Raw genomic sequence first — 55,708 nt, 5'->3', positions numbered from 1 at the left:
CAGAGCGGGGTAATCCGCCATCATGAAGGCCAGTTTCTTTGTGTCTATATTCAGTTTTTCTTCAGCATTCAGAAATTGCTGAAACTTTTCTTCGCTGATGCGTTTTTTTAGCCCCTGAATAACCCCGGCCATGGCGTCGAGGTAATCCCGGCTGCGATTCAGGTTGGAAGAAACATAGGCAATGGGATTGTTGATCTCGTGGGCAATGCCCGCCGAGATAGTGCCCAGTGATGCCATTTTTTCCGAGTGAAGAAGCAGTGATTCCACCTGATTCAATTTCTGGCTCTTGTCCTTCACTTCCTGCATCAGCTGGTTGTTTTCCGTTTTGATATCAGTGATATCGGTACCGAAATAAATATAGCCATCGTCTTCATCGGAAATGTAGGAAAGCGGGAACAGGAACATGTTCATCCAGTAACGGCTGCCGTCCGCATGGCGGTTGCAAACCTCCCCGTTCCACACCCCGGATAGCGCCTGGTCGCACTGCATCACTGGCAGTGAATCATCGTCGGGGTGATTGAAACTTTCGTTCTGTCCGATCAGGCGGGAAAAGGAATGACCGCTGAGGGCCAGAAATTTGCCGTTGGCAAAGGTGATGGTGCCGTGGCGGTCGGTGGTCAGCACACAGTACTCGTCGATGATGCGCGCCAGCGGGCCGAGCAGCGCCTTGTTGAGTTTGTATTCGTCTGCGTTGACCTCGATCAGGTGCATCTTGCGGCCAAAGCGGTTGTCCGTCAGCGACGAAAACTCGGCCAGTTTGGCTTCCACGTTGATGGAGGTGCGGTAGGTTTTGTACAGAAAGAAAATGATGATCAGCAGGATCACCGTGGAAGATACCAGGAACAGCCCCTGGGCTTCCATGCCAAAGCCGATGTCCGTTTTGTCGAGCAAGCTATTCATGCGCCGCGCCGTGAGTTGTTGTTTGTCGGGCTGAAAGGGCTAGCCTTCGTAGCCCATGCTGCGCAGGGTCTCGCGTTGTTCCCGCACGGTTTCCGCCAGAATACGGTTTTCCAGCAAAATATCGCGGAACTTCAGGCCTTCGCGGATATTGTCGAGTAACTGGTCGTCGTCCCAGGGTTTGGGGATAAAGCGGAATGCGCCGGCTTTGTTGATCGCGGACATGACCGTCTCGATGTCGATCACCCCGGTCAGCACAATACGAATGGTGTCGGGTTGCAGGTCGCGCAGTTCCTGTAGCAGTTCCAGGCCATTCATCTCCGGCATCATATAGTCGGTGATCACCGCATCGAATACGGTAGTGCGCGCCCGGCGCAGGGCTTCGTGGGGGTCCTGGTAGGTTTCCACTTCCCAGTCGGTGTAGGTATTGATAGTGCGCTTCAAGGCTTTGAGGATGTATTCCTCATCGTCCACGACCATGACCTGATACATGGTGAGTCCCTCATTCACGGCGTGCTACTACGCTGGCGTCCTGCCGGCGACTGCATGCGTTCAACAACATTGTGCCCACCCTTTTCCGCTAAGGTTTGGCACACGGGTATCAGGTTTTACGATACGCCCCGCTATAGGGGCTGACAATTGGTTCGGGTAACCGCAAGGAGCCGGTCATGCCGTCCGGATAGCCGTTTATCCGGCAGGGACGAAAAGCGCACAATGGTGGGGAAAAACGCGGGGAAAACGCGCAAAAAAACGGCTACACGGTCTGCACGATGGCTTTGGTCACCGATCCGGTGGCGATCAGACGTTCCTGCTGCTGCGCGTTTATGGCATAGGCTTCGGCACGCATGGCAGCAAGGGTTCGGCCCAGGCGGTCCACATGGGCGCGGATCACGACCTGTTCGCCCCGGCTGGCGGCACGCAGCACGCTGCTATGGGTTTCGATGGTCACCGCGTGCTGCTCGGGGGGCAGTCTGGAGGCCGCCGCAAAAAAGCAGGCCACATCCATCAAGGCATAAACGATGCCGCCATGCAGGGCGCCCTGGGGGTTGGTGGTGAAATCATTCACCGGGAAACGCACTTCACTGCGGCCATCCACCGCGCTTACCAGCTCCAGTTCGCAGGCCCGGTGCAATGGGTGGGCGAGAATGTCGTCTTTGATCTGGTCAATGTGGCTCATGGTTTTCCTTTTTCATTCCGGCGAAACGGAGCCGACACTATACGATGCCGGTTCGGAAAACGGGATGACCGGATCGTACCCACAGGTGACGGGGAACCGATTGTCTTGACGGCGGTCTATGGGTATCGCAAGGTTGCGACTCTTCCCTCGTTAGCGGGCATCCCATGAAAGCACTGGTCTACACATTGCTGCTTATCATCAGTACTCATGTACTGGTGCTGGATGCCATGCATCACGAGCACGATGGTGGCGCGGCTGCCTCGCTGGAACAGGTCCAGCAGGATCTGGCCAGTGCGGATGTGCTGGACAAAGGCGGCGACCATTGCTGTCAATGCCATGGTTTCATGGCCTCCACCGATTGTGAGCCGCTGCGCCTGGCCCCGCCCTCTGCAGGTCAAATGGCGTTGCGCCCCTTCCTGCCGGATGCCCCGGCCGATAACCCTTTCCGTCCTCCTATAGCCTGATCGTTTCTTCGTTTCCCCCGACTTTGCTGCCTTGTCCACGGTGAATGTGCGCCGTGCGAGCGCCGGCATTGTTCTTGACGTAACGTTTTGAGACATCAGGAGTTTCCCCATGGGAATCCAGACCGCAGTGCGCATGGCCGCACTGTTACTGGCCGTGTGCGCGTATGCCAGCGCGTCGGCCGATTCTTCTTCCTCGCCCGCACAGTGGGCGCAATGGGTGCAGCGCCAGGTCAGCCAGCTACCGGCCAGCCGCGCCATCCAGGCGGAGCAGGAACGGTTGCTGGCGCAAAGCCGGGCTTTATCGCAGCCGCTTTATAACCCTTCATTGAATATCGACTACGAAGACAGCCTCGATATCACCCAGACCGTGGGCCTCAGCCAGACGCTGGACTGGTCCGGCAAGGCCCGCGCCAGCCGCGATGCCGTGGCGGTGCGTGATCAGCTGGCGCAGCTGCGTGGCGACAAGGCCCGCGCCCGCCTGTTGGCGGACAGCCTCAATGCGCTGGTGGCCCATGCCGCCGCCCGCGAGCAATTGGCGGCCGCCCGTGAGCAGGAACAGCAGCTGCGCGATCTCACCGACCTGATTCGCCGCCGCGAAAAGGCAGGGGATGTGGGGCAGGTGGATGCGCAATTGGCCTACCTGTCACTGGGGCAGGCTCAGCAGGCCCTGGCGGATGCGGAAAGTGCCGCCACCCGTGCTGCCACCACATTGCGCCAGCAACTGGCCAGCCAACAACCCGCGGTGGCCTTGCCGGCGGCGGACCGTTGGCAGGCCCCGTCACTCACCCATGGTGTCGTGCAACGGCTCCCCACCAGCTTCGATTTGCAGTTGGCAGAGCAGCAACTGGCGCTGGCTGAGCGAGGGGTGTCGGTGGCAGACAAACAACGCAACACCGACCCGACCCTGGGCCTGCGCGTGGGCCAGGAAGATGGCGAAAATTTGTGGGGCGTGGATTTCAGCCTGCCATTGAAGTTCTTCAATACCGGCAAGCCAGGCTATGAAGCCGCCCTGGCGGATAGTGAAGAGCGGCGTGCGCTGCTGGAGAAAACCCGCAACGACATTCAGGCCCGGCTGGACGGAGCGTTGAGCGATTACCAGCAGCGGCGCGAGCGCTGGGAAACCTGGCAGCAACTCACCGGCGATAGCCTGGCGCGCAGCGACACCTTGCTCAAGCGCGTCTGGCAGCAGGGCGAACTCACCACCCAGAACTATCTGCAGGCCTTGAATCAGCGGCTCGATACCCGGCTGGCTGGCATCGCCCTGCGCGATGCCATGCAGCAGGCCTGGGTGCAGTGGCTCTATGAAAGCGCCCAGCTCAACGACTGGCTGAACCAGCTGGCGGACTAATGATTGTTCTGTAGGAACCGAGCTTGCGAGGTAACAGCCGCAGACTGGCCCGAAGGGTGAGCGAAGCGAATAACACCGCTTGAAACGAGAAATTAAGCGAAAAATTACTGTAGGAGTGCCACTTGAGGCGCGAATAGTTTCTGCGACACGCGGTGCCAACTTCTTCGCGCCCTGAACGGCGCTCCTACAAAAAATGGAAAATTTTTTATGAAACCGAAAATGACATTTCACAAAACGCCTCTGGCCATTGCGCTGCTGGCCAGCCTGGCGAACCCGGCCTGGGCGGATGAAAATCATGACCATGCCCACAACGAAAGCAACGAAGCCGAACAGCATGCACAACAGGCTGCTCCGGATAATAGCGGTGACCATGATGAGCACGCTCATGGGAAGGAGGTTGGGAGCGCAGCGTCCCATAGTGAAGAAGCGGCACTGGAGCTGACCGCAGAACAACAAAAGATGCTTAACCTGCAGGTCATTACCCTGCAGCCTGATGCCGACGCTACCCGGACCCTGACCGTGCCGGCGGAAATTATCAGCAACCAGTACCGCACCTGGGTGGTGCCGGTGCGTATCGATTCCCAGGTGCAGTCTCGCAGTGCCACGCTTGGCCAGCACATGGAAAAAGGGGAGGCCATTGCCACCCTGTTCAGCCCGGCCATGGCGCAGTTACAAAGTGATCTGCAAGTGGCGGCGGATGGCTGGCGGCGGGTTAAAAACCTCGGCCGGCGTACCGTGGGCAACCAGCGCTATCTGGACGCGCAAAGTCAGTACCAGTCCTTGCGAGCCCGGGCCAAGGGTTATGGCCTCAGTAACAGCGCCATCGCTGATATCGAAGCCGGAAAAAATGAAAAAGGGGTTTATACCCTCACAGCGCCGGACGATGGCCTGGTACTGGAAGATGCCTTCCAGCAAGGGCAATGGTTAACCGCGGGCAGCGCCCTGGTCACGCTGGTGGATGAATCCGAATTGTGGGCCGAAGCGGCTTTACCGCCGAACCCCGGTTTGCAGATCAGCACCGGCACCCCGGCCCGCGTCATCGTGGGTGGCACATCCGTGGACGGCAAGGTGATCCAGTCTGGCCATCGCCTCAATCCCGTCACCCGTACCCTTGCGGTGCGAGTGGCGATTCCCAATGCGGGCCATCTGTTGCACCCCGGCATGTTTGCCGATGTGGCACTGGCGTTGGCGGCACCGGAGAACGCCCTCACCGTGCCGGAAGAGGCGCTCACCCGTAGCGCCGATGGCGATTGGCAACTGTTCGTGGAAGAAGAGCCTGGCCACTACAAACCCGTGGAAATCCAACTCAATGGCCAGCTGGAAAACCGTCGCATCGTCACGGGGATTGAGCCTGGCACGCGCGTGGTCACTCGTGGCGCGTTTTTTCTGGCCAGTGAAATGGCCAAGTCCGGTTTCGATATTCACAATCACTGAGGATCACCGTCATGTTTAATCGACTTGTCGATTGGGCGGTGAACAACCGCCTCATTGTGTTGCTGTTACTGGTTATCACCATCGGGGTGATCGGCTGGCAATTGCCCAACCTGAAACTGGATGCCTTCCCGGACGTGACCAACGTCCAGGTACAGGTGAACACCGAAGCCGAAGGCCTGGCCGCGGAAGAAGTGGAGCAGCTGATCACCTATCCCATCGAGGCAGTGATGTATGCATTGCCGCAGGTGGCCGAGGTGCGTTCCATCTCCAAGACCGGCCTGTCCATCGTCACCGTGGTGTTCGAGGAAGGCACCGATATCTATTTCGCCCGCCAGCTGGTGTTCGAGCGATTGCAGGCCGCACGGGAAGATATTCCCGACGGCGTCGGCACCCCGGAAATGGGCCCCAACACCTCCGGCCTGGGGCAGGTCTATCAATACCTGCTCACCGCGGAGCCCGGCTCCAATGTGGATGCCATGCAGTTGCGCAGCCTTAACGACTGGGTGGTGAAACTGCTGCTGATGCCCGTGGGTGGCGTCACCGATGTGCTCAGCTATGGCGGTGAAGTGCGCCAGTATCAGGTCAACGTGAACCCTACCCGTTTGCTGGCCTACGACCTGAGTCTGCAACAGGTCATGGATGCCATCGCCGCCAACAACCGCAACGCCGGTGGCTGGTATCTGGATCGCGGTGCCGAGCAATTGGTCATCCGCGGCATGGGCTGGGTAGGCAGCGGCCAGCAAGGGCTCGGTGACATTGCCGCCATTCCCCTCAAGGAAGTGGACGGCACCCAGGTGCGCGTCAGCGATGTGGCCAAGGTGGAGTTCGGCGGCGAAATTCGTCAGGGCGCCCTCACCATGACCCGCCGCGATGCTAACGGCGAACCGGAAGCCTTGGGCGAAGTGGTAGCCGGCATCGTGCTCAAACGCATGGGCGCCAATACAAAGGCCACCATCGATGGCATCAAGGAACGCGAAGCGCGCATCCAGCAGGCCCTGCCGGACGGTGTGCAGTTTGAGGTGTTCTACGACCAGGCAGATCTGGTGGAAAAAGCCGTCAGCACAGTGGTCACCGCCTTGCTGCTGGCCTTCGTCTTTATCGTCATCGTGCTGGCCCTGTTCCTCATGAACCTGCGCGCCACCGCGTTGGTGCTGTTGTCCATTCCGCTCTCCATTGGCCTGGCCTTGTTGGCGATGGCCAGCCTGGGCATGTCCGCCAATCTGATGTCACTGGGTGGTTTGGCCGTGGCCATCGGCATGCTGGTGGATGGCTCTGTGGTGATGGTGGAAAACATCTTCAAACACCTGAGCCGCAAGGAAGGCAGTCACGACTCACAGGGCGGCATCGCCTTGAGAGTCAAAGACGCCGCCCAGGAAGTGGCCCGCCCGGTGTTCTTTGCCGCCAGTATTATTCTGGTGGTGTTCCTGCCCCTGTTCGCCTTCGAAGGGGTGGAAGCCAAGATGTTCGTGCCCATGGCCATCAGCATCATGCTCGCCATGACCGCCGCGGTACTGGTGGCGCTGATCGTGGTGCCGGCGCTGGCCGGTTTCCTGTTCCGCAATGGCGTGGAAGAAAAGCCCAACAAGCTGATGCAGTGGCTGGAAGCCCGCTACCGCACCCTGCTGGGTAAAGCCATGCAGGCCCGCAAAGTGGTGGTGGGTGGCGCGGTCGGCTTGTTCGCGTTGGCACTGGCCACCACGCCTTTTATTGGCACTGAATTTGTGCCGGTGCTGGAAGAGGGAACGTTGGCGTTACGTGTGACGCTGGCCCCGTCCTCCAGCCTCGATACTGCGTTGGACGTGGGGCAAAAACTGGAGAAGGAAATCATGGCCTTCCCGGAAGTCACCTACGCGCTTAGCCGGGTAGGGCGTGCCGAAATCGGCGGCGACCCGGAACCGGTGAGCAACGTGGAAATCTATATCGGCCTCAAGCCTGTAGATGAATGGGAAAGCGCCAGTAACCGGCTTGAGCTACAGGAAAAGATCCAGAAGAAACTGGAAAAACATCCCGGCCTGTTGCTCAACTTTTCCCAGCCCATCGCCATGCGCGTGGACGAACTGCTCTCCGGTGTAAAAGCCCAGCTCGCCATCAAACTGTTTGGCCCGGATCTCGATGTGCTGCAGGAAAAAGGCGAAGCCATCACCCAGGCCGTGAAAGCCGTGGATGGCGCCACCGATGTGCAACTGGAACAGATCGCCGGTGAAGCCCAGCTGGTCGTCACCCCGGACCGCAACGCCCTCAGCCGCTACGGCCTGAGTGTGGATCAGGTCATGGATCTGGTCAGCAATGGCCTGGGTGGCGGCAGCGCCGGGCAGGTGATCAATGGCAACGAACGCTACGATATCTACGTGCGCCTGGAGCAAAACGCCCGCAAGGACGCCGAAGCTATCCGCAACCTGCGCCTGAAAGCGGCAGACGGTGCCTGGGTGCGGCTCATGGATGTGGCAGAGGTATCCCTGGTCTCCGGCCCGCCCCAGATTAGCCGCGACGACGTGCAACGTCGCGTGGTTATCCAGGCCAACGTGGCGGGGCGTGACATGGGCTCCGTGGTCGCCGACATCCAACAGGCCATCGACAGCGAGGTAGACCTGCCCGCCGGCTACAGCGTCGACATCGGCGGCCAATACGAAAACCAGCAGCGCGCCCAGCAACGCCTGGCCATGGTGGTGCCCGTGGCCGTAGGCCTCATCGCCCTGTTGCTCTACTTCGCCTTTGGTTCCGTGGCCCAGGCCGCCCTCATTCTGGTCAACGTCCCCCTGGCCCTTATCGGCGGCATCCTCGCCCTGGCGATCAGCGGCCAGTACCTGTCCGTGCCTAGCTCCGTGGGCTTTATCACCCTGTTCGGCGTGGCGGTGCTCAATGGGGTGGTGATGGTGGAAGCCATCAATCATCGCCTGCGCGATGGCGAAGCCCTGGAGACGGCGATCTTCGAAGGTGCCGTCTCCCGCCTGCGCCCGGTACTGATGACAGCGCTCACCTCCATGTTGGGGTTAATTCCCATGTTGCTGGCGACTGGTGTGGGGAGTGAAGTGCAGCGGCCACTGGCGGTAGTGATTGTGGGTGGGCTGGTGTCGGCCACGGCGTTGACGTTGTTAGTGTTGCCAAGTCTTTATGGGGTGTTTTCGAGGGGGAAGGTGGAGGAGTTGCAGCGATAAGCCGTTATCCCCGGCCTTGCGGGCCGGGGATAACATCCCGTTTTCACCCGCGCGCACGTTGAATTTGTAGGATATGGCTTACATAAATTTGTAAGTGGCTGAGATAAGGTGGGTTTTCAGAAAAGCGGATACAAGAAAAGTCCGAGTAAAAATTCCCGTTCAAAACGCAAGTGCAAGAAACGTCTGTTGAGAGTGGTTGCTGCTTTGTAGCTAAAATACTGATTGCCTTGTTATTTAGGGTGGCTTCAGGGAAAAGTCGGATTGGGGATATATTGCAAAGTGATATATAGCATCTGCAATTGAATACGCTGTTATGCAGAGAAGAAATGAGAAACATCGAATATAGTCATGGTTTTATGGGTTATGTACTTCGCTACCTTGGGGCGCCAGTTCTGATACTTCTTTCAGGGCTGTTTATCTTTATTGACTACTTGATATTGGTAAATTGGGAATCAAAGGATTCTCTTGTGAATATGGCCGTCTTGCCCGCTATTTCTTTGTTTATTATTCCGCTGTTATGGGGAGGTGCGTGGATGTGTCTTTCTCATGGGCGATCCTTTACCTGTTCATATGAAATAACTCCAAATGAACTTAAGGTCTTCGAGAAGGGTAAGGAGATATCTGCAATAAATATCCCCTTTTCAGAAATTCGATACAGGTGGTTGTTCAAAGCTTTTCTTGTCTCTCATGAAGACTTGGAGGGTGGGTCCGTTATCTTGATGAATAATGCCCAAAGAGAATCTATGTCATTTTCAGAGATTAAGGATGTGTTGCTTCCCCTCGGCAATACTAGGAAGGTATTGTGGTAATGCATAACAAGCGGCGGCAGGCAGACCAAATTTCCGCTCCTCCGTCGCTCCAATTCCACTGCTGCGCCGGGCGTTAAATGTCTATGATCGATCACGATAAATTTCGGGCCTTGGTTAAGCAGCTCTATGCAACGGTCAATGAGTTGGAAAACATGTTCCCGGGGAGGCACTTTACTCCGGACGGTCATATGGTTGGCAGTTTGGGTGAATGCCTCGTGGCCGACGCATACAATTTGGAATTGAAGACAGCGTCGAACAAAGGATATGACGCTGTCACCGAAACCGGCTTAGAAGTTGAGATCAAGGCTACGCAATCCAACTCTGTTGCGTTTCGGAGTCAGCCGCAGCATACGATCATCATCAAGATCCTGCGTAACGGTACATTCGAGGAGATCTATAACGGGCCTGGAGCCCTTGTTTGGGAGCAATTCAAAGGTAAACGGCTACCGAGTAATGGCCAGTTTCAAGTCTCTCTAAACAAACTCCGGCAACTCAATCAAACAGTGGCTCAAGCGGACCGTGTGCCTAGGGCCATTTAACAAGTCGCAGCAGTTCGCGGACGATGGCCGCCGGACGCCACTGTGCTCGGCGTTATGTGGGATGACAAAGAAGAATTAAGGGCACGCATGAATTGGAATTTTTCTTACGTGTCACTCAAGTGTCTCTTTATGAAAATCCGTATTACCACTGCATCAGAAAACGGTCACTAGCCTGTTGATCAGGACCCTCTGCTACGCTCCTTTCCTATTGCCCTCTGACCTCAATAGTCTCCAGGTTCTCCATTCCATCATCGGCTCCTGGGTTGCATGACGCGCTTTTCTGCGATGGAGTGGGGCGGCGGGCTTGCTCGGCTCGCTGTGTTGCTCTCTGGCACAAACCAGGTGCCAGAAGCAGGAGGACCGATGACGCGCATCTCTACAATCCTGGTGATTCTGGCGGCACTTTGTTGGGGGCTCTCTGGCGGCATTGGCAGCATGCTGATGGAGGAGGGATGGGGTGTGTTTCTGGTGGCGTTTTATCGTGGTGCCATCGGATTGCTGTTCGTGTTGGCCTGGCTGTGCTGTCGGCCGCTGAATCATGGCCTTGGTGATCGCCGGTTATGGGGCTGGTCGGTGGTGGCTGGCTTGGGGGTGGCCGGGAATTTTGCGTTCTATTTTTTGAGCATTTCCCACGGTGGCGTGGCCGTGGCGGCAACACTGATGTACAGCGCGCCGGTCTTTGTCTATCTGCTCTCCTTTGCGCTCCGGCTGGAGCGTCCGTCTACGGTAAAGTGGGCCGCCATTATGGTGGTCATGCTGGGCATTGTTCTGCTAACGCGGATCCATAATGTGGATGACGCGGGTGTCACCGTGTTGGGGGTGGTAGCCGGTTTGCTGTCGGGTTTGTGTTACGCGGTTTTTATTTTCGGTTTCAAGTATGCGGCGCCCCATGGCAGCCCCCAGGCGATTCTCTCCATTGCGTTCAGCGTGCTGGTGGTGGTGCTGGTGTGGCCTGCACAAACCGGTGAGGTGATGGCGGCGGCGCGCTCGGCAGAGTGGCCCCTGTTTGCCTGCCTGGGGGTGCTGGGCGCGGGGCTGTCGTTTGTGCTTTATGTTATTGGCCTGAATTACACCGCGCCGGCGGTGGCCTCCATTGTGGCCATGGTGGAGCCGGTAACCGCATCCTTGTTCGGGGTGGTGGTTCTGCAGGAGGCGCTGGTCGCCAGCCAGGTTCTGGGGATGGGTCTGATTCTGGTGGCGGTGACAGGACTGAGCTTGTATTCGGCGTCTGACGCCCTGCGGCGGCACTGGTGAGGCCAGCAGGGTGGCCGTTGGCAATAGCGTTCACTTTGTGGTCTTGCCAGCCGTTATTTTCTGTTGCGACTGATGAGTTATTGGAAAGCTTGTCGACGACCTAGGTTCTTCTTCCTGTTGGTCATGGGTGGTGAACTCGGCGGAGAGTTATGACGCGATGGCGAAAGAGTACACTGTGGGGCTTACCAGGGAATATCTTGCCCGTCCCAGGCAATAAAACGGCCGTGATCCTCCTGGGTAGCATTGTCGATAATCCAGGCCAGTTTTTCGGCAGCGTATTCTGCTGAGAACAGCTTGTCCGCCGGTACATTCCGCTGGAATGGTTTCGATAATGCGGTATCTGTGGTGCCAGGGTGTAAGGAAAGCACGCACAGTTGTGGTCGCCGTCGGCGGGTCTCAATGGCGAGGGTGCGCATTAACTGGTTCTGTGCCGCCTTGCTGGCGCGATAGCTGTACCAACCTCCCAAATGATTATCTGAAACGCTTCCCACTCGTGCGGAAAGACTGGCAAAAACCGTATGTTGGTTTTTCGGCATGACCGGGAGCAGGGCTTTTGCCAGAAGGATGGGGGCAAAGGCATTCAAGGTAAAAACGTTCTGCAGTGATTCCAGGTTTACTTCTTCGAGCTTCTTTTCCGGCAGTAATTCGTCAGGTTGCTGATGGAGCAGGCCCGCACAATTCACTACCACCTGCGGTGATAGTTCTCGCGCCTTAAGTTGTCCGGCTAAATCCTCCAGCTGGCTGGGGTGAGTAATATCCACGTCGAGGCAAACTAAAGGGAGCCCCTGCTGCTGCAGGGCGATCAATTCTGGTGAGCCTGTGGCGTGCCGGGAAACAGCGACAACATACCCGCTTGATCCGGTGTCGCCGGTTAACCAGTGGCGAGTCATTGCCAGACCGATACCGGCGCTGGCGCCGACAATCAGCCTGATGGGTGAGGTGTCTATCTGTCCGTTCATGGATTCAGTATGCGGGTAGACGGGCAAGAAGGGGTGAAGATTGTGAGGGGGGAGTGGCAGGGAAATTTTCCTCAGCTCCCCGCCATCACGCTCACGCCTGAACAAAATAGGTGAGTATGAAATTGGCTCTGATCGACCTGTTGCTCTCTAGTCATGGCACGGCACTATGTGGCAGCCGATAAATAACCCATACCCGGGGAGATGCGATGAAAGCGGTTGTTTGCCATCACGGTGAATTTGAGGTTCAGGACGTGGCGGATCCGGAACCTGGTAAGGGCCAGATTCTGCTTAACGTGCTGCGTTGCGGTATTTGCGGATCGGACCTGCATGCCCGGCATCATGCGGATGAGCTGGCGGAAGCCACCGAGCGTGTTGGTTATCCTCATATCATGCGTAGCCATGAACATGTGGTGCTGGGGCATGAGTTTGTGGGGGAGATTGCAGACTACGGTGCAAAAACGCACCGTCGCTGGAAGCCAGGAAAACGTGTTGTGGCCATGCCCATGCGTCGTAATAGCGGGGTGGCACACCTGACAGGTTTGTCCACTCAGGCGCCCGGCGCCTATGCCGAACGTGTGCTGGTGGAGGAATCGCTGGCTTTTCCTGTTACCAACGGTATTTCTGATGACCACGCTGCCCTGACTGAACCCATGGCGGTGTCTCTGCATGCGGTGAATCGCTCCGGGATCAGTCGCCGGGATACGGCGATTGTGATTGGCTGCGGCCCCATTGGGCTGGGTGTGATTGCCATGCTGAAAGCCAAGGGTGTGCGGCATATTGTGGCCAGCGATTATTCCCCAACGCGGCGCAAACTGGCCCAGGCCATGGGTGCTCATGTGGTGGTAGATCCGTCCCAGGGTAGCCCCTATGAGGGCCTGGCCAAGCGGGGCTTTGTGGTCAATGCGCCGCAATTGTTTGATATGGCACTGGACGGCATGGGCATGTTGCGCATGACGCCGTTCCCCTGGGAGCCACTGTGGCGGGCGGCGGAAGTGGCCGGGGTCACCGAGCCCAAACGCCCGGTGATTTTTGAATGTGTGGGCGTGCCGGGTGTTATTAACAGCATCATCGCCGAGGCGCCGCTGCGTTCCTGTGTGGTGGTGGTGGGGGTGTGCATGAAGACCGACAACTTTGTGCCGGTGAATGCCATTAACAAGGAAATTGATCTGCGTTTCGTGCTGGGTTACATGCCCATCGAATTTCGCGATGCTTTGCACATGATCGCCGAAGGCAAGGTTAATGTGGGTCCGCTTATCACCGGCACAGTCGGGCTGGCCGGGGTGGATGAGGCGTTCACCGCATTGGGCAATCCGGAGCAGCATGCCAAGATTCTGATTGACCCCCGCCAGCCTTAGCGGAGCAAGCCTTTTTAACGGAACGGTTTCGGGGGGAATGCCCCCCCCGTATGCTTGTTGTCAGCTCATCCGCGATCGCCCGCGAATCATATCCACCGCTTTCTCCGCAATCATCATGACCGGTGCATTGGTGTTGCCGCCAATCAGTGTCGGCATGATGGAGGCGTCGATGACGCGCAACCCTTCGATACCGTGAACGCGCAGTTGTGGATCAACCACGGCAGTGTCATCGGTGCCCATCTTGCAGGAACCCACCGGGTGGTAAACGGTGTCGGTGCGTTGGCGGATGACCTCGCGGATTTCTTCATCGCTGTTCACGTTTTCGGTGAACATATCCTTTTTCATCCAGCGCTTGAGTGACGGGGCTTCCATGATGTTCCGGGTAATCTTGTAGCCGGCGACCATGTCTTCCATGTCTTGTGGGTCGTCCAGGAAGGCCGGGTCGATCAGCGGCAGGTCGTCCGGATTGGCGCTGGCCAGTTGCACGCTGCCGCGGCTGCGGGGGCGTAACAGGCAGACATGGCAGGAGTAGCCCTGGGTGTAATGTTTCTTGCGACCGTGATCGTCCACCAGGGCAGTAACCATGTGCAGCTGCAGATCCGGCGCGGAGAGCGTCGGTTGTGTTTTCAGGAAGGCGCCGGCTTCCGCAAAGTTGGACGTCCACAGTCCGCGCCGTTCCTTGCGGTAGGTGCGCATGGCCATCAGGGCTCGCCACATGCCACCCGGTGAGAGGCCAAAGGTAGCAGTGCTGTCGGTGGTGTAACCGAAAATGAAGTCCGGGTGATCCTGCAGATTCTTGCCGACACCGGGCAGGTGGTGCACCAGGGGGATGCCATGTTGTTTGAGTTCGCCGGAATCACCCACCCCGGATAGCATCAGCAGTTGAGGGGACTGGAAGGCGCCGGCGCAAAGCAGCACTTCCTTGCGAGCGCGGAGGGTGCGCAGCTGTTTGCCCTGCTTGAATTCCACACCGACGGCGCGTTTGCCCTCGAATACAATGCGCTGCACCTGGGCCAGGGTTTCCACGGTCAGATTGCTGCGATCCAGATGAGGGAACAGGTAGGCCCGGGCACTGCTCCAGCGCTCGCCGTCTTTCTGGGTGACCTGATAGACCCCTGCGCCTTCCTGCTCGGCGCCGTTGAAGTCATCGGTAATGGGAATGTCGCACTCTCTGGCGGCATCCAGAAAGTAGTCCTGGAAAGGGTTGCCGGTGCGGCTGTCGCTTACCCAGAGCGGCCCATCGGTGCCGTGGTACTCGTTGTCGATGCGTTCATTGTGCTCACTGAGCCGGAAGTAGGGGAGCACATCCTGATAGGACCAGCCGTCATTGCCCTGTGCGGCCCAGTGGTCGTAGTCCTCGCGGTGGCCGCGGATATAGACCATGGCATTGATGGCTGACGAACCGCCCAGGCATTTCCCCCGGGGTTGAAAGCCCTGCCGACCGTTGAGCCCTTTCTGGGGGACGGTCTCCATGACCCAGTTATTGATGGGCTTGGAGAGCATGGCCACGGCGCCGGAGGGGACATTGACCAGCAAGCCGTCCCCCTGGCCGCCGGCTTCCAGCAAGCAGACACGGGTGTCCGGGTCTTCACTCAGCCGCCCGGCCAGGGCGCACCCTGCGGAGCCGCCGCCGATAATGAGATAATCGAATTCGTTTTCCACGATAGCTTCCCTTTTATTGTTTATTTTCGCGGTGCGGAACGACGACAGCACCGGCTTTACCGGTTTGTCACGGGCGTAAAGATTCTGGCCTCGATGAACACGCAAGGCGTTTTCAGAGGCTCCTTGGCAGGTTAGCACTGGTTTTTTGTGGCAGTAAGTACTGTTTTTGTCAGCCACGGACAGGTAGGTTGAGCCACCTGAACGGGATTTGTTGATGGCGGTGGAGTCATAATGATTAATACCAAGATGCACAAGGCGGTTTACGGTCTGGCTGAGCAGCTGATGGAGGCTGACAGAAAAGGGCATAAAGACAATTTTGAGTCGTTGTATGCCCAGCTACAGGCGATGTGTGTCGACAACGAAAAAACCGATAAAGATCATCCTGAGCAATGGGAAACCCTGGCCGACTTCACTGAAGAGCTGGACGTGGCGTTGAGCCTGTACGAAAAGGCGCTGGGCAAAGCCCGTGATATGAACGCGAAGGACTATCTTTCATCAATCGCGTTTTCCATGGCGACGTTGCAAGTCGAGTTGGGTAAAACCGATGCGGCAATTCAGAGCCTGGCGGATGCCAAGATCAGCGCCAACAAGATTGAAGATAAAGAACTCAAAGCCGACATTGAGGAATTACTGGAGCGTTTGCAGGAGGGTTAGCAGCGGAGAATGGCTGCTCGTCTCGGTGACGTGTCTGCTGGGGGCAGAAAAACGCCGCGCTTATGCGCGGCGTTTTTTTGTGCTGTCGGCGGTGCCGGTATTGGCCACAGTCCCTGCCCGCACTTTGCTGGAAACGTAATTGGCGGGCGGCTCTTCATAGAGGCTCTGGTAGCTGAGATTGACGATGGATTCCGATGTTTTTGGCAGCAGGTAGTACATGGCCAGTGCACCCTTGCCGAACACGCCCAGCTTGCGTTTGTCCTGGGTGATGATCATGTCGAGCATCCAGTTTACGGCGGTTTCCGGCGACATGACCGGCATGTATTTGTAGATTTTGGTCGGTGCAATCATGGGGGTGCGCACCAGCGGATAATTCAGTGAGGAAAAGCGCACCTTGGTGTGGGCGTATTCATTGGCTGCCACCCAGGTCCAGCCTTCCAGCGCCCACTTGGAGGCCAGGTAGGCGGAAAATCGTGCCGGGTTGGCCTGCACGCCCACGGTGGAAACATTGATGATGTGTCCTTCGTTACGGGCTTCCATGCCGGGTAACAGATTCATGGCCAGCCGGATGGAGGCCAGATAGTTGAGCTGCATGGTCCGTTCGTAATCGTGGAAGCGCCCCACGGTGAATTTTATGGAGCGGCGAATGGAGCGCCCGGCGTTGTTGATCAGAACATCCACCCGGCCATGGTCCTGCAGAGCTTGTTCGCAGAGGCGGTCGCACTCTTCCAGATTGGACAGGTCGCCGGGGTACACGAACGCCTGGCCGCCGCGTTGGTGAATGGCGTGGGCGATCGCCTCCAGCTTCTCCTGATTGCGTGCCACCAGCAGCACAGTGGCGCCGGCGTCAGCCAGCTTGTCTGCCACCAGGGCGCCGATGCCGGAGCTAGCACCGGTGAGCAGAATAACCTTGCCGTTGACCCGTTGCTGCAATGCTCTGCTGGGCGCAACGGCACGCTTGAGATGCCAGGCCCAGTGATCCCGTAACCGGTTTACGTAAGGCAGGACTTTGGGGGTTCTGAATTTCACGGCATTGGACATGGTGGGCTCTCGGCTTGATTGATCTCGGGGGCTAATGCATCCAGTGTAACCTGAGCATATACTCGGAAATACTCGGGTTTATCCGTTGGCGAGGTGTTAGGTTGTATGGGGCAGATTCGCTGGAAAGTCTCTGATTTTGCTGTCAAAAAAGAGCCCGGGCAGGCCCGCTCGAAAGCCTCGGTACAGGCGATGGTGCAGGCATGTGCTCGGATTTTGGAGCGCCGGGGATACGCTGGCTTGAGCACCAATGCCATTGCGGAAGTGGCGGGGGTCAGCATCGGGTCGGTGTATGAATACTTTCCCGGCAAGGATGCCATTGTAGCGAGGTTGGTGCAGGACATGGTGGCAGAGGTCAGGGCGATGCTGGAAGGTCGGTTGGCCCTGACAGACAGCCGCAATGACTTAAACAGCGCCATGCGATATTTTCTGGGCGCGATTTACAGGCTAATGCGCAAGCATCGAGAGTTATTGCGGGTGTTGGTTTTCCAGGTGCCTTACCTGCACCAGTTGCCGGCCACCCGGCAGTTGGAAATCGAATTACAGCAGGTCTTGATGGCAGGGCTGGATTATACGCGGGAGCAATACGCCTTGAGCGCCCAGCCGCATACCTTGTACCTGATGACCACTTCCGTTGCCGGCACGCTGATGCATCTGGTGCTGGTGGCCCCGCCAGCCATGGAGCCGGAAGGCATACTGGATGCACTGGCAGAAAAAATGACAGCCTGGCTGATTGAGGGTTGAGGGGTTTTTTATCCAGTCTGTACACATTAATAATAAGCGATTGAGTGAAACCGGGAGCCCGATGAAAACAGTGTTGATCCTCGTGGATGTGCAGAATGTGTACTACACGACACGGCAGGCCTTTAACCGCCGATTCGATTACAACCAGTTCTGGTCGACAGTGACAGCAGAGGGGCAGGTGGTAAAAGCCATCGCGTATGCCATCGATCGGGGTGATAAAAAACAGCGTGAGTTCCAGAACATTCTTCGCGCTATCGGTTTTGAGGTAAAACTGAAACCGTTTATACAACGCTCTGATGGCTCCGCCAAAGGGGACTGGGATGTGGGAATCGCAATTGATGCGCTGGAATATGCTGCGGAGGTGGACAGCGTGGTGCTGGTCTCCGGAGACGGTGATTTCGATCTTCTGGTGGATAAGTTGCGAGTGGACAAGGGCAAGCATGTCGACGTCTATGGCGTCGCGCCACTGACCGCGGATTCATTGGCCCGTGCGGCGAGCCGGTTTGTTCCCATTGAGGGGGACCTTTTACTGTAATCGCGTTTTGACGGGGCAGTGTGGTTATCGGTGGTTGTCGCTTTACGCAATTTGCTACCCTGTGCCGCTCACGTGCCAGGAGAGATTGATGTCAGAAGCCGCCCTTGAAGCCTTGTCCGATATGATCACGGAAGCGCATACGCGCATCCAGCAGACCTACGAGCATATTAATCCAGTGGTGGGTGTGCGCCGTGGCATGCGTGATGTGGGTATTCCTGCCGATGCCATGACCATTGATTGCCTGCAGACACGGGGACGCATTGTTCTGATACTGCATGATGAGCAGCCCGGTGTGCTTCTTTATCAGTTTGGCACTATTGATGAGGACGCCGGCGAGGATTTTCAGCGCATGGGTCTGGCCGAGGTGAGTGCGGAGACGTTATTTACCTGGATGCAGGATTACTTTTCCGCCTGAGTCAGCAGGCAGTCGTTGGGGCCATTTACCAGCGTCAGTATTCCCCCAGCGTCAAAAAGGGCACCAGTGTCACCAGTATCAATACCGTGACGGCGATCAGCACACCCAGCGCGCGGCCGGGCTGATCGCGCAAGCGGCCACCCAGCGTTGGTGCGGTGCCATCCCGCTGGGCTTCCTCGAAGCGTTCCCTTTCCCGCCGGGTGCGTTGCTGCTGATAGTCTTCCATTAGCGCCTTGGCGCGCTCACGGTCTGTCGGGTTGGTGAGCCAGATGCCCCCGGAAGAAATACCCCACAAGCTCGGTGTCGTTTCGTAGAACGGGATCTGCTGCTCATTCAACAAAGTGCGCACTTCCTCGGCCTCGTCGTCCGGTACCTGGCGCAAATTCAGCAGTAGTGTGGTCATGGCGTATCACCGTTGGTGGGGCGTGGTCGTTGCTGTCTGTCTCGGTGGCCATTATCGCATTTTCCCGCGCGTTTTTGCTTTCTTCCTGTCAGGGCTCCCTAGTACAGGATGAAGTGGCTGGCCCAGCCGCCGATATACAGGCCCACGCCGAACACGCCATGGTTGAGCAGGCTTTGCAGCCGGGCCTTGTTCGGTGCCGGGGTGCGCGAGGCGGCGATGCCTGCCCCCATGCCCGGCTGCATGAGCAGGAAAGGGGCCGCCACGGTAACCAGGCCGATCAGGATAGGTAGCCCGGCAGTAGGGTGGTCGATCCACGCCTGCCCTCCCGTGGCCAGTAGCAGGCTCGCAAAGACAATGCCGATCAGGTAGTGCGCCAACCATCCGCTGACGGTTTCTCCTGCTACCGGTGGGGATTGAGTGATCGGGTTGTGCCGGAATTGGCCGTGGCGCATATGCAGTATCCATCGCCCGACCAGCCCGTAGTTGGGGGCGGCAATGGCGAAGGCCCGTTGACGTAGTACGCTCCAGCCATCCATGACCAGGGTGGCGGTGATCCCGGTGATCAGGACAGTGAGAAAACAGGTGGTGGCAGTGGCCATTTCAGGTGCCTCGTTGAGGGTGTAGTGGTAACGTACTACTTCAAGTCAACTTGAGGTCAAGGCCGTGCTGGATATTTCAGAAGTAGCGCAGCGTGCTGGATTGCCTGCATCGACCCTGCGCTATTACGAAGAGAAGGGATTGATCATGTCCACGGGCCGGCGGGGGATAAAACGCTTGTTTGCGCCTGTGGTGCTGGATCAACTGGCGTTGATTGCGCTGGGCCGGGCAGCGGGGTTTTCACTCGACGAAATCGGCGCCATGTTTGATGCCCGTGGCGAGCCACAGATTGACCGTCAAACCCTGGTAGACCGGGCGGATTCGCTGGACGTCACGATTCGCCGGTTGTCTGCCATGCGGGACGGGCTGCGGCATGCGGCAAAGTGTCAGGCCCCCAGCCACCTGGAGTGCCCACAGTTTCGGCGCCTGATGACGGTGGCGTTGGCCAGGAAGAAGGGAGAAAAAGCGCGGGGGTCTGCGGGTGCGGGCCGGTTCGGAAAGCCGTGATGGTTCTGGCGTTGAGCAGCAAGCGTACATTGATGTCACCAGGGTGGTGAGTATGGATAGAAAAGAACGATCCCGCAGGATGCAGTATTCCAGCAACCGCGGAGGCGCTCGGCATACGGTGCGCTATGTGGAAAGTTCGGCACCACCGGAAGGCGAGTGCATGCTTTGTGTCGGCTCGCTGGCCGACGCTGAGCCGGTGCAATGGGTGGGGCCGGTGAGCGACCCGCGCCCTTTGCTCATGCAATGGTCGCGACGCCGCCTGTAGTGTCATTGTCGGGTGTTTTCTTGAGTGCTAATGCTGGCTTCCCCGGCCTTGTCACCAGAAATAAAATACCGCGCCCACTGCCACTGACGTCAGTGATCGCTCATCGATGATCGGGCTGTCTGTAATGCCCTCACCGAGATAGTCCTCTTTTACCACCGCCAACAGGTGCCAGTGCTTTCCCGGCGTCCAGATTCCGGTCAGGGCCGCCTGATAGTTCAATGAACTGTGCTCGCCATAAGCGGGGCGCCCCGGCGCTGTTTCGTCATCCGCCACACCGTAGAAATGTTCGACCAGTCGGCCGTCCTGCCATACCAGCCCCAATGAGGGCGCGATGGTGAAGTCTCCCCAGTTGAATCCCCGGCTGACGGTCAGATTTGCTTCGGTGCCATCGCTTTCCCCGCCGACGTCTTTCAGGGCGTTGGCGGCTACCTGAAACAGCGCATGTTGGTATTGATAGGATACGCCGGCAAAGACGGTGCGGTGGGTGGTATCAATGCCATTGAGTTCACCGTCATCGGCAAAGCTGGATTTCACTTCATAAAAGCGGGGTGTCAGCAGCAGCCCAAAGACGCTGTTATCGTTTTTGAAAAAATCCAGCCCCGCATCAAGGCCTTCCACGCTAAAGCGCTTATAACGAATGGAGAAATAAGGAAGCCCTTCGTCCTGGCTGTCGACGCCAACAAAGGGGCGTTCGGTTATCGAGGTGGTGGCGCCGATGCCGAAGTGACTGGTGTCGTCCAGCGGTGCCCGTGATAGCGGGGTATTGATGGCCGTGGGAGCTGCTGAAACGGCAGTACTGGCACTCATAAGAAAAAGCAGACAGGAAAAGCGTTTCAATGTGCCAAGCAGGGCTTGTCGAATAGTGATCATGGTGACTCCGGGAAAGACGTTGAATTATTTTTTTGCGAAAGAAAGCCGCCCACAGCTTGTACGGGATGTGGGTCGGTGAGTTGACTGATCCAGACCACCAGCCCTGTTTGTTCCTGCCCTTTATCGGGGGGAGCGGGAAGTGGCAGCGTTAGCGAGGCCGTTGGCATTGGCTGATGACTCCAATGCAGCACCACGAAATCATGCTTCAGGGTTTTTCCCCTGTTTTCGCCTCGACGGATCGAGGACTGCAGGCCGGAGCCAATCCAGGCCACGTTCAGGTTGGCGTTATTAGGCAGGGTGCCGTTGAAAGTGGCGTGGAGGGTATGGTTGGCATAGCGAATGGACAGATTTCCCACTTCTTCATGAGACAGCGCGCGCTGCCAGTGGCGGTTGCGCTGGAAGAAGCCGCGCCATTCCTTGCCATTGATAAAGAAGCCGGGCGTGTAGACGCGACCGGATTCGTGCAGCTGGGCATAGCGCCTCTGGCGGTTACTGTAATCCGGGCTGGCATAGGGATCGGCCCAGCCGATGTAATCCCAGTAGTCCACATGAAACGCCAGCGGGATAAAGGTTGTGAACGCCTCTTCCTGCTCTCCCAGCGAGGCCAGGAAGCGATCAGCGGGTGGGCAGCTGCTACATCCTTCCGAGGTGAAAAGCTCAATCAGTGACACCTTCTTTTCGCCGCTGTTCAGGATCAATGGTGTGCTGTCGGCATACAGCGGTGCAGAAAGCAGCAGCAGAGCCAGACAAAAAAATGAACGCATAACGAGCCTTTGCGCGTGTTCAGTTATTGCTTCGATGCGCAGGAGCCGTGTTCGTTACAGATGGTGGCAGGGTGTAATGGGGTGACTGTCTGCCACGGGAAACCCGTGGCGGGATGGATGTATTAAAGAAAAGGAAAAACGGAAAGAAGGGGCCCGCATCCGTAAGAGAATGGAGAATAACAGCCCATGACGTTCAGGCACTCTTCCTTTGCGCCGGTTTGTCAAAACCGTTCAGTCCTTCCAAAAACAGCAGTTGCTGGCGGATCACGCCGCTGAATGTCGGCTCGAAATAGGGCTCGAAGTGGTTGGCGTCAATGCTGGCGATGGTCAGGTTGGGATTGTTGACGCCGCGGATGGCGCTTTCCACAAAGGGGGCGACAGAATCCTGGCTGGCGCCCAGCAACAGGGTGGGAATGCGGATGTTCTTGAGACGCTTGAAAGGTCGGTAGGGCCCCATGGTCATCATGGAGCGGGCCGCCACGCGGTTGTCGTAGCGACGGCCGATGCTGGTTTCGGCCAGTTGCAGTGCCTTGCCGGCATCGTCCCGGTCCATGGAGGAAAACGCTCCGGGCTCACTGACCACAGGCAGATAGATAGGCTGGCCCGGCTTGAGCAGGTCGGCCATGGCGTAGAGCCCAAAGCGTAGCAGTCGTGGCAAGGGGACGGCGCGCACCGCGGCCATGCCATCAAGCATGGGGACCTGGGCAATGGCCCCGGCCAGTTCCGGGTGTTCGGCGGCCAGCTCCACCACATGGCCGCCACCAAAGGACGAGCCCCACAGCACGATGCGACGGGGATCGATGCCCGGCTGGCTTTTCAGGAAGGCCAGGGCGGCGTCGCCGTCGGCTACCCGCTGGCGGGCGGAAATGACGTGTCGCGGCAGGCCGGCACTATCGCCCCAGCCGCGATAATCAAAGGTCATCACCGCGTAGCCAGCGCGGGTAAATTCCTCATAGTAGGACACCGTTAGCGCATCCTGAATCCCGCCCCAGCCGTGCAGCATTAGGATAGCTGGCAGTGTTTCTGCCGTGGCCTTCGCTGGCCGGTGCAGGGTGGCTGCACACCAGGTCCCGCTAGAGTAAAAACCGGTTCGCTGGCTGTCACAGGTCAGGTCCTGGGGGCTATGTCGCAGGGTATCCATGGTCGGGCTCCAGTTATCTTGTATGGTATTCAAGAGCAAAGACTAGCATTCTTGAATACCATACAAGATGACCGGACCGACTGTGGGAGAAGGCCCCTTGGCCAAGAATAAGCGCGATATTGATCTGAAGGTAAAGCAGGACGAACTGGAGAGCACAGCAGCCAGGCTGTTCTTGTCGCTGGGCTACGATGGTACGTCCATGAGCCGTATTGCCAGGGAGCTTGGGGTCGCCCCGAATACCCTGTACTGGTATTACGCCAGCAAGGATGAACTGTTGGTGGCTGTACTCAACCGGCAGATGTCGCAGACCCTCGTTCACCTGCCGACCATCGTGGATGAACCCTTGAAGGACAAGATGGCCTGGGCGTTGCGGGAATTCGAACAGAGCCGCGAACTGGTCACCACGGTGCATGCCCGGCTGGAACAGTCCGCGGTGATCCGGGAATGGCATGACCAGTTTCACCGCTTTGTGGAGGCGGCGGTGATCCATACCCTGAAAGCGGACGGTGTGGCGCAGGAGCGCGCGACCATGCTGGCCACAGTGGGCACCTTTCTGGTGGAAGGGTTGTTGGCCCACCCTCACAGTAAGCGTCAGCGTGAGGCTATCCTGCAGTGGTTTGCTGACAGCGCCTTGCCTGCGTAGCCGTGGTGCCCGCTGGATTGTCCTCTGCGCACTCCTCATGAGGCATACCGAGTTAGCTGTCTTCTCGGCGCAGGTGTTGCTCTTGGCTCTGATCGCCTCTCAATCGTCTTGGTCTGCCACCTTTATTTGCTGCCTTCAGGAGGAGCATACTTCTGTAAGAAAAATATAAAACGGGGAAGGACACCATGAAAAGGAACTTCACGGCCTGCCTGCTGGGCGGAATGCTGTATGCGGTCTTATCCGGCTGCGCCACACATGAAACACCGGACCGGTTATCCCGGATCACCGGCGTGTCCGGGGACAAGGCGGTCACCGCAGAGGATCAACAAGGTTATTTGCGCAGCCGTTTCTGTCAGGAGCTGCTACTGCGCTTTGGTGTAAAAAGCTACGAGGGCGGCGGTCGCACCGATGCCTTGCAGCGCTGTCTTGATGACACGGCGTCTGCAACCCCTTATCCCAGGGATGCCTTTTCGATCGCGTTGTCAGGAGGTGGGGCCCGTTCGGCTTCGTTTTCCATGGGCGTTTTGAAGGCGCTCAATCACAGTGGTTTATTGGAAGAAGCGGATGCCATTTCATCGGTTTCCGGTGGTGGCTATACCTCCTACTGGCTGATGTCGCAGCGTTTCTACGGGACCATGTACGCGGAAAATCTGGATGGAAGCCTGGCAGAAAAACTTCCCGCTACTAACCGGGATTATTACGCCAACGTATTGAAAGGCATGGCGGGTTCCGCCGATGTGGCGGCCACGCCGTTTTGTCAACTGGTGGCAAGCAAGCACCAGGATGAGCAGAATGTGGACAATCTGTCTCCGCTTTTTCTGTCGCGAACTGATGGCAGCATCCTGGCGGATGACGCCTATCAGCGCCATATCGCGGCCCAGTCTGACATTATCAACTATTCCAGTAATGGTGCCGTACAGGCCCTCGAGAGCGGTGGGTTGGTTGCATCCCATGTGGTGTCGTTGCCTTTCTACTGGGTTACGGATGGTTTTCTGAATCTGCGACTGATCAATGGTTCGGTGTTTACCAATGCCTATAGAAAAGGGCTGGAGCGGGCTTACGGCCTGGCACCCAACGCCGACCATGATGAGTACGTTGACTACTTCGAGCATGAACCGGATCAGTTCATGAACGCCCAAAATGGCAGCGTGCTGTTTTGGCGCAAGGCTTCCCAGACAGAGGAGCTACATTTTAGCCATCTGCGGGAGTTTGCGCTGGCCTATAACAGCTGTGCGGATGCCCTGGTCGATGCCGGTCAAGCGGTGCCGCCATTGTCTCTGCCAATTATCAATACCAAGCTGATCCGGCCGTACAGTTTTATTGATGATGACGAAAATTATGATATGGCCTCACTGGAGAAAAGTGTCTTTACCTTCTCACCGGTTCAATGGGGGTCGGCCCATACCAGTTACCAGCCAGAGCAACAGCTGCTGGCCCCGATCTCCTTTTCGAAAGCGGTGGCTACATCCGGGGCGGCAGTGGATGAGGGGGCCAGACAGTTGCGGGGGCTGGGGGACTTTTTTGTGTCTGCGGCCAACATGAATCTTGGCTATGAGATGCGCAACCCGGCCACCCAGGAAGGCCCTATGGGGAGTGCCTGGTTCTGGACCTACAAGCTGTTGGGTGGTTTCCCCTTGAAGTTCGTCGTGCCGGAGGATTACCACGCTACACTCCGTATTAGTGATGGCGGCCATGCCGAGAACCTTGGTCTGTATTCCCTGATTGAACGCGGTACCCGGCGGATTGTAGTGGTGGATGCCGAGCATGACCCCGACTATGAATTCGAATCGCTCAAACGTATTCGGGCCAACCTGGATGCCAATTTGGGGATCGAGCTGAAGTGTGCCGAAGACGCGTGCCCCCTGGCTGGTGATTATATTCAGCGCCAGGGCGCCGGTGTGTTTGAGCTGACAGCAACCGGTTTTCCCTGGCAAGAGCCAAGCCAGATCATTTATGTGAAGCTGTCGCTTGATGAAAACAGGCTGGCTGACAATCTGGCCGTGCCGCCAGATCAGGCCTGCCTGACTTCGCTAGCGGATCTGGGGGAGGGGGCGGCCCATTACTCCTGCAATGTGGCCCGCTATTACGACAGTGAATCCGCCCAGCGCAATGCCTTTCCGCAGAACATCACGGCGGATATCTGGTACAGCGAGGAGCAGTACGCAGCCTATCGTGATCTGGCTTATTTTATCGGTGTTACCAAGCTGACTCCCAGGCTCAATGGCTGGAAAGCGATAATCCAGGCGGAGCGGGAACAGGCCCGGAATCTGGTCGGCCAATACCGTGCTGGTCGCCCGGTTTCTCCCTGATGCAGAAAGTCCCGGCCAGGCAGAAGATGGGCCCACATTTGGCGGTTAGTGATTGACGGTTGCTGTTTTCATGGGGCGGGATTACTTCCCGGGTCAATGTAAGGAGGTCCCTTGTTGCCGGAGATGATGGAAAGGCAGGTTATACCGTGGCGTATAGCGAGGGTAGACTGGTTAGCCAATCTGGCACGGATCCTGTGGCAGCAATGAAAAGTCATCAAAGCGAGAGTCGGTATGAATGAAATGGAGCAGGCTGAAGACGAATTTGCCCAGAAGGCAATGGTTGAAGCCGTGGAAAACCAGATTGCGGATGGTCACCCCCGTGAGGCGGGGATGGTGATGATGGCATTGACGAAGAATGGTCTGGATCATGATGCCGCGCTGGAGAAAATGGCGGATGTACTGGCCAGCCATGTGGCGCTGACCATGGATGGCGAGACGCCGTTTGATATCAACGCCTATGCGCGGGATCTTCTGCAGCTGGCCAAGGACTGACGCCAAGGTGTTCGTCAGGCACCAGGCTCTCTGTGCAATGCGGTATGAGGGAAAGACACTGCTCCGTTCATGTCACTCCCTCAATGCCGCGATACATTTTTAGGTTTGTCGCGGCATTGAGTGATCAGCCAGCTTCAGAACTTGTCGCATTATCCCGCCCTGGCAACCGCTGGACGCCGGATGGGCGCTAGCTGTATGCCCCAGCCGAGTAAGTCAGCTCATAGCTGTGGCTGTAGATTTCCAGAATGTTGCCGAACGGGTCTTCCATGTAGACCATGCGGTACGGTTTTTCGCCCGGGAAATACTCCCGCACGGGCATCCGTTGTTTGCCGCCGGCAGCAACGATCTTCTCAGCCAGGCCTTCCACGTCCGGATCCTGCACGCAGAAATGGAAGACCCCGGTTTTCCAGTATTCAAAATTATTTTCCGGCTTTTCCGCATTGTTGAACTGAAAAATCTCCACACCGATACGGTCGCCAGTGGAAAGGTGGGCAATGCGTAATGATGTCCAGCCAGCACCGAACACATCGGTACACATGACGCCGACGGCACTGTCATCTTCGCTGATGGTGGTGGGGGGCATGATCAAATACCAGCCGAGCACCTCCGTGTAAAAACGCACGGCAGCGTCCAGGTCGGTGACGGAAAGACCAATGTGAGAAAAATTGCGTGGGTAAGTCTGGCTCATGGGGGCTCCTCATGGTTGATGGTGATTGCTGTTGTCGAGCATGAGGAAAGCGTACGGGTGTCGTGGTATAAGTTAAACTGAGTGCTGCTTATTATATTGATAAGGTTTTCTTATGATGAATCCGCAATGGTTGCGTTCATTTGTGGTGCTGGCGGAGCGTGGCAGCTTCACGCGCACGGCGGACCAGCTGGGGCTGACGCAGGCGGCGGTCAGCCAGCATATCCATCATTTGGAAGCGCAGCTGGGGCCGTTGCTGATTCGCCGTCCCCGTCAGGTTGAATTGACCCCGGCAGGCCAGGCGCTGCTGGGCTATTGCGATGATATGGAGCAGGCGGAAAAACGCTTGAATTTGCGGTTGTCAGGGGCGGACGACCGGCAGGGTGAAATCAGCCTGATCACCCCAGGCAGCATTGGCCTGTCGTTGTATCCGCTGCTGCTGGATTTGCAGGCCTCTTATCCGGGGTTGTCTGTGCGCCATCGCTTTGCACCGGATCAGGATGTGCTGGAGGGGGTGCGCAACAATCACTTTGAGTTGGGGCTGGTTACCCTCAAGCCGGATGACCCGCGCCTGGTGGCGTGCCACTTTGCCGATGAGCCGCTGGATTTGGTGGTGCCCGCCACGGCCACAGTAAACAGCTGGGAAGACCTTGAAAGCCTGGGCTTCATTGATCACCCGGATGGACACGCCATGGCATCGCGTCTGCTAAGTCGGGTGTTTCCCGGTAATCGGGGTATTCGCAGTATCGCCTGCAAGGGGTTTGTTAATCAGGTCGGCTTGATTCTGGAGCCGGTGGCGCGTGGCTTTGGGTTTAGCGTGATTCCGCGTTATGCCCGTGAAGCCTATGCCCCGGGGGAGGCGATTCGGGTAGTGGAAATGGGTCCGCGTGTGGTCGATGCATTGTGGCTGATTTATCGCGCGGAGTGGCCACTGTCGGCTCGTGCCAGGTTTGTGGCCAGCGAGTTGGCATCCCGTCTAACGGGGGAGACGTTGGTGCTGGTTTAGGGAGGTAGGCAAGGTGGCGCCATGGAGAACGCCAGCCTCTACACATCAAACATGTGTCATGCGTCATCCATCATGCTGCTTGCGTCAACGTGGACTTGTGTCGAGTGCACCTTTGCCGCTAACTCCACTATAGTCAGTGGCTGTTGTTTATTCGCCAGGAGCCGCGCCATGTCATCCCAGCCCTACGCCGATATCGGCCATAGCATTACCCGTATCGACACCGCCATGATGCGCGAAGGGCTGGCGGCTTGTTATCTGCTCCAGGGCGGCGACGAGTACGCCGTCATCGAGACGGGCACCCATAACACCGTGCCGATTATCCTTGCCTTGCTCGAGCAGCGGGGCATCGAGCGCGGACAGGTCAAATTTGTTATCCCTACCCATGTGCACCTTGATCATGCCGGCGGTGTGGGTGGCTTGATGCAGGCGCTGCCAGCGGCCACCTTACTGGTTCACCCCCGTGGTGCCCGGCACATGATTGACCCTTCGAAACTCAAGGCGGGTGCTACAGCGGTATACGGTGAAGAGGCCTTTGCAAAAGTCTATGGGGATATTATTCCTGTGGACGCGCAGCGCGTGCGGGCAATGCATGAAGGGGACCACGTGATGGTCGGCGAGCGGCGTCTGGATTTTTACGATACCCCGGGCCATGCCCGCCACCATTTCTGTGTTTATGACTCCCTGTCTGCCGGTATTTTTACCGGTGATACCTTTGGGCTGTCTTACCCACCCCTGACGACCGAGCAAGGCCCTTTCATCTTGCCCACCACCACGCCGGTGCAATTCGATCCGCAGGCGTTGAAAGCGTCCATTCGCAAGTTGTTGGCGCTGAATCCCCGGCGCATGTTTCTGACTCATTATGGGGCCATGGATACGCCCCAAGAGCCCGGCGAACGTTTGCTGGCGATGGTGGATGATTACGTGGCGCTGGCAGAAGCCGCCGCTCCCGGCGATAACGCTACGTTGCTGCCGCGACTGGAATCTGCCATGCAGGACTATCTGTTTGCCAAGGCTCGCGACCATGGTGTCGCCCTGTCGGAGGATGAACTGCAGGATGCGCTCGGGTTTGATATCAACCTGAACAGTCAGGGCCTGCTGGTATGGCTTCAGCAGCAAAAAGGGTAAGCCCTGGCGAACCAAACCCGGCCAGGTGCGTCCAACGGTTTTTCCAGGGAGAACAACGATGACATTCATTCGATGCAGTGCGTTATGCGGGGTGCTGCTGGTCAGCGCGGCCCAGGCCGAACCGGTAACCCCGTTGCCGCAGCTGGAAGCCTACACGGTGCCGGAGGCCTGGCTGCAGCCCATGGCACCGCTGCAGATTGCCGATAACGTCTGGCAGATTGGTACCGATGAGCTGACCTCGCTGCTGCTGAAAACCCGCGACGGCGCCATCCTCATTGATGGCGGGATGCCCCAGAGTGCCGAGCATCTGCTGGCGAACATGGAGGCTGTGGGGGTGGCGCCGCAGACCCTGAAATGGATTCTGGTCAGCCATGGCCACGGCGACCATGCCGGCTCGCTGGCGGCGATCAAACAGGCCACCGGTGCCCGGCTGGTGGCCAACGCTGAAACCGCCATGCTGATGGCGGACGGTGGTGCCAACGATATTCATTTTGGTGACGATATCCTTTATCCGCCAGTGCGGGTGGACCGGCAGATTCAGGACGGCGAACAGGTCTCTCTGGGCAACCTCACACTCACCGCCCATTTCATTCCGGGCCATACCCCCGGCAGCATGGCCTGGACCTGGCAGAGTATGCGAGACGGAGAAAAGGTGGATATTGCCTACGTGGACAGCCTGACAGCGCCGGGCTATCAGTTGGTGGATAACCCGCGTTATCCCCACATCGTTGAGGCTTTCACCGGCACCTTCAAAACCGTGAAGCAATTACCTTGCGACTTGTTGCTGACGCCGCATCCCGGTGCCAGTGGTTGGAATTATACCGATGTCACTCAGTCGACACGGATGGATTGTGCCGACTATGCGAAGAAAGCGGAAAAAACGTTACGTGAGCAACGCAAGGCCCAGCAAGCGGATTGATTCATTCAGCTGAAGGAATCAATCGGCTGATTGCCCTTGTTCACACCGGGGCGGCTGGCCATAGTGTCTGCAATAGTAGTTGCACTCATTCTGTTTGGAGCCAACATGTCTGACGATACCTACACGCCACCCCGGGTCTGGAAATGGGACAAGGAAAGCGGTGGCAAGTTTGCCAATATTAATCGCCCCATTGCCGGCCCCACACACGACAAGACACTGTCGATCGGTGAGCACCCCTTGCAGGTTTATTCCCTGGCCACGCCCAACGGGGTGAAGGTCACGGTGATGCTGGAGGAGCTGCTTGAGAAAGGTCACCAGGGGGCTGAGTACGATGCCTGGTTGATCAATATTCAGGATGGCGATCAGTTTGGTAGCGGTTTTGTGGACGTGAACCCCAACTCCAAGATTCCCGCACTGATGGACCATAGCGTGAACCCGCCCCAGCGGGTGTTCGAGTCCGGCAGCATTCTGCTTTATCTGGCGGAAAAGTTCGGTGAGTTTTTGCCCCGGGACCCGGCAGCCCGCACCGAAACCCTGAACTGGTTATTTTGGCAAATGGGCAGTGCGCCGATGCTGGGGGGTGGCTTTGGCCACTTCTATGCTTACGCACCGGAAAAATACCAATACCCTATCGATCGTTACACCATGGAAATCAAGCGGCAGCTTGATGTGCTGGATCGCAGGCTGGCGGATAACACGTACCTGGCGGGTGATGAATACACCATCGCGGATATGGCCGTGTGGCCGTGGTACGGCGCGCTGGTCACCAACAAGGTGTATGAGGCGGCGGAGTTTATCGAAGCCCATACGTACACCAATGTATTGCGTTGGACCCACCAGATTGCCGAGCGCCCGGCCGTGAAGCGTGGCCGCATGGTGAACCGGGCCTGGGGTGATCCGGCCAGCCAGCTGCTTGAGCGTCACGATGCCAGTGACTTTGAGTTGAAGACCATGGACAAGCTGCAAGGCTGAGGGCGTTCGTTAAACCGAATGCGCCCTTGGGTAAATGCGACCTACGGAGCCAGTGGTGAGTTTGTAGGTCGTGTTAGCCGCGTAGCGGCGTAACCCGACATTGAGCTTCACGTGCCGCAAAAGGTCTGAAAGACTTGCTCGCCGGGTGCGGCTGATTGCCGATAAGGATCGTTACTGTCCCGGTCCGCATAAGGTTCGGCCAATGCATCTAATAACGCACGGGTTGGCGCCATATCGTTATCGTCGCTGGCGGCATTCAGCGCCTGTTCCACCAGATGATTGCGCGGTATCACCGCCGGGTTGTGATTACGCATCAGGCACAGCGATGACGCCAGGGGTTTTCTGTTGCGGGCCAGTCTTGCTCGCCACTGTTGGTGCCACTGCTGGAAGCTTTCATTCTGGTATTGCTCCCCGTCAGGCAGGCCGTCGTTGATCAGATCACGGAACGTATTGGTGTAGTCCGCGTTCTGCGCCTGCATCCAGGTGAGTAAATCAGCAATCAGCTTGTCGTCCTCTGCTTCGCTTCCGAATAATCCCAGTTTCTTGTTCATCATGGCGCGCCATTTTTCTTCGTAACGCTGACTGAATGACTTCAGCGACGCGGTGGCTTTTTCGATCGCGGTGTCCGTGTCTTCGTCGATCAAGCCGAGCAGGGTTTCCGCAAAACGGCCCAGGTTCCACTGGGTGATGCTGGGCTGGTTTCCATAGGCATAACGTCCCTGGCGATCGATGGAGCTGAATACCGTGTTCGGGTCAAAATTGTCCATAAAAGCACAGGGGCCGAAATCAATACTCTCGCCGGACAGGGTCACGTTATCGGTGTTGAGTACGCCGTGAATAAAGCCCACGCGCATCCAGTTGACCACCAGATCTATCTGGCGATCCATCACCGCTTCGAACAGGGCCAGCGCCTTGTTCTCTGCCCCCTCCAGGGAGGGGTAATGGCGCGCGATGGTGTAATCCACCAGTTGTTCCAGCAGGGCGGGATTTTGTTGCCCGGCGGCGTATTGGAAGGTGCCTACACGAATATGGGATGTTGCCACCCGGGCCAGGATGGCGCCGGGAAGCAGTGTGTCCCGGTGCACCCGGTCACCGGTGTGGGTGACGGCCAGGCTGCGAGTGGCAGGAATATTCAGGGCGTGTAGCGCTTCACTGATTATGTATTCGCGCAACATGGGGCCAAGGGCCGCGCGCCCGTCGCCACCTCGGGAAAAGGGGGTGCGCCCGGCGCCTTTAAGCTGGATGTCGCGGCGTTGCCCGCTGTCATCAACGTGTTCGCCCAACAGGATAGCGCGGCCATCGCCGAGCATGGTCAGGTTGCCAAACTGGTGGCCCGCATAAGCCTGGGCAATGGGCTCGCTGCCATCCAGTAATGCATTGCCACTGAAAAACTCAGGGTGCGTCGACAAGGCCTCGCTATCCAGCCCAAGTTCCCGGGCCAGTGCATCGTTAAACAGGGCAAAGGCCGGTGTGCTGACCGGCTGTGGCGAGCAATCTGAAAACAGAGGCTCCGGCAGCCGGCGGTAGGTGTTGTCGAAACGAAAGCCGAACGGGCTTGGCATGCAATATCCTGAATGGTGGCAGTGAATGTGACTGCCCACAGGGTATCAGAGTCTGCGCGGCCGGGTGACCTTGCCGATGGCGGTATTGTCCAGATAGTCCGCCCAGGCCTGCAGCATCTCCCGGCGTTTATCCAGGTAGGTTTGACGGTCGGCCGGTTCGTCGCCGGTCTGGTTGAGTAGCTGGGATTGAATCTGCTCTGCCTGATAGCCCAGTTCGCCCAGTGCGGTGGCGGCCAGGGTGCGCAGGTTGTCGGTGGAAACCGGTGTGGTCCGTGTGACTTTTTTCAGTGCCGCGGAAAGGGTGCTGGCGCCCAGGTGTTTTTTGCGATCGCGGGTGCCGGGAAAGATGTACTCCTGGCGGCCGGTGATGGGCTCGATTTCCCGCAACAGTTCCACCGCCTGGCGCGGCAAAGGCACGGTAATGATCTTGCTGCCCGTGGGGCTCCCGGTGCTGTTGCGGTGGATGCGCCACTCGCCGGCGTCCAGGTCCATGTCGGACCAGCGTGCGTTGACGATTTCGCTGGGGCGGGCCAGCAACCACACCGTGAGTTTGAGGGCGGCGGTAGTGGTGGTGCGGCTCCACTGGCCGAGAACGCCGCTGGCCAGATCGAGAATCTGCTCACGGGTACTGAGCAAAAACTCCGGTTCGGTACCGGAGCCAGTGAGCCGGCGGCGCAGGGCGCCGGTTTGCTGGTAGCCCGCCACGCCGGTATCACGGGCATGGGTGTAGATTCGCTTGCCGATGCCCAGAACACGCTTGCCCCTGTCCAGATGCCCCTCGGCGCCGAGGGCGGCCGCCAGGGATTTCAGGTCTTCGGGGGTCACTTCACTGACGACCCGTTTGCCAATGCTGGCAATCAGGTAGTTTTCCATTTGCCGCTTGGTGCGCCGGAATTGTTCTTCCGACACTTCCAGTCGATAGACGCGCTCCAGCCAGTCTCGGGCCACCGCTTCAAAGGTTTCCACCGAGGGGCTGAAGACTTCCCGCTTGACGCAACGGCTGATCGGGTCGATGCCATCGGCGATCAGTTCCCGGGCTTCATCGCGCAGCTGGCGGGCAAAGCTCAGGGTGACTTCCGGGCAAGGCCCCAGGGTGATGACTTTGCTGCGGCCGTCGAAACGGTAGCTGAGTTTCCAGGTACGGTTACCATCGGTTTCTACCAACAGGTAGAGCCCCTTGTCGTCATGGAGTTTGTAGTCTTTCTGGAGCGGTTCGGCGTTGCGAACATCCGCGGAAGTCAGGGCCATGGCTCGCTGCAACTCAGAGTCAAAGTGGTGCGCCGCACAGGCGGTGCTTGTTCCAATAAACTACCCAGCTTTGTGGTGGCGTTCAATTGCTGTTCGGTCAGCGCAATGGCGCCTCAGGGTGAGCGGTTTACACCAGTGTGTAACGAAAACGCCGCCAGGGGTGCTGGCGGCGTTTTATCGGAGTCGTTTGTTAAAGGCGGTTATTCCACCGGGTTAACACACTCCGCCCGAGAGGGATCCTGCTTGCAGCGAACCTTGAGCAGCAGGGACATCATGTCTTTGCTGTATACCCCTTTCTTGGTCAGCTCGATGCGGGCTTCGCGCATCATTTCGTCATAACGCAGCTTGTCTTTCTCGGGAATGCGAATCCACCAGCGGTCGGCAATTTCATTGCTGGCGTTATCAATCAGCTTCATGGCGCGATCAAACTGGCTGAACATGAAGGCACGGGATTTCTGGCCATAGCCTTCCGGGAATTTATCCTTTTTGAGAATGACCTGGGCGCTCAGCTGGCCCAGTACGTAGTCAAGGATACCGCCATCCGGCGCCATGCCCTTGTAGAGTTCCAGTGCGGAGTAACCCATTACCGGGGCAAAGCAGATATCCACGGAACCATTGTTGAAGCGGGTGGAGAAGTTGGTGATATCGGACATGACCGGCGACATGCCGACCCGGGAAGCCATGCTGGCCTGGGCGCTGTCATATTCCAGTACCGCGATGGATTTGCCCGCCAGTTCTTCAACGGTGTCGATTTCCTTGTCTTTCAGGAACAGGAAGGCCGCGCCGAGCGGGGCAACCCCGCCCACTTCATAGGGGCCGGAAACCAGATGTTGATTGACGCTGGGGCTGTTGCTGGCAATCACCGCAATCACTGTTCTCATGGCGTCGTAGCTGGGGATGGCACCAATGGAATCCATGCTGCCGGTGTAGCTGTTGAACTGACGCCCGCGAATACCGGTTAGCACGGCGGCATCACATTGCCCGGCTTTCAGGTCTTCAGAGGCAATTTTTTCATCGGTGTAGGGCTTCAACTCTACATCCACGCCCCACTCGACAGCGGCAGTCTTGTAGTCGCGCATGATGTTGAAGGTGTCACCATTGGCGCCGATGATGTCGAAGACGCAAAAGGTTCGCTTGGTCAGTGCCATGGCATTGCCGCTCAGGGACAACATGGCTGCGGTGGCCAGGGCTACCAGCCCCATTCTTGTTTTCATGGTGTGCTCTCCAGAAAGTGAACTTGCTGGCATGACCAAAACGGATTGCCAGTTTCATGAAGTGCATTTTGTTGGCTAAACCCGGTGGATGCTGTGCATAACGTGTTGTGGACAGGACGGGGAAATGTTGCGGGTGTATACAAAGTGTTAACACCTGTTGGTTCTTGTCGTTGTCTTCACGTGCGGTGGCGCCTTGCCCGGGCACCTGCATGGACCTTTTGTCTCATTTACCCTGCATCCCCCTGTGCTACTGTCTGGAGGAATGAAACCTCGTCACTGGACGAAAGGAAGGAGTCGCCCCGGTGGAATTTGATCCGTTCCTGTTGGCCCGGCTGCAGTTCGCCGCCAATATCAGCTTTCATATCCTGTTTCCCACTATCACCATCGGCCTGTGCTGGGTGCTGTTCTACTTCCGCTTGCGCTACACCTTCTCCGGTGACAAGGCCTGGGAATATGCCTACTTCTTCTGGGTGAAGATTTTTGCCCTCAGCTTTGCGCTGGGGGTGGTGTCGGGCATCACCATGAGTTTTCAGTTTGGCACCAACTGGCCCGGGTTCATGGAGCGGGCGGGGAATATCGCTGGCCCGTTGCTGGGGTATGAAGTGCTGACGGCCTTTTTTCTGGAAGCCTCATTTCTTGGCATCATGCTGTTCGGGAAAAATCGGGTGTCCAACCGCCTTCACCTGGTGTCCTGTGCGCTGGTGGCAGTGGGCACCAGTTTCTCCGCATTCTGGATTCTCAGCCTGAATTCCTGGATGCAGACTCCTACCGGGTTCCGCCTGGAAGACGGCGTATTCTTTGTGGAGAGCTGGTGGGAAGTGATTTTCAATCCATCGTTCCCCTATCGCCTTGCGCATATGTTCAACGCGTCTTTGCTGACGGCGGCGTTCCTGATTATGGGGATCAGTGCCTGGCGAGCCATGCGAGGGGTGGATGGTCCGGCCACCTGGAAAGTGATGCGCACCGGTGCATTGATGGCAGCAGTGCTGGCGCCCCTGCAAGTCTGGATAGGCGACCTTCATGGCCTGAATACCCTGGAGCACCAGCCAGCCAAAATTGCCGCCATGGAAGGGGTGTGGGAGACCGAGCGCAATGCTCCACTGACCCTGTTTGGCTTTCCCGATGAGGAACAGCGCACTACCCATATGGCCATTAAAGTGCCTGGGCTGGCCAGCCTAATTCTTACCCACGAATGGGACGGTGAGCTGAAAGGACTGAATGAGTTTGACGGTGATCACCCGCCAGTGGCACCGGTGTTTTGGGCCTTCCGGGTTATGGTGGGAATCGGCGTGCTGATGGTTCTGGTGGGCTGGTGGTCTGTCTGGAAATTGTTTCGCGGCCCGCGTGAAAGTCGGGACGGTAACGTGTGGTTGTTGCGAGCTCTGTCGGTGATGACCTTCTCCGGCTGGGTGGCCGTATTGGCCGGGTGGTATGTGACGGAAATTGGCCGTCAGCCCTGGGTGGTCAGCGGCCTGCTCCGTACAGCCGACGTGGTGGCCGATCACAGTAGCGCGACGGTGGCGGGTACCTTGTTTGGCTATGTGCTGCTGTACCTGTTTCTGCTGGTGTCCTATATCGCGGCGCTGCGTTACATGGCGACCAAGCCCGCCCGCTCCTTGTCATTGAGCCCACAGCAACGGGCCATGGAGGCTGAGCTGGATGACGATGAACATGCAGAAGGAGAGAGATAATGGATCTTGGATACTGGCTTCCGCTGTTCTTTGCCGGCGCCATGGGGCTGGCACTGCTGATTTATGTCGTTCTGGATGGCTATGACCTGGGTATCGGTTTGCTGTTGCCATTCGCCAACGAGGAAGAAAAGGACGTGATGGTGGCCTCGATCGGGCCGTTCTGGGATGCCAACGAAACCTGGATTGTTCTGGGTGTGGGTATTTTGTTGATTGCGTTCCCGCAGGCCCACGGGCTGGTACTGACCGCATTGTATTTGCCGGTGACGCTGATGCTGATGGGGCTGATACTGCGTGGCGTCTCGTTCGATTTTCGCGTTAAGGCGGGCGACAAGCACAAGGCAAAATGGAACGCGCTGTTTGCGCTGGGGTCCCTGGTGGCTTCAGTGTCCCAGGGCTGGATGCTGGGCGCTTTCGTGACCGGCCTTACCGGGGATGCCACCAACACCTTGTTCGCCGCTTTGATTGCGTTGGCCCTGCCTGCGCTTTATATCATGCTGGGTGCCTCCTGGTTGCTGATCAAAACCGAAGGAGCCTTATTCGATAAAGCGGTGCGCTGGGGGCGCCTGGCAGTTTTGCCCATGGGGGCATTCCTGTTGCTGATCTCCATTGCCACGCCCCTGGTCAGCTCTACCATTGCGGCTAAATGGTTCACCTTGCCCAGCGCCATCGGTTTGATGCCCATTCCGATTGCCACGGCGTTGGCCTATGCCGGCCTGATTTGGGTTTTCAACAGTCGGCAGATTCTGGATAACGGCTATGGTTGGCTGGCGTTCCTGTCATTGATTGTCATGTGTGTGCTGGCCAGTATCGGGCTGGCGTACAGTTTGTTTCCGGACATCGTACTGGGGCGTTTGTCGATCTGGGAGTCTGCATCAGCAACGGAGTCACTGTTGTTCACGTTTTGGGGAACGGTGATTACCCTGCCAATGATTCTTTGCTATACCGTCTTTGTTTACCGGGTGTTCCGAGGCAAGGCGACCAACCTTAGCTACGAGTAAAAAAGGTTCTTCGCGGATTAGAGTGAATAACACGTTTCTTGCCATCTGCCTGGTTTATCCCGAATGCCCGGCACTTTGCCAAACGCTCGACGCCGGATGCCTGACGTAAACCGACATAGCCTGAGAGGCTGTCGTTATTCCGGCATCTCTTTTAAGAGGTGTCTTGAGGAATTGTCAGGGCCATCATTGAGGCAATAATCGGATAATGCATTTTGTACAAAAAGTATGGCGGACAAGGCGGGGTCATGGGACAAGTTCTGACGCTGGCTGATCACACAATTCCGCGATGAATAATAAAAAAGGGCGCATATAGGCGCCCTTTTTATTGTTCCGTTACGCCAGCAGTTTCAGCAGGGCTTTTGCTCCGGCTTCCGATGAGGCCGGGTTCTGCCCGGTCACCAGATTGCCATCGGTGACCACATGGCTGGCCCAGTCGTCGCCTTTTTCATAGACGCCGCCATTGGCCTTGAGCATGTCTTCCACCAGAAAGGGAACGATATCGGTGAGCTGCACACCGTCTTCCTCGCCATTGGTGAAACCGGTGACGGCACGGCCTTTGACCAGCGGTTCGCCGTTATGGCGAGTGTGACGAAATACGGCGGGGGCATGGCAGACAGCGCCGATGGGTTTGCCGCTGTTGTTGAAGGCTTCAATCAAGGCAATGGAGTGGGCATCTTCGGCCAGGTCCCAGAGCGGGCCATGGCCGCCGGGATAGAAGACGGCATCAAACGCCTGGGTATCCACCTGGGCCAGGGGCCGGGTGTTGGCCAGGGCAGCTTTGGCATCGTCATCTTGATTGAAGCGACCGGTGGCAGCGGTTTGTGCCTCCGGTGAGTCACTTTTGGGATCCAGTGGCGGCTGGCCGCCTTTGGGGGAGGCGAGGGTGATCTGTGCGCCAGCATCCTTGAAAACATAGTAAGGCGCGGCAAATTCTTCCAGCCAGAAACCGGTTTTGTGGCCGGTGTCGCCCAGTTGGTCGTGGGAGGTGAGAATCATCAGAATATTCATGGTTGCTCTCCGTCAGTTTCATCTCAGTGCCACCCCGAAGCCGGGGTGGGGTTGTGCAAGAGTGGGGTGGTTAGAGGCTGGCGTGCAGCACCCGCCGGCATACGTCGGGGGTGACGTCGTTGTGTTCGCCTAGCGCGGTCATACCATGTTCCTCGAGGCTCTTGATCAGCGGTTCGATATGTTCTTCAGCCAATTGGTAATCCCCGAGGCGGGTCTTTACGCCCAGGCTTTCGAAGAAGGCGCGGGTTTTTTCAATCGCTGCCTCGGCCTGCTCTGACTCGCTGCCTTCATGGATAGACCAGACCCGTTGTGCGTACTGCACCAGCTTGCCGTGCTTGGCATCCTTGCGTTCTGTCAGCATGGCAGGGAGCACAATGGCCAGGGTCTGCGCATGGTCCAGGCCATGCAGGGCAGTGAGTTCATGGCCCAGCATGTGCGTGGCCCAGTCCTGGGGAACGCCGGCACCAATCAGGCCATTGAGCGCCAGAGTGGCGACCCACATCAGATCAGCGCGCACCGAATAGTTTTCCGGGTCGCTCAGGGCCTGCGGACCGATGTCGATCAGGGTTTGCAGCAAGCCTTCCGCGAAGCGGTCCTGTACCGGGGCACTGGCCGGGTAAGTCAGGTACTGCTCGACAATATGAACGAAGGCATCGACCACGCCGTTTGCGACCTGCCGGGGGGGCAGGGTGAAGCTTTTGGTGGGATCCAGTACGGAAAATTGCGGGAACACATGCTCACTGTGGAACGGCAGTTTGGCTTGCAGGGACTTGCGTGTGACCACGGCGCCCTTGTTCATTTCCGAGCCGGTGGCGGGCAAGGTCAGGACCGAACCGAATGGCAGTGCACGGTGAATATTGGTGCCGCCCTTGAGCAGGATGTCCCAGGCATCGCCGTCGAATACGGAGGCCGCAGCGACAAACTTGGTGCCGTCGATGACGGATCCGCCACCGACTGCCAGCAGGTAATCGATGCCGTCGCGCTGCACCACGGTTACCGCTTCCATCAAGGTTTCAAAGCTGGGGTTGGGTTCAATGCCGCCAAACAATTGTACCTGGCGGTTACCCAGTGCGGCTTCTACTTCGCCCAGGGTGCCGGTGCGGCGGGCGCTCTCGCCGCCAAACAGAATCAGGACCTTGGCGTCGGCGGGCACCAGGGTGTCGAGAGCGGCAATTTTCCCTTCGCCGAAGGCAATGCGGGTGGGGTTGTAGAAATCGAAGTTGTTCATGGAGCGGTATCCTTGATTGATGGCTCTTGATTCGGTGGATGGTTTTTAAATAGACCGGTCGTCTAGAGTTGATGGGTAAAAAAGCCCGCTTAATAGCGGGCACAGTTGTATTCAGTGTGGTTGTGTCAGCGTGCGAGCATGCTCTGGGTCAGCGTCATGGCCTGATTCATGGGCTGCGTATTGCGGTGCAGCTTGGTCAGCAGGCTGGCGCCCAGCCATAGCTGGTACAGGTTGCCGGCGGTCTGCTGGGCTGGCTGCGGATGCAGGGAGCCATCGGCAATGGCGGCGTCGATGCAGTTGGCAATGCGCGCCATGACTTGCTCGGTACCATCACGCAGGGTGATGCGCATGGCTTCGGACAGGTCGGCCACTTCGGCGCTCAGTTTGACCACCAGGCAATCGCGCAGGCCGGCGGGGCCGCAGTAGTTTTCCTGCCAGTCCTGCCAGTACTGCATCAGCCGACTGATGGCCGGGGTGCCGTCATCGGCGAAGCGGGCATCCAGGTCTTGTACGTAGCTGGCAAAATAATCTTCCAGCAACGCCTGGCCAAATTGCTCTTTGGACTGAAAGTAGTGGTAGAACGAGCCCTTCGGCACGCCGGCCGCTTGCAGGATGGCGCTCAAGCCGACGGAGCTGAAACCGCGGGCAGCCAGAATATCGCGACCCGTATCCAGCAGGTGCTGGCGGGTGTCGAGGTGTTTGTCTGGCTGATCGATGGCGGTTTGTGTGTTCATGGGCGGCACTCTAACACTTGATTAGACCGGTCGTCTAGCGTTGCGGCAGCACCGCGGGTTTGTCCATGAACAGGGCGGTGCGGATCAGGTCCACATAGATCTGCTCCTTGCCGCCATGGCTGAGCAATGACAGGACCTCGCCGTTATTCAGGTTTAACTGAATCTGGCTGTTCAGGTAGCTGCGCTCGCCGGTGCTTAGTATCTGGTTGAGCTGAATGGATTCCACTTCCCTGAACGCAATGGTCCGGGGGCCCTCGGGCAGCGTGATGACCTGTTCGCGACGATCGATGCTGGCCTGGCTGGTACTGGATGCCAGCAGGTAGAGGCCTACCAGGGTGAACGGGATCGACAGCATCAGGCTTTGCATCATGCCGCCCCATTCCAGTTGCTGAAACGGAGTATGGGCAACCATCAGCGCGTCGTAGAGAAAATACAGCTCTACGATCAGCCCGCCTTGTGGTGCGATGATAAAGCTCAACCCCATGGCGCTGAGTATGCCGCTGCGCTTTACCTGTAGCCGGTCGGCCTTCACGGCCCGGATGCGCCCGGTCACAAAGTTGCTGGCGTTACGGGTAGGGGCCGTCACGTTGCGGTGCGCGCCGGGATCCAGCCTGAGTGAGGGAATGTCCTCCGGGCGGCTGGCCAGCCAGCGCTGCTCTTCCTTGTTCAGGGCATTCCCGGAGCGAGTGACAATGCCTAGCCCCAGGCCGGCCAGTGCAATGAACAGCACCAGGTTGCCGATCCAGGTGCGCAAGAAGCTGCGTTGCAGCCGGGAAACGCCGGACTGCTGGGTGACCAGTATCTTGTCCAGGCCGGCGCGGGTCTTTTCCAGGTGGGTAATCAACCAGCGGTCGTGGTCACTGAGGGTGGGTTTGGTCCGGGTCTGCGCAATGCGGTCGCTGAGTTCCTGCTGCTTTTGTTGTTGCTTGAGCAGGTTTTCCTGCATGCGGACCATGGCGTCCTGATGCATGCGCCAGTGGTCCTGGGCGGTAGAGATGGCGCCCCCCACAACCAGGGCAATAAAGGTGGCAATCAGTAAACGGTAAATCCATTTCATTATCTGCAGGTCCGTCGGCAGTGAGGGGCGCAAAGAGCAAAGAGTTGCGTATATTACAGGGTTGCCAACGCAGGGGTAGGGCAATGGATGCTTGACCTTGTCGCGCGGGGATATGAGGCTTGCCGCCATACGGATCACTTAATTCAGGATGCTTTCATGTCAGAACTGATTCTGCACCACTACACGCTGTCCCCGTTTTCCGAGAAAGCCCGTGCCATGCTGGGGTATGCCGGCTTGCAATGGCAGTCGGTCACCGTGGCGGAAATGCCGCCGCGCCCCAAGTTGGCGCCGCTGGCCAGCGGCTACCGGAAAATTCCGGTGGCGCAGATTGGCGCTGATGTTTTTTGTGATACCCGCACCCTCAGCCGCGAAATTGCCCGGCTGGGCAACAAACCCGAGCTGGTGGTGGAGAATTGCAGTGAAGAGGTGCAGGCCTTCGTCCGTGAGGTGGACCTGGAGATTTTCCTGGCCTCCATTGTCACGGCGGGGAATTTCACCCTGTTGCGCCGGGTGCTGAAAGAGTCGTCGTTGCTGGATCTGGGGCGCTTGTTGCTGGACCGGATCAAGATGGGCAGCAAGTCGAAAGTGAAAGCCGACAGCCCCCGCGAAATGCGTCGCAAGGTGGCCGCGCATCTGGATCATATGGAAACCCTGCTGACCGGGAATTTCCTGTTTGGCGATGCGCCCAATGCCGGTGACTTTTCCGCCTACCACAGCCTCTGGTTTCGCCGTGATCTGGCCGGGCGAAGCATTGCGGGTAGCCATCCGAAAGTGGAGGCCTGGATGAACCGCATGCAGGCCTTCGGGCAGGGCACACGCAAGGATATCAGTGCGGATGACGCGCTGGAGATTGCCCGCCAGGCTACGCCGCGGGCCCTGCCCGAACAGGTGGAGCAGGCGCCTTTGCTGGGTCAGGCCGTGCGAGTGGCACCGTCAGATTATGGCCGTGAGCCGGTGTTCGGTGAGCTGTGTTATTGCGATGATCGCACGCTGGTGGTTCGTCGTGATGATGCCGTGGTGGGGCAGATTCAGGTGCATTTTCCCCGCGATGGTTTTGTCCTTTCAAAAGCAGACTGACGGAAATATTGATGAGCCAACCCAATAATCCGTTGCATGGCGTCACCCTGGAAACCGTGGTGACGCGTCTGGTTGAACACTATGGCTGGGAAGAGCTGGGGGATCGCATCCGCATCAATTGCTTTATCAGCGATCCGTCAGTGAAATCCAGCCTGAAGTTTCTGCGCAAAACGCCCTGGGCGAGAGATAAGGTGGAAGCGTTATTTGTGGACACTTTTTCGCAATGAGCTGCCTCAATCTAGCGCAGAGAGTAGGTCGAATTAGCCTAATGGCGTAATCCGACATTAACCGTTTTCGCTATTGGTTCGGGCAGATGTCGGGTTACGGCTACGCCTCTCTGTGCCCTTGGGTAAACTCGACCTGCAAAATTCGCCTTGCCGGCACGGCCCTGATATGGGCGCGAGACACCGGTTAAAGCAAAGCCTTGTCGGTCAGCGCAGCTTGCAGGTCTTGCTCCAGCCCTTGCAGATTAATCTGAAAGGTATCGGCTAGCAGGCGAGCCATCGCCTGTGGGTCGGTAATGTTTTGCTTGTCACTGCGCCCGTCCGGGTAGCGTACCGTATAGAGCCCGTTCAAGAGTGTGTGGCGGCGGTCTACGTCGGTGCGCACGGCAATCAGGTTATTGACGAATTTTGACGCCGGGTGGCACGCCACGTACCAGTTGGCCATGTCGAAATCGATGGGCCATTGTGTCATCAGATCGAACCGGTACAGCAGTCGCCATACGCTACCCAGCTGCACTTCAATACGGAAATGGTCGCTCTGGGGAAGAACACGAAACGTCTCCAGCGAAGTGTTTTGGGCTGCCAGGCTGTGCAGCCTTAATGGCGCTGTCGGTGTCATGCCTCCAAACCCTACGTCGCTCAAGTATTCCTCATCCCCGATGGTTACCAGCAACAACATATGCGAGCGGGGTGGCTGTGCGTCCTCCGGTTGGTTCCAGTAGACCCGGGCGGTAATCCCCCGCACGGTAAAGCCAAGCGCCGTCAGCACCGCCATAAACAGCAGGTTGTTCTCGAAGCAGTAACCGCCACGGCCCTGATGAATCAGCTTGTGTTCCAGGCTGGCCAGATCCAGAGGCACCGGCTTGCCCAGCAGCGGGTTCAGGTTTTCAAAGGTGATATGCAGCAGGTGGCATTGCTGCAGGGCGCGCAGGGTTGCCAGGGTGGGCGTGCGTTCACCGGTGTAACCGACGCGTTGGCAGTAGGCATCCAGATCAACAGGCATGACAGGCTCCGGGTTCATCAACAGGAAAAGGGAGAGTACGGCCTCAACCCCGGTTGAGGTAAAGGGAAAAGGCGTATGACTCCGTCGCTGCCGCGATAACGTTTCGGATGCGATGGCGATGCTCACATTATCGCCGCTTTCCGACCATTGGTAGCAATGGCTGCACCAGCGTGGTTCGTGCTGGCTCCGCTGTGGCTTGCAGGGTGACATAATTCCGAAACAGGCGTGAATTAGGTCACAGATGCGTATGCGAAAAGTCGCTTCGAAATCCCCTGCGATTTACCGGTTGCTCGACTGGAAGGACATCGACAAATGCCTGCTGTTGTCGGTGTTGCTGTTCATCTACATGTCCTTCTACCTGGTCTGGCATCTGGTCACTGCGTTTTACACTGACTTCGGTGCGCAGTACGTCTCCCCGGTCGGCGCCAGGCAGCTTTCCTGGGTGCTGTTATTCAATTTGAGCGGCTATCTGCTGCTCATTCTCTGGGCTTCATTATTACGTAAGGTCCGGCGCCAATCGCCGCTTTTTGTACACTGCTTTGTGCAGTTTTTTGGGGTCAGCTTTCTGCTGCTGGGCCTGATGTTCGGGCTGTATAGCCCGATCACGGGAATGGTGCTGCTCGGTTCACCCCTGGTGGGATTCATCCTGTTTGGCTTCCGTCCAGTGGTCTGGGGCTTCACCGTGAGCACCGTGATGGTGTTGCTGTTGTCCTGGTTGGCGGCCCGAGGTCACGATATTTACGCGCTGTATTTCCGCACCGATCCGGCGGCCAAGGGCTACCTGTCCTATTACTGGATCGCCAGCACCGTTGCTTTTTCGGTGCCCTTCGTGGCGGGGGTGCTGACGCTGGTGTCCCTGCTGCTGCGCCGCTGGGTATACCGTGAAGCCCAGGTGCGCGCCATGGCCGTGCAGGATCCGCTTACGGGGCTGTCGAACAGGCGGGCCCTGTTTGACCAGTTTGCCCATGAAATGGCTCGTGCCCGGCGCACCGGGGAAGCGCTTTCCGTGTGCGTCATGGACCTGGATCATTTCAAACAGATCAATGACCGTCACGGCCATGCGGCCGGCGATACCGTGCTGGTGCGAGTGGCGAACTTACTGCGTGAATGCTTGCGCGAAACGGATCGCATAGGGCGTATTGGTGGCGAAGAGTTTGTACTGGTATTGCCCGATACCGGCCACGAGGGAGCAGAAAAAGTGATCGAACGGTGCCGCGCTGCCCTGGTCGGCACCCCGGTGATGCTTGATGTGGGTGAGCCGCTCACTGTCAGTGCCAGCTTCGGGGTGGTCACTGCGCTTGCCGGAGAGCAGGCCACGGAATCCCAGCTGGTATCCCGTGCCGATGATGCGCTTTACCTGGCCAAGAAACGCGGGCGCAACCGTGTGGAATTCTGGTCATCGGCCATGCTCGAAGTGGCCACAGCCTGACGCCTTGTCCCTGATTAACCAATTCCTGTCGCGTAATGGCCGGGTGCTGATCCAATGCCCGCTCTATGGTTGTTAACAGGCTGGCGTTCGTGTGCGCCATTTTCCGTGCCATCCAACAACAACATCGCGGCGGGGCATCATGCAGCAATACGTTTACGACATTGTGATCAATCATGGGCAGTTCTTTGATGGCAGTTGCCGGGACGGCAGTATCCGGCATCTGGGGATTCGTGATGGGCGCGTTGTCACCATCAGTGATGTTCCATTGCCTGACCATGCGGCGCCCAAAGTGTATGACGCCACTGGGCAATGGGTCACGCCGGGCTTTATCGAAACCCATAGCCATTACGATGCGGAAGTCATTGCCACGCCGTCACTGAAAGAGTCGGTGCGTCACGGGGTAACTTCGGTGCTGATCGGTTCCTGCTCGATCAGTATGATCAATGCCCAGCCGGAAGATTGTTCGGATCTGTTTACCCGGGTGGAAGCGGTGCCCCGTGAAGCGGTGCTGCCGATTCTGAAAGAGAAAAAAACGTGGCGTGACGCTGCCGGCTACCGGGGGTTTTATGACCGGCAGCCGCTGGGGCCCAATGTGGGTTCTTTTGTGGGGCATTCCGATATTCGTGTGGCGGTAATGGGGCTGGAGCGGGCCACGTCCCCGGCAAAACCCAGCGAACAGGAATTGCAGAAAATGGAATCCCTCTTGGAAGAGGCGCTGGATGCCGGCTGTGTCGGTATGTCGCTGATGACGACCCGGCTGGACAAGGTAGACGGAGATCGAGCCTGGTCACGGCCCTTGCCGTCCACCTACGCACGCTGGAACGAATTCAAACGGTTGTTCCGGATTCTGCGTCGCCGAAATGCGGTCATGCAGGGCGCCCCGGACGCGGTAAAGAAGGTCAACGTAGTGCGCTTCCTGTGGCAGGCCCACGGCCTGTTCCGTCGCCCCATGAAGTGCTCCATGCTTACGGCCCTGGATCTCAAATCCAACCCCTGGCTTAACGTGGTGACACGGCTGAGTGGTTTCGTGGCTAACCGCTTTTTGCGGGGCAACTTCCGTTGGCAGACATTGCCCGCACCGTTCACGTTGTATCTCAGTGGTTTGAATGTGAACGCCTTTGAAGAATTTTCCTCCGGTGAGTTGCTGCGTGACTACAAGGATGAAGATGCCATGTACGCGAAGGTGGATGATCCCGCCTTCCGCAAGCTGTTCAAGAAGCACGTTAACGCCTTGTTCACCAAGGGGCTCTGGCACCGGGACTTCAGTGATTGCTGGGTGGTGGATTGCCCGGACACGTCGTTAATTGGCAAAAACTTTGAAGAAATCGGAGCGGTTGAAGGCAAGGATGCGGTGGATGCCTATTTCGATCTGGCGGTGCAGTACCGCAATGATCTGCGCTGGAAAACCAATTACGGTAATCACCGGCCGGAGATCATGCACAAGCTGCTGGCGAGTCCGTATACCCATGTGGGTTTTGCCGATTCCGGCGCACATCTGGAATCCATTGCCCAGTACAACTTCCCGCTACGGTTACTGAAATATGTTCGTGATGCGGACGAAGCCGGGTTGCCCTTTATGAGTGTGGCAGAAGGGGTGAATGCGGTAACCGCCGATCTGGCGGACTGGTTTGGTTTGCAGGCCGGCAGCTTGCGCCAGGGCAGCCGGGCGGATGTGGTCATCGTGAATCCGGAAGGCCTCACCGACGAGCTGGATGACGTTGCCTGGGCGCCGCTGGAAGGCACCTCGCTGAACCGCCTGGTGAAGCGCAACGATGACGCCGTGACGGCCACGATCATTAACGGCCGGGTGGCCTATGACCGCGTTCAGGGCTTTGATGATGAGCTGGGTCGTGAGCGGAATTTCGGGCAATTTTTATCGAGTAATGATGTCATTTCCGCAAGCATGTATGTGAGGGAAGCTAATAGAACTGAATGATATCAAAATGACATTATTTAGGCGGGGAAACCGAAAGGCTAGACTCAGCAGCTAAGAAAAAAATAGCACAAAAGGAATTGTTATGGATAACAAGATAAAATATGCAGTAGCTATGTTTGCTGTCACGTTGCCTACTTGCTCATTTGCTGCTTTGGATGATTATGTTCTGAGACGTCTACCTGCGAGTGTTGGCAATGAATTTGTAAACCCGGCAGGAAATGTTCGGCAATTTGTTCCGACGAGTGTGAATGATTCGGGATTGCTTGCAGGATTCCGTTTGACTCACGTTCCTGAGAGCGATGGGGGGAGCGCTGGTGTTGTTGGGGAGCTGAGTTACATTTATGACCTAAATTCAAGGTCGTATGTTGCGAAGGTGATCAACGATATAAGTATTGTTTACATGGGGGGGGATAGTTATATCGGAAAGAGGCTTACGCGAGACGGGAGTAATCGTTGGCAGACGTTACGGTGTCCAATTTCCGGGCTAGTCCAAAATCAAAACGAAACGTGGGATAATCCTGGTTGTCAATTGATAGACAACGATTTGATTGATGACTTTACCGTTTTGGAGAATTTTGGGTTCAGATCAGAGCTTTACCAGTTCGCAAATACTACAACGCTGCCAACATTTATTGGGAATGTGGCGACTGATCAAGGTAGTGTTTTTGTTGCTGATATTCCGGATCAACAAGATACGCATCCAAATGGGGATGAAGCGTCGTTTTACTTTTCAGATGGAACATCTTACAAATTCGTCATCAATGATGCCCCTGTTAGTAGCTTGACAGATGGGGCTTACCGGCTGGTGCAGAGTGGCAGTGAAGTAAAGCTTTTATCGGCGAAACATGATGTTTCTAGTCAGGCTAATCCTGCTTTTTATCGAACTTATACGGTTTCTTCATCGGGATTTGAGCTGGATGCAGAAACGTATGTAGGGACTATAGATAGCTCGGGTTATGTGTCCACGCCTTTGGCCATATCTGTTCAAGGAAGTGTGATTAATACTGCGGGGTATTGCGCTGATTTTGACTCCTGTTCTTCTCCGAGTATTGGGATAGATATGTGGGAAGAGTTTTCTAGTATTAATTTTACCGGATCATCAGGAAGTGCGCCTGATATAATGGGATCATTTTTGGGGACGAATGGGGTGTACTCAGTTCTGGGTTGTGAGCAGGGTGATCAGGCGCCATGCGTTAAAGCTTATGTAATGGATGTGAATGATGGGGACCCGAAGTTCGAGTCTCCCTTTCAATATTCAGAGCAAAAATTTTCTGAAGTGGCAGTAACAAGCCACCTGTTTTCCCATAAGCTTGGAGTATCCCCTGTTTCCTCGCTTCCACAAAGGCTACATATGAGTCCAAGCGGTGAATATATTGTTGCCGTGACACGTCTTGATAATGGGCAGATTGCAAGATATTCGTTCATCAAGAAATGATGCTGTAGCCGTATCATGGAAATGCCCTGTTAATGCAGGGCATTTTTGTGTGTGCTACTGCACTTATTTGAATTTGCGCAGCAAACCATTCACGGCCTGGGCAAACTGCACCGGGGAATCCTCCTGCAGGAAATGCCCGCCCACCAATGTTTGGTGCGGTTGCCCCTGCGTGCCGGGGACCCGTTCCTGCATGTATTTGTCCCCGCCACGGGTAATCGGGTCGCCGTTGCTGAAGGTGGTCAGGAATGGCTTTTGCCATTGCTCCAGAATTTTCCAGGCCGCCCGGTTGGCGTCGCTGGCCGGATCGTTCGGTGTCACCGGTACCAGCTTGGGAAAGGCCCGCGCCCCGGCCTTGTATTTTCTGTTGGGAAACGGCGCGTCATAGGCGCGGATTTCGTCCGGGCCCAGTTTGCGGAAGGTGGCGGTATTCAGAATGCGGGAAATGGGCAGAACAGGGCTATAGATCGCAAAGTTCTTCCACAGGTGAAAGGCTTTTGGTGCCTGCTGATCACCGGTAGGCAGCATGCCGTTGCCTACTACGATGGCGCGAAAGCGGGATTCGTTTTCTGCGGCCAGGCGCAGGCCAATCAATGATCCCCAATCCTGGCATACCAGCGTGATGTCGGTGAGATCCAGCTGATCGAGCAGCGATATCACCCAATCCATGTGGCTCTGGTAACTGTAGGCATTGATGTCGGTGGGCTTGTCGGATTTGCCGAAGCCGATCAGATCCGGGGCGATCACGCGATGGCCGGCGGCGGCGCAGATGGGAATCATGTGCCGGTACAGGTAAGACCAGGACGGCTCACCGTGCAGCATCAGCACCGGTTTGCCGTCGGCCGGCCCCTCATCCACGTAGTGCATGCGTAATCCGCCCACATCCACGTAGTTCGGTTCGAAGGGGTAGTCCAGCAGCCGCTCGAAGCGGGAATCCGGGGTGCGCAGGTAATCCATGGCCGATCCTTGTCTGTACTGATAGCGAAGTGTGAGTAAGGAATACCAGTAGATGCCCGGATCGGCCATGTCGTTACAGGACAGTCTGCGTTTTGTTTTGTGTGAACAGGCCCTGGGGTATGGCACTTACTCATCCCAGAGGTTGGCCAGGGTGTAATCGCTGCCCGGTTGGGCCCAGAAGCCGCCGTCCACGTAGCGGCGGTGCTTGTCCAGGGTGCGGATGGCATCCATGTCCGCGTCACTGAGTGACAGCTCGGCGGCGGCCAGATTCTGCTTCAGGCGCTCCGGGTTCACGGATTTGGGGATCACCACGGTGTCACGGTGCAGTGCCCAGCTGATCAGCACTTGTGCCGGGGAGACGCCATGACGGTCGGCGATTTCCAGGATCACCGGGTCTTCGAGCAGCACCGGCTCGTCATCGGCTTTCATGCCCGCAGGGCGATCAAATGACCCCAGTGGAGAATAGCCGGTGAGTGCAATGCCCCGTTCCTTGCAGAAGGCCAGCATGTCGTTCTGTTGCAGATAGGGATGCAGTTCAATCTGGTTCATGGCGGGCTTGTAGCGTGCCTTGCCAAGCAAATCCTGCAGCTTTTTCACGCTGAAATTCGACACGCCGATCTGCCGCGTCTGGTTATTGTCCACCAGTGCTTCCATGGCTGCCCAGGTGGTTTCCACCGGCAGCTCCTTGAGAGACACCATGTCGTCCGCGGATTTCGGGAACGGCACGCCAGGCTTCAGCGCTACCGGCCAGTGCATCAGGTAAAGGTCCAGATAATCCAGCTGCAAGTTACGCAGGGTGGTTTCCAGGGCGGGCTGCACGTCGTCCGGCGCATGGTCACTGTTCCACAGCTTCGAGGTGATCCACAGCTCTTCGCGCGTTACCGTCCCGGCGGCAAACACGTCACTGAGAGCCTGGCCGATTTCCTCTTCGTTGCCGTAAATATGGGCGCAGTCGATGTGGCGGAAGCCCGTTTCAATGGCGCTCTTCACCGCCTTGTACACCTCGCCGGGTTCGGATTTCCAGGTACCCAGGCCGAGCATGGGCAGGGTATCGCCATTATCGAAGGTCAGCGTTTTCATGGTCTGCTCCTGTAAAGCGTACGACTCCCGGCTGGCTTGTGGCCGCCGGGACGGGAAACAATCTGCAACCCTACTACAGGGACTTTGCACCCCCCTGTTGGGTTCCCGTTGAATCCTTGCTCGATTCTCCACGGCGCTCCCTTATCCGGATTATTGGCTCCAGCGGTTTCCCTGCTTGAGCCGCCCCCGGCATTTCGCTACTGTGGCCGACCGGCGTTGGCCGCCCTCATTATCGGCAGTGCCTTTTCTCACTGCCCCTGCTTTTGGAAAACTCTATGTGGATCAAGAACCTGACTGTCTTTGTGGGCGAAGAAGCCTTCCCCTGTTCCGTGGCCGAACTGGATGAGATTCTGGACCAGAACCGCTGCCAGCCCTGCGGTTCGCAAACCGAACGCACCGAAGGCTTTGTGCCGCCGCTCAAGGGGCAGGACCCCATGGCCTACGCGGTGGACGGGTTCATTTTCTGCACCTATCAGGAAACCGCTCGTCTGTTGCCCGGGCCGGTGATCAAGGAGCTGCTGGATGAAAAAGTGGAGCACATCCAGCAGGAAGAAGGCCGCAAGGTGGGGCGCAAGGAAAAGGCGGATCTGAAAGAGCAGATTACCTTTGAGTTGATGCCGCGGGCGTTTACCCGCTCACGCCGCACCTCGCTGCTGATCGATACCGAGCGCAAGCGGGTGATGGTGGATTCTTCCTCCGCCAGTCGCGGCGAAGAAGTGATCGCCTGCCTGCGTAAAGCCATCGGCTCCCTGCCCGTGGCGTACCCGGCGCCGAATTCCGCCCCCTACACCAGCTTCAGTAACTGGCTCCGTGATACCAAGCTGTTGCCGGAAGGGTTCACACTGGGTGACCGTTGCGAGCTGAAAGGCGTCAAGGACGAAGGCGCTGCGGTGAAGTTCACCGCCGTGGATCTGGGGCAGGAAGAAATCCTCGCACACCTGGAAACCGGCATGGTCGCTACCCGCATCAATCTGGCGTGGCAGGATTCGCTGGAACTGGATATCAACGAAAAGCTGGAGATCAAGCGCATCAAGCCGCTGGATCTATTGCAGGAAAATATCGATGCGCTGGATGCGGACGACGCGGTAGCAGAGCTGCAGGCGCGGATCAGTTTGCAGGGCAAGGTGCTGCGCGAAGCGCTGGACAGCCTGTACGGCTATTTTGAAGTTTAAAGAGACGCATCACGCGGCATGCATCACGCAACAACGCGAAAGGTGTGATCTTTTTCAGTAAAGCCGTGCCCGCGCTAAAGGTGTCAGCGCGGGCACAGTCTTTCAACATCTGCGAGAGTTGAACCGCGTTGTTGCGTGCAGCGTGAGGCATGCTGCGCTAGTCATTAATATCCTCATCGTCCTGCTGGTCCTTGTCCATCTTCACCGGTGAGTTTTTATCGCACTGCGGTGAATGCTGGAAGGTCTGGGTCACGTCCAGATAGCCCAGGTGGGAAATGGTGCGGCGACCCAGCAAAATCGGATAGATCATGTCCGAGCGGTCGTTCAGGGTGAACTGCTCTTCATATACGGTGTTGCCCATGCATACCTTCATCAGCACTACCGGGCGACGTTCCGTGCCGCCGGCACCACGAATCAGCACCTTGCGGTAACGCGGCTTCTCGAAGGTTTTTTCCACTTTTTTACCGGTGGCTTCATCTACCACATCCACGGTAAAGCGGACCCAGTCCTCATCATCCTTTTCGTACACCTCCACATCGGTGGCATGCAGGGAAGAGGTAAGCGCGCCGCTGTCCAGCTTGGTCTTCAATTCCACACCCCAGGGCACCAGGGTGGACTTTTCCACCCAGCCAAACACTGTGGGGCTTTCCGGTGACTTGGCCATGGCCATGCCGGTGCTGCTCAGCAGTGAGGCGGTAATAAAAGCGATGAGTCCTTTTTTCATGGGCGCTCCTTGGTCGTGAAAGCCTTGTGCGTAAAACGGGGATGTCATTCGGCATCCTGTTGGCAGGGTATGACTGTGTTCGCCGCAGACCGTTCCCCGGCAAATCATTGACTCTCTGGCTGCAGGCTGTCGCCAGTCAGCCATCCCCGACCCCTCCTGACAGGTTACCATTGTTGCAAATGCGCCGTTGCCGGCCGGTTAATGAACCGGCCTGCTGCAGGCGCCGGAAAAAGGGCCGGAGGGCCAGTGATGACAACAACGATTGCACCACCATCCATCAAGCTGCTGCTGGGTGAAAGCCGCGCCGCGTGGGCCTATGGACGCTATCTGCTGCGTGGGCTCGGCCATCGGCAGCTGCCGCTGGGCAAAGGCCAGCCAGTGCTTGTTGTGCCCGGTTTTGGCGCCAGCGATGCCAGTACGCGGCCACTGCGCAGGGCGCTGAGCAAGCTGGGCTATAACGTCTACGGCTGGGCCCAGGGCACTAATCTGGGCATGAACAGCAAACGTAAAAACCTGTTAGTTACCCAGTTGCAGGCGATCAATACCCGCCACGGGCAACCTGTGGCGCTGGTGGGCTGGAGCCTGGGCGGAGTGTTTGCCCGGGAGCTGGCGCGGGCCTTTCCCGATCAGGTGAGCCAGGTCTTCACCCTGGGCAGCCCCATCAATGGCGACCCGGAGGCCAACAACGTCTCCACGCTCTTCAATCTGTTTAACCCGAACCGCCCGCCGGCGGACCGGGATGCGTTCAATCAACGCATAGCGGCGCCGCCGGTGCCGTGCACGGCCATCTTTACCCGTGAAGACGGCATCGTGGCCTGGCAGTGCAGCCAGGAAGAGGAAGGCCCCATGACAGAGAACGTGGAAGTGCAGGGGACCCATGTGGGGCTACCCTGGAATCCCCTGGTGCTGGCGGCCATCGCCGAGCGGCTCCCCCGCACCCCGTTACCCGGAGAATTGCCATGAGTGACCTGAAACCCGGCCGCTACCGGCACTTCAAAGGCAATGAGTATCAGGTGATCGGCCTGGCGACCCATTCCGAAAGCGGTGAAACCGTGGTGGTCTACCACCCGCTCTACGGTGATCAGGCCCTGTGGGTGCGGCCCCTGGCCATGTTCACCGAAACCGTGGACCGCGACGACAAGGTGCAACCCCGCTTCGCCCGGGTGGGGGACTGAGTTGAAAGTTAAAAGTTGAAAGGCGCGAGCCGGGCACTTGGTAGGCTGGTTGGCGGAGGCCAGGTTCAAGCTATGTTGCCAGCGCGAAGCAATAACCCCTCCGGCTGAGAGGTGCGGATCACCGCGTTTCAACTTTTAACTTTCCACTTTAAACCCCCTCGGATGCTACAATGGCGGCCTTATTCATGGAGTTAGCCCGTTATGTCTTCGTTTGCCGACCTGAACCTGCACGAGCGCCTGATCAAGGCACTTGGCGAGCTGGAAATCACCACCCCGACCCCTGTTCAGACGGCAGCGATTCCGGCGGCGCTTGAAGGCCGTGATTTACGCGTGGTGGCCCGCACCGGCAGCGGTAAAACGGCGGCTTTCCTGCTGCCCATGCTGCATCAGCTGCTCCAGTATTCCCGTCCGCGCACCGATACCCGTGCCCTGATTCTGCTGCCCACCCGCGAGCTGGCCCAGCAGACCCTCAAGCAGGTAGAGGCACTGGGCCGTTACACCTTTATCAAGGCAGAGCTGTTGACCGGCGGTGAAGACTTCAAAGTGCAGGCCGCCAAAATGCGCAAGAACCCGGAAATCCTGATTGGCACCCCGGGTCGCCTGATCGAACATCTGGACGCAGGCAATCTGCTTTTGCAGGACCTGGAAATGCTGGTGCTGGATGAATCCGATCGCATGCTCGACATGGGCTTCAACGATGACGTGCTGCGCCTGGCCGCGGAATGCCGGGCCGAGCGGCAGACCCTGCTGTTCTCCGCCACCACGGGCGGTAACGCCATGGAAAACATGATCAGCAGCGTGCTTCGTGATCCCAAATCGCTGGTGCTCGATTCCGTGCGTGACCTGAACGAGTCCGTCAGCCAGCAGATCATCACCGCCGATGACGTGAAGCACAAAGAGCGGCTGGTGCAATGGCTGCTGGCCAACGAAACCTACGAAAAAGCCGTGGTGTTCACCAACACCCGCGAGCAGGCCGATCGCCTTGGCGGGGTGCTGGTGGCCTCCAATCTGAAAGTGTTTGTGCTGCACGGCGAGAAAGATCAGAAAGACCGCAAACTGGCCATGGATCGCCTCAAGGCCGGAGCCGTGAAAGTGCTGGTTGCCACCGACGTGGCTGCCCGTGGCATTCATGTGGACAACCTGGATCTGGTGATCAACTTCGACATGCCCCGCAGCGGCGACGAGTACGTGCATCGTATTGGTCGCACCGGTCGGGTAGGCGGTGAAGGCACCGCAATTTCCCTGATCGCCGCCCACGAATGGAATTTGATGGCCGGCATTCAACGCTACCTGCGTCAGAATTTTGAATACCGTCTGGTAGAAGCCCTGCGTGGCAATTTCCTGGGGCCGAAAAACCTGAAGTCCAACGGCAAGGCCGCCGGCAATAAAAAGAAAAAAATGAAGAAAAAAGAAGATGCCAAGAAAGGTATCAAGAAATCCGGCGCCAAGAAAAAAGTCGCTAAACCCAAACGCAATGCCAAACCGCCCACCCAGGACACCAAGGGCGGCTTCGCCACAGTGAAGCGCAAGAAGACCCCCGGGCCACTGGATTGAGAGACGCTGCACGCGCCACGTTTCACGCAACAGCGCGAAGCGGAGCCGTACAGGTTTCGATAGGTGAG

Annotated in this window: 55 protein-coding genes (1 of these 55 only partly in view); 32 read left to right on the top strand and 23 right to left on the bottom strand. The window is 57.6% G+C overall.

Features of this window, described 5'->3' with window-relative positions; all coding sequences use genetic code 11:
* The 3 genes from ADG881_RS08750 to ADG881_RS08740 form a co-directional block, all read right to left on the bottom strand.
* On the bottom strand, nt 1-900 hold the 5' portion of the coding sequence (locus tag ADG881_RS08750) for an ATP-binding protein (RefSeq protein ID WP_007148486.1). It extends 552 nt beyond the left edge of the window; the window shows 900 of its 1,452 coding nt (coding positions 1-900); its start codon is at nt 898-900; the stop codon falls past the left edge of the window.
* Between the two features lie 39 nt (nt 901-939).
* Nucleotides 940-1,407 carry a response regulator gene (locus ADG881_RS08745; RefSeq protein WP_156496819.1) on the bottom strand — a complete coding sequence of 156 codons (468 nt, stop codon included), beginning with the start codon at nt 1,405-1,407 and terminating at the stop codon, nt 940-942.
* A gap of 244 nt (nt 1,408-1,651) precedes the next feature.
* Nucleotides 1,652-2,074 (bottom strand): PaaI family thioesterase, encoded by a 423-nt coding sequence (locus ADG881_RS08740; protein ID WP_007149456.1) that lies wholly within the window; start codon nt 2,072-2,074, stop codon nt 1,652-1,654.
* 164 nt (nt 2,075-2,238) lie between these two features.
* On the opposite strand from ADG881_RS08740, the gene ADG881_RS08735 reads away from it, so the two are divergent.
* The 7 genes from ADG881_RS08735 to ADG881_RS08705 all read left to right on the top strand — a co-directional run bounded on the left by ADG881_RS08735 (nt 2,239) and on the right by ADG881_RS08705 (nt 11,077).
* Nucleotides 2,239-2,538 (top strand): hypothetical protein, encoded by a 300-nt coding sequence (locus ADG881_RS08735; RefSeq protein WP_007149865.1) that lies wholly within the window; start codon nt 2,239-2,241, stop codon nt 2,536-2,538.
* A 109-nt stretch (nt 2,539-2,647) separates the two neighbouring features.
* Nucleotides 2,648-3,886, top strand: a complete 1,239-nt coding sequence (locus ADG881_RS08730; RefSeq protein ID WP_039926473.1) for a TolC family protein — start codon at nt 2,648-2,650, stop codon at nt 3,884-3,886.
* A gap of 219 nt (nt 3,887-4,105) precedes the next feature.
* The gene (locus ADG881_RS08725) at nt 4,106-5,320 is read left to right on the top strand and encodes an efflux RND transporter periplasmic adaptor subunit (RefSeq protein WP_232211712.1); all 1,215 of its coding nucleotides are present in this window, start codon (nt 4,106-4,108) and stop codon (nt 5,318-5,320) included.
* Nucleotides 5,321-5,331: 11 nt separating this feature from the next.
* Nucleotides 5,332-8,475, top strand: a complete 3,144-nt coding sequence (locus tag ADG881_RS08720; protein ID WP_007149189.1) for an efflux RND transporter permease subunit — start codon at nt 5,332-5,334, stop codon at nt 8,473-8,475.
* 326 nt (nt 8,476-8,801) lie between these two features.
* On the top strand, nt 8,802-9,284 hold the full coding sequence (locus ADG881_RS08715; protein ID WP_156790373.1) for a hypothetical protein: 483 nt from the start codon (nt 8,802-8,804) through the stop codon (nt 9,282-9,284).
* 77 nt (nt 9,285-9,361) lie between these two features.
* Nucleotides 9,362-9,823 carry a hypothetical protein gene (locus tag ADG881_RS08710; protein ID WP_198005001.1) on the top strand — a complete coding sequence of 154 codons (462 nt, stop codon included), beginning with the start codon at nt 9,362-9,364 and terminating at the stop codon, nt 9,821-9,823.
* A 363-nt stretch (nt 9,824-10,186) separates the two neighbouring features.
* Nucleotides 10,187-11,077 (top strand): DMT family transporter, encoded by an 891-nt coding sequence (locus ADG881_RS08705; RefSeq protein WP_007148991.1) that lies wholly within the window; start codon nt 10,187-10,189, stop codon nt 11,075-11,077.
* 182 nt (nt 11,078-11,259) lie between these two features.
* Here ADG881_RS08705 and ADG881_RS08700 read toward each other — a convergent pair whose 3' ends face one another.
* Nucleotides 11,260-12,036 carry an SDR family NAD(P)-dependent oxidoreductase gene (locus ADG881_RS08700; protein ID WP_007148638.1) on the bottom strand — a complete coding sequence of 259 codons (777 nt, stop codon included), beginning with the start codon at nt 12,034-12,036 and terminating at the stop codon, nt 11,260-11,262.
* Between the two features lie 206 nt (nt 12,037-12,242).
* Between ADG881_RS08700 and ADG881_RS08695 the strand changes: the two genes are divergently transcribed.
* Nucleotides 12,243-13,391: a zinc-binding dehydrogenase gene (locus tag ADG881_RS08695; protein WP_007150052.1), complete on the top strand. Its 1,149-nt coding sequence runs from the start codon at nt 12,243-12,245 to the stop codon at nt 13,389-13,391.
* Nucleotides 13,392-13,451: 60 nt separating this feature from the next.
* Here the strand turns inward: ADG881_RS08695 and ADG881_RS08690 are convergent, their stop codons facing one another.
* Complete coding sequence (locus tag ADG881_RS08690; RefSeq protein WP_369699527.1) at nt 13,452-15,359, bottom strand: GMC family oxidoreductase; 1,908 nt, start codon at nt 15,357-15,359, stop codon at nt 13,452-13,454.
* Between ADG881_RS08690 and ADG881_RS08685 the strand changes: the two genes are divergently transcribed.
* Nucleotides 15,285-15,707: a hypothetical protein gene (locus ADG881_RS08685; protein WP_039926470.1), complete on the top strand. Its 423-nt coding sequence runs from the start codon at nt 15,285-15,287 to the stop codon at nt 15,705-15,707. The two genes, ADG881_RS08690 and ADG881_RS08685, sit on opposite strands and share 75 nt — an antisense overlap.
* A gap of 60 nt (nt 15,708-15,767) precedes the next feature.
* Here the strand turns inward: ADG881_RS08685 and ADG881_RS08680 are convergent, their stop codons facing one another.
* Nucleotides 15,768-16,748: an SDR family NAD(P)-dependent oxidoreductase gene (locus tag ADG881_RS08680; RefSeq protein ID WP_007149121.1), complete on the bottom strand. Its 981-nt coding sequence runs from the start codon at nt 16,746-16,748 to the stop codon at nt 15,768-15,770.
* Nucleotides 16,749-16,937: 189 nt separating this feature from the next.
* On the opposite strand from ADG881_RS08680, the gene ADG881_RS08675 reads away from it, so the two are divergent.
* From ADG881_RS08675 to ADG881_RS08665, 3 genes are all read left to right on the top strand, one after another.
* Nucleotides 16,938-17,489: a TetR/AcrR family transcriptional regulator gene (locus ADG881_RS08675; protein WP_039927335.1), complete on the top strand. Its 552-nt coding sequence runs from the start codon at nt 16,938-16,940 to the stop codon at nt 17,487-17,489.
* A 61-nt stretch (nt 17,490-17,550) separates the two neighbouring features.
* Nucleotides 17,551-18,024 carry an NYN domain-containing protein gene (locus tag ADG881_RS08670; protein WP_007150359.1) on the top strand — a complete coding sequence of 158 codons (474 nt, stop codon included), beginning with the start codon at nt 17,551-17,553 and terminating at the stop codon, nt 18,022-18,024.
* Between the two features lie 88 nt (nt 18,025-18,112).
* Nucleotides 18,113-18,439 (top strand): hypothetical protein, encoded by a 327-nt coding sequence (locus ADG881_RS08665; RefSeq protein WP_007148970.1) that lies wholly within the window; start codon nt 18,113-18,115, stop codon nt 18,437-18,439.
* Nucleotides 18,440-18,473: 34 nt separating this feature from the next.
* Here ADG881_RS08665 and ADG881_RS08660 read toward each other — a convergent pair whose 3' ends face one another.
* Both ADG881_RS08660 and ADG881_RS08655 read right to left on the bottom strand, forming a co-directional pair.
* Nucleotides 18,474-18,842, bottom strand: coding sequence for a DUF6164 family protein (locus ADG881_RS08660; protein ID WP_007151228.1), 369 nt, complete (start codon nt 18,840-18,842; stop codon nt 18,474-18,476).
* Between the two features lie 98 nt (nt 18,843-18,940).
* Nucleotides 18,941-19,441, bottom strand: coding sequence for a DUF2938 domain-containing protein (locus ADG881_RS08655; protein ID WP_007149279.1), 501 nt, complete (start codon nt 19,439-19,441; stop codon nt 18,941-18,943).
* Nucleotides 19,442-19,505: 64 nt separating this feature from the next.
* On the opposite strand from ADG881_RS08655, the gene ADG881_RS08650 reads away from it, so the two are divergent.
* On the top strand, nt 19,506-19,946 hold the full coding sequence (locus ADG881_RS08650) for a helix-turn-helix domain-containing protein (RefSeq protein WP_007148868.1): 441 nt from the start codon (nt 19,506-19,508) through the stop codon (nt 19,944-19,946).
* 52 nt (nt 19,947-19,998) lie between these two features.
* Nucleotides 19,999-20,211, top strand: coding sequence for a hypothetical protein (locus tag ADG881_RS17540; protein ID WP_155136420.1), 213 nt, complete (start codon nt 19,999-20,001; stop codon nt 20,209-20,211).
* A gap of 51 nt (nt 20,212-20,262) precedes the next feature.
* On the opposite strand, the gene ADG881_RS08645 is transcribed toward ADG881_RS17540, so the two are convergent.
* From ADG881_RS08645 to ADG881_RS08635, 3 genes are all read right to left on the bottom strand, one after another.
* Nucleotides 20,263-21,081 (bottom strand): MipA/OmpV family protein, encoded by an 819-nt coding sequence (locus ADG881_RS08645; protein WP_007150328.1) that lies wholly within the window; start codon nt 21,079-21,081, stop codon nt 20,263-20,265.
* Nucleotides 21,078-21,845 (bottom strand): DUF1223 domain-containing protein, encoded by a 768-nt coding sequence (locus ADG881_RS08640; RefSeq protein ID WP_007150150.1) that lies wholly within the window; start codon nt 21,843-21,845, stop codon nt 21,078-21,080. The genes ADG881_RS08645 and ADG881_RS08640 overlap by 4 nt, the downstream gene beginning before the upstream one ends.
* A 193-nt stretch (nt 21,846-22,038) precedes the next feature.
* Entirely contained in the window at nt 22,039-22,986 is a 948-nt protein-coding gene (locus ADG881_RS08635) for an alpha/beta hydrolase (RefSeq protein WP_007148317.1), read from the bottom strand.
* Nucleotides 22,987-23,083: 97 nt separating this feature from the next.
* Between ADG881_RS08635 and ADG881_RS08630 the strand changes: the two genes are divergently transcribed.
* The 3 genes from ADG881_RS08630 (at nt 23,084) to ADG881_RS08620 (ending at nt 26,430) form a co-directional block, all read left to right on the top strand.
* The gene (locus ADG881_RS08630; protein WP_007150516.1) at nt 23,084-23,629 is read left to right on the top strand and encodes a TetR/AcrR family transcriptional regulator; all 546 of its coding nucleotides are present in this window, start codon (nt 23,084-23,086) and stop codon (nt 23,627-23,629) included.
* A gap of 185 nt (nt 23,630-23,814) precedes the next feature.
* Entirely contained in the window at nt 23,815-25,938 is a 2,124-nt protein-coding gene (locus ADG881_RS08625; protein ID WP_007150825.1) for a patatin-like phospholipase family protein, read from the top strand.
* 231 nt (nt 25,939-26,169) lie between these two features.
* Nucleotides 26,170-26,430: a hypothetical protein gene (locus ADG881_RS08620; protein WP_007149947.1), complete on the top strand. Its 261-nt coding sequence runs from the start codon at nt 26,170-26,172 to the stop codon at nt 26,428-26,430.
* Between the two features lie 187 nt (nt 26,431-26,617).
* Here ADG881_RS08620 and ADG881_RS08615 read toward each other — a convergent pair whose 3' ends face one another.
* Nucleotides 26,618-27,118 carry a lactoylglutathione lyase family protein gene (locus tag ADG881_RS08615; protein ID WP_007150956.1) on the bottom strand — a complete coding sequence of 167 codons (501 nt, stop codon included), beginning with the start codon at nt 27,116-27,118 and terminating at the stop codon, nt 26,618-26,620.
* A gap of 112 nt (nt 27,119-27,230) precedes the next feature.
* Between ADG881_RS08615 and ADG881_RS08610 the strand changes: the two genes are divergently transcribed.
* From ADG881_RS08610 to yghU, 4 genes are all read left to right on the top strand, one after another.
* The gene (locus ADG881_RS08610; RefSeq protein ID WP_007149496.1) at nt 27,231-28,121 is read left to right on the top strand and encodes a LysR family transcriptional regulator; all 891 of its coding nucleotides are present in this window, start codon (nt 27,231-27,233) and stop codon (nt 28,119-28,121) included.
* A gap of 168 nt (nt 28,122-28,289) precedes the next feature.
* Nucleotides 28,290-29,246 carry an MBL fold metallo-hydrolase gene (locus ADG881_RS08605; RefSeq protein ID WP_007148953.1) on the top strand — a complete coding sequence of 319 codons (957 nt, stop codon included), beginning with the start codon at nt 28,290-28,292 and terminating at the stop codon, nt 29,244-29,246.
* Between the two features lie 58 nt (nt 29,247-29,304).
* On the top strand, nt 29,305-30,165 hold the full coding sequence (bla, locus tag ADG881_RS08600; RefSeq protein WP_039926466.1) for a subclass B3 metallo-beta-lactamase: 861 nt from the start codon (nt 29,305-29,307) through the stop codon (nt 30,163-30,165).
* Nucleotides 30,166-30,270: 105 nt separating this feature from the next.
* Entirely contained in the window at nt 30,271-31,137 is an 867-nt protein-coding gene (gene yghU / locus ADG881_RS08595) for a glutathione-dependent disulfide-bond oxidoreductase (RefSeq protein ID WP_007149184.1), read from the top strand.
* A gap of 107 nt (nt 31,138-31,244) precedes the next feature.
* Here the strand turns inward: yghU and ADG881_RS08590 are convergent, their stop codons facing one another.
* The 3 genes from ADG881_RS08590 to ADG881_RS08580 all read right to left on the bottom strand — a co-directional run bounded on the left by ADG881_RS08590 (nt 31,245) and on the right by ADG881_RS08580 (nt 35,161).
* Nucleotides 31,245-32,699: a YdiU family protein gene (locus ADG881_RS08590; protein WP_007150058.1), complete on the bottom strand. Its 1,455-nt coding sequence runs from the start codon at nt 32,697-32,699 to the stop codon at nt 31,245-31,247.
* Nucleotides 32,700-32,744: 45 nt separating this feature from the next.
* Complete coding sequence (locus ADG881_RS08585; RefSeq protein WP_007148817.1) at nt 32,745-33,947, bottom strand: integrase arm-type DNA-binding domain-containing protein; 1,203 nt, start codon at nt 33,945-33,947, stop codon at nt 32,745-32,747.
* 200 nt (nt 33,948-34,147) lie between these two features.
* Nucleotides 34,148-35,161 (bottom strand): putative solute-binding protein, encoded by a 1,014-nt coding sequence (locus ADG881_RS08580; RefSeq protein ID WP_039926465.1) that lies wholly within the window; start codon nt 35,159-35,161, stop codon nt 34,148-34,150.
* A gap of 302 nt (nt 35,162-35,463) precedes the next feature.
* Between ADG881_RS08580 and ADG881_RS08575 the strand changes: the two genes are divergently transcribed.
* Both ADG881_RS08575 and ADG881_RS08570 read left to right on the top strand, forming a co-directional pair.
* On the top strand, nt 35,464-36,852 hold the full coding sequence (locus ADG881_RS08575) for a cytochrome ubiquinol oxidase subunit I (RefSeq protein ID WP_039926464.1): 1,389 nt from the start codon (nt 35,464-35,466) through the stop codon (nt 36,850-36,852).
* Nucleotides 36,852-37,850, top strand: a complete 999-nt coding sequence (locus ADG881_RS08570) for a cytochrome d ubiquinol oxidase subunit II (protein WP_007149179.1) — start codon at nt 36,852-36,854, stop codon at nt 37,848-37,850. Before ADG881_RS08575 ends, ADG881_RS08570 begins: the two co-directional genes overlap by 1 nt.
* Before the next feature lie 333 nt (nt 37,851-38,183).
* On the opposite strand, the gene ADG881_RS08565 is transcribed toward ADG881_RS08570, so the two are convergent.
* From ADG881_RS08565 to ADG881_RS08550, 4 genes are all read right to left on the bottom strand, one after another.
* A complete protein-coding gene (locus ADG881_RS08565) occupies nt 38,184-38,858 on the bottom strand; it encodes a type 1 glutamine amidotransferase domain-containing protein (protein WP_007151504.1) in 675 nt (224 codons plus the stop codon).
* A gap of 70 nt (nt 38,859-38,928) precedes the next feature.
* Nucleotides 38,929-40,086, bottom strand: a complete 1,158-nt coding sequence (locus ADG881_RS08560) for an iron-containing alcohol dehydrogenase (RefSeq protein WP_007151465.1) — start codon at nt 40,084-40,086, stop codon at nt 38,929-38,931.
* Between the two features lie 125 nt (nt 40,087-40,211).
* Nucleotides 40,212-40,820: a TetR/AcrR family transcriptional regulator gene (locus tag ADG881_RS08555; RefSeq protein WP_007149094.1), complete on the bottom strand. Its 609-nt coding sequence runs from the start codon at nt 40,818-40,820 to the stop codon at nt 40,212-40,214.
* 34 nt (nt 40,821-40,854) lie between these two features.
* Entirely contained in the window at nt 40,855-41,877 is a 1,023-nt protein-coding gene (locus tag ADG881_RS08550; RefSeq protein ID WP_007150718.1) for a hypothetical protein, read from the bottom strand.
* 156 nt (nt 41,878-42,033) lie between these two features.
* Between ADG881_RS08550 and ADG881_RS08545 the strand changes: the two genes are divergently transcribed.
* Together ADG881_RS08545 and ADG881_RS08540 are read left to right on the top strand one after the other, a co-directional pair.
* A complete protein-coding gene (locus ADG881_RS08545) occupies nt 42,034-42,954 on the top strand; it encodes a glutathione S-transferase family protein (RefSeq protein ID WP_007150042.1) in 921 nt (306 codons plus the stop codon).
* Between the two features lie 11 nt (nt 42,955-42,965).
* On the top strand, nt 42,966-43,181 hold the full coding sequence (locus ADG881_RS08540; RefSeq protein ID WP_007150029.1) for a VF530 family DNA-binding protein: 216 nt from the start codon (nt 42,966-42,968) through the stop codon (nt 43,179-43,181).
* A gap of 184 nt (nt 43,182-43,365) precedes the next feature.
* Here ADG881_RS08540 and ADG881_RS08535 read toward each other — a convergent pair whose 3' ends face one another.
* The gene (locus tag ADG881_RS08535; protein WP_232211710.1) at nt 43,366-44,181 is read right to left on the bottom strand and encodes an arylamine N-acetyltransferase; all 816 of its coding nucleotides are present in this window, start codon (nt 44,179-44,181) and stop codon (nt 43,366-43,368) included.
* A gap of 241 nt (nt 44,182-44,422) precedes the next feature.
* Between ADG881_RS08535 and ADG881_RS08530 the strand changes: the two genes are divergently transcribed.
* The 3 genes from ADG881_RS08530 to ADG881_RS17535 all read left to right on the top strand — a co-directional run bounded on the left by ADG881_RS08530 (nt 44,423) and on the right by ADG881_RS17535 (nt 48,981).
* Nucleotides 44,423-45,610 (top strand): GGDEF domain-containing protein, encoded by a 1,188-nt coding sequence (locus ADG881_RS08530; RefSeq protein ID WP_007148371.1) that lies wholly within the window; start codon nt 44,423-44,425, stop codon nt 45,608-45,610.
* A 139-nt stretch (nt 45,611-45,749) separates the two neighbouring features.
* Nucleotides 45,750-47,546: an amidohydrolase family protein gene (locus ADG881_RS08525; protein WP_007151326.1), complete on the top strand. Its 1,797-nt coding sequence runs from the start codon at nt 45,750-45,752 to the stop codon at nt 47,544-47,546.
* Nucleotides 47,547-47,628: 82 nt separating this feature from the next.
* Nucleotides 47,629-48,981: a hypothetical protein gene (locus tag ADG881_RS17535; protein ID WP_007148753.1), complete on the top strand. Its 1,353-nt coding sequence runs from the start codon at nt 47,629-47,631 to the stop codon at nt 48,979-48,981.
* A 63-nt stretch (nt 48,982-49,044) separates the two neighbouring features.
* Here the strand turns inward: ADG881_RS17535 and ADG881_RS08520 are convergent, their stop codons facing one another.
* Both ADG881_RS08520 and ADG881_RS08515 read right to left on the bottom strand, forming a co-directional pair.
* The gene (locus ADG881_RS08520; protein ID WP_039926461.1) at nt 49,045-49,935 is read right to left on the bottom strand and encodes a haloalkane dehalogenase; all 891 of its coding nucleotides are present in this window, start codon (nt 49,933-49,935) and stop codon (nt 49,045-49,047) included.
* A gap of 126 nt (nt 49,936-50,061) precedes the next feature.
* Nucleotides 50,062-51,015: an aldo/keto reductase gene (locus ADG881_RS08515; RefSeq protein ID WP_007148509.1), complete on the bottom strand. Its 954-nt coding sequence runs from the start codon at nt 51,013-51,015 to the stop codon at nt 50,062-50,064.
* 275 nt (nt 51,016-51,290) lie between these two features.
* Between ADG881_RS08515 and ADG881_RS08510 the strand changes: the two genes are divergently transcribed.
* On the top strand, nt 51,291-52,187 hold the full coding sequence (locus ADG881_RS08510; protein ID WP_007149044.1) for a recombination-associated protein RdgC: 897 nt from the start codon (nt 51,291-51,293) through the stop codon (nt 52,185-52,187).
* A gap of 157 nt (nt 52,188-52,344) precedes the next feature.
* Here ADG881_RS08510 and ADG881_RS08505 read toward each other — a convergent pair whose 3' ends face one another.
* A complete protein-coding gene (locus ADG881_RS08505) occupies nt 52,345-52,911 on the bottom strand; it encodes an ATP-dependent zinc protease (RefSeq protein WP_007149525.1) in 567 nt (188 codons plus the stop codon).
* A gap of 249 nt (nt 52,912-53,160) precedes the next feature.
* Here ADG881_RS08505 and ADG881_RS08500 point away from each other — a divergent pair, with 249 nt between their 5' ends.
* From ADG881_RS08500 to ADG881_RS08490, 3 genes are all read left to right on the top strand, one after another.
* Entirely contained in the window at nt 53,161-53,874 is a 714-nt protein-coding gene (locus ADG881_RS08500) for an alpha/beta fold hydrolase (RefSeq protein ID WP_007149884.1), read from the top strand.
* Nucleotides 53,871-54,086: a DUF1653 domain-containing protein gene (locus ADG881_RS08495; RefSeq protein ID WP_007150710.1), complete on the top strand. Its 216-nt coding sequence runs from the start codon at nt 53,871-53,873 to the stop codon at nt 54,084-54,086. The genes ADG881_RS08500 and ADG881_RS08495 overlap by 4 nt, the downstream gene beginning before the upstream one ends.
* A 201-nt stretch (nt 54,087-54,287) precedes the next feature.
* On the top strand, nt 54,288-55,640 hold the full coding sequence (locus tag ADG881_RS08490; RefSeq protein ID WP_007150284.1) for a DEAD/DEAH box helicase: 1,353 nt from the start codon (nt 54,288-54,290) through the stop codon (nt 55,638-55,640).
* Nucleotides 55,641-55,708: the final 68 nt, after the last annotated feature.

It is taken from the genome of Alcanivorax sp. DG881 (assembly GCF_000155615.1).
Classification (GTDB): domain Bacteria; phylum Pseudomonadota; class Gammaproteobacteria; order Pseudomonadales; family Alcanivoracaceae; genus Alcanivorax.
Note: the sequence above shows the minus strand (reverse complement) of the source record. Positions and strands in the feature narration are given on the sequence as shown.

Bases quoted from the DNA above. Each gene is read 5' to 3' on its own strand.
- ADG881_RS08710 (WP_198005001.1), top strand. From the start codon at position 9,362: ATGTCTATGATCGATCACGATAAATTTCGGGCCTTGGTTAAGCAGCTC.
- ADG881_RS08585 (WP_007148817.1), bottom strand. From the start codon at position 33,947: ATGGCCCTGACTTCCGCGGATGTTCGCAACGCCGAACCGCTCCAGAAA.
- ADG881_RS08670 (WP_007150359.1), top strand. From the start codon at position 17,551: ATGAAAACAGTGTTGATCCTCGTGGATGTGCAGAATGTGTACTACACG.
- ADG881_RS08705 (WP_007148991.1), top strand. From the start codon at position 10,187: ATGACGCGCATCTCTACAATCCTGGTGATTCTGGCGGCACTTTGTTGG.
- ADG881_RS08505 (WP_007149525.1), bottom strand. From the start codon at position 52,911: ATGAAAAAAGGACTCATCGCTTTTATTACCGCCTCACTGCTGAGCAGC.
- ADG881_RS08530 (WP_007148371.1), top strand. From the start codon at position 44,423: ATGCGTATGCGAAAAGTCGCTTCGAAATCCCCTGCGATTTACCGGTTG.
- ADG881_RS08565 (WP_007151504.1), bottom strand. From the start codon at position 38,858: ATGAATATTCTGATGATTCTCACCTCCCACGACCAACTGGGCGACACC.
- ADG881_RS08605 (WP_007148953.1), top strand. From the start codon at position 28,290: ATGTCATCCCAGCCCTACGCCGATATCGGCCATAGCATTACCCGTATC.
- ADG881_RS08665 (WP_007148970.1), top strand. From the start codon at position 18,113: ATGTCAGAAGCCGCCCTTGAAGCCTTGTCCGATATGATCACGGAAGCG.
- ADG881_RS08490 (WP_007150284.1), top strand. From the start codon at position 54,288: ATGTCTTCGTTTGCCGACCTGAACCTGCACGAGCGCCTGATCAAGGCA.
- ADG881_RS08525 (WP_007151326.1), top strand. From the start codon at position 45,750: ATGCAGCAATACGTTTACGACATTGTGATCAATCATGGGCAGTTCTTT.
- ADG881_RS08700 (WP_007148638.1), bottom strand. From the start codon at position 12,036: ATGAACGGACAGATAGACACCTCACCCATCAGGCTGATTGTCGGCGCC.
- ADG881_RS08695 (WP_007150052.1), top strand. From the start codon at position 12,243: ATGAAAGCGGTTGTTTGCCATCACGGTGAATTTGAGGTTCAGGACGTG.
- ADG881_RS08675 (WP_039927335.1), top strand. From the start codon at position 16,938: ATGGTGCAGGCATGTGCTCGGATTTTGGAGCGCCGGGGATACGCTGGC.
- ADG881_RS08645 (WP_007150328.1), bottom strand. From the start codon at position 21,081: ATGATCACTATTCGACAAGCCCTGCTTGGCACATTGAAACGCTTTTCC.
- ADG881_RS17540 (WP_155136420.1), top strand. From the start codon at position 19,999: ATGGATAGAAAAGAACGATCCCGCAGGATGCAGTATTCCAGCAACCGC.
- ADG881_RS08685 (WP_039926470.1), top strand. From the start codon at position 15,285: ATGATTAATACCAAGATGCACAAGGCGGTTTACGGTCTGGCTGAGCAG.
- ADG881_RS08590 (WP_007150058.1), bottom strand. From the start codon at position 32,699: ATGCCAAGCCCGTTCGGCTTTCGTTTCGACAACACCTACCGCCGGCTG.
- ADG881_RS08570 (WP_007149179.1), top strand. From the start codon at position 36,852: ATGGATCTTGGATACTGGCTTCCGCTGTTCTTTGCCGGCGCCATGGGG.
- ADG881_RS08655 (WP_007149279.1), bottom strand. From the start codon at position 19,441: ATGGCCACTGCCACCACCTGTTTTCTCACTGTCCTGATCACCGGGATC.
- ADG881_RS08535 (WP_232211710.1), bottom strand. From the start codon at position 44,181: ATGCCTGTTGATCTGGATGCCTACTGCCAACGCGTCGGTTACACCGGT.
- ADG881_RS08580 (WP_039926465.1), bottom strand. From the start codon at position 35,161: ATGAAAACAAGAATGGGGCTGGTAGCCCTGGCCACCGCAGCCATGTTG.
- ADG881_RS08500 (WP_007149884.1), top strand. From the start codon at position 53,161: ATGACAACAACGATTGCACCACCATCCATCAAGCTGCTGCTGGGTGAA.
- ADG881_RS08690 (WP_369699527.1), bottom strand. From the start codon at position 15,359: ATGCCCTTTTCTGTCAGCCTCCATCAGCTGCTCAGCCAGACCGTAAAC.
- ADG881_RS08740 (WP_007149456.1), bottom strand. From the start codon at position 2,074: ATGAGCCACATTGACCAGATCAAAGACGACATTCTCGCCCACCCATTG.
- ADG881_RS08720 (WP_007149189.1), top strand. From the start codon at position 5,332: ATGTTTAATCGACTTGTCGATTGGGCGGTGAACAACCGCCTCATTGTG.
- ADG881_RS08635 (WP_007148317.1), bottom strand. From the start codon at position 22,986: ATGGATACCCTGCGACATAGCCCCCAGGACCTGACCTGTGACAGCCAG.
- ADG881_RS08555 (WP_007149094.1), bottom strand. From the start codon at position 40,820: ATGAACACACAAACCGCCATCGATCAGCCAGACAAACACCTCGACACC.
- ADG881_RS08735 (WP_007149865.1), top strand. From the start codon at position 2,239: ATGAAAGCACTGGTCTACACATTGCTGCTTATCATCAGTACTCATGTA.
- yghU (WP_007149184.1), top strand. From the start codon at position 30,271: ATGTCTGACGATACCTACACGCCACCCCGGGTCTGGAAATGGGACAAG.
- ADG881_RS08615 (WP_007150956.1), bottom strand. From the start codon at position 27,118: ATGAGCCAGACTTACCCACGCAATTTTTCTCACATTGGTCTTTCCGTC.
- ADG881_RS08640 (WP_007150150.1), bottom strand. From the start codon at position 21,845: ATGCGTTCATTTTTTTGTCTGGCTCTGCTGCTGCTTTCTGCACCGCTG.
- ADG881_RS08560 (WP_007151465.1), bottom strand. From the start codon at position 40,086: ATGAACAACTTCGATTTCTACAACCCCACCCGCATTGCCTTCGGCGAA.
- ADG881_RS08725 (WP_232211712.1), top strand. From the start codon at position 4,106: ATGACATTTCACAAAACGCCTCTGGCCATTGCGCTGCTGGCCAGCCTG.
- ADG881_RS17535 (WP_007148753.1), top strand. From the start codon at position 47,629: ATGGATAACAAGATAAAATATGCAGTAGCTATGTTTGCTGTCACGTTG.
- ADG881_RS08730 (WP_039926473.1), top strand. From the start codon at position 2,648: ATGGGAATCCAGACCGCAGTGCGCATGGCCGCACTGTTACTGGCCGTG.
- ADG881_RS08660 (WP_007151228.1), bottom strand. From the start codon at position 18,842: ATGACCACACTACTGCTGAATTTGCGCCAGGTACCGGACGACGAGGCC.
- ADG881_RS08715 (WP_156790373.1), top strand. From the start codon at position 8,802: ATGAGAAACATCGAATATAGTCATGGTTTTATGGGTTATGTACTTCGC.
- ADG881_RS08515 (WP_007148509.1), bottom strand. From the start codon at position 51,015: ATGAAAACGCTGACCTTCGATAATGGCGATACCCTGCCCATGCTCGGC.
- ADG881_RS08520 (WP_039926461.1), bottom strand. From the start codon at position 49,935: ATGGATTACCTGCGCACCCCGGATTCCCGCTTCGAGCGGCTGCTGGAC.
- ADG881_RS08510 (WP_007149044.1), top strand. From the start codon at position 51,291: ATGTGGATCAAGAACCTGACTGTCTTTGTGGGCGAAGAAGCCTTCCCC.
- ADG881_RS08680 (WP_007149121.1), bottom strand. From the start codon at position 16,748: ATGTCCAATGCCGTGAAATTCAGAACCCCCAAAGTCCTGCCTTACGTA.
- ADG881_RS08625 (WP_007150825.1), top strand. From the start codon at position 23,815: ATGAAAAGGAACTTCACGGCCTGCCTGCTGGGCGGAATGCTGTATGCG.
- bla (WP_039926466.1), top strand. From the start codon at position 29,305: ATGACATTCATTCGATGCAGTGCGTTATGCGGGGTGCTGCTGGTCAGC.
- ADG881_RS08545 (WP_007150042.1), top strand. From the start codon at position 42,034: ATGTCAGAACTGATTCTGCACCACTACACGCTGTCCCCGTTTTCCGAG.
- ADG881_RS08550 (WP_007150718.1), bottom strand. From the start codon at position 41,877: ATGAAATGGATTTACCGTTTACTGATTGCCACCTTTATTGCCCTGGTT.
- ADG881_RS08620 (WP_007149947.1), top strand. From the start codon at position 26,170: ATGAATGAAATGGAGCAGGCTGAAGACGAATTTGCCCAGAAGGCAATG.
- ADG881_RS08495 (WP_007150710.1), top strand. From the start codon at position 53,871: ATGAGTGACCTGAAACCCGGCCGCTACCGGCACTTCAAAGGCAATGAG.
- ADG881_RS08610 (WP_007149496.1), top strand. From the start codon at position 27,231: ATGATGAATCCGCAATGGTTGCGTTCATTTGTGGTGCTGGCGGAGCGT.
- ADG881_RS08540 (WP_007150029.1), top strand. From the start codon at position 42,966: ATGAGCCAACCCAATAATCCGTTGCATGGCGTCACCCTGGAAACCGTG.